The sequence below is a fragment of the Janibacter cremeus genome (genome assembly GCF_013409205.1).
Taxonomy (GTDB): Bacteria; Actinomycetota; Actinomycetes; order Actinomycetales; family Dermatophilaceae; genus Janibacter; species Janibacter cremeus.
In genome coordinates this window covers 1,477,705-1,534,054 of record NZ_JACCAE010000001.1, presented here as the reverse complement: position 1 = coordinate 1,534,054, position 56,350 = coordinate 1,477,705, and the positions used below count along the sequence as shown (strand labels likewise).

The window sequence follows — 56,350 nt, the reverse complement described above, 5'->3', positions numbered from 1 at the left end:
TCGTGCTGCTGAGATGTCGGGCAGGCGACCAGGAGGCCCTCGCGCGCAGGCTGATTGACGAGCCCACGGTGGCGACCCTGGACACGACGATGGGCAGCACTCACCTTCTCCTGGACGTGCTCACGCCGGACATCAGTCACCTTCGTGAATACGTCGGGGAGCGTCTCCCGGGGTTGCCGGGAGTGGAGCAGGTGACGTCCATGGTCAACACGTCCGTCTATGCGGGTGGGACCCGATGGCGGGTGGGTTCCCTCGACTCCGAGCAGGTCACCCGCTTGAGCGCTCCCACCTCGGAGCGTGTCGGCCGGGCCGAACGGCACCGACTCGACGGACTGGACCGCCGGATCATCGGTGAGCTCACGCTGGACGGGCGGATCAGCTTGGCGCAGCTGGCTGTCCGGTGCGGGACCACGGCTCCCACGGCCAAGCGACGCATCGGCTGGCTGGTCGCCTCGCAGACGATCAGCCTGCGTTGTGAGATGGCGACGCAGATGGCTCGGCCGATGATCTCGGTGACCTATCTCTTCCGGGTGCCGACGGCACAGCTGGATCGGGTGGGTGACTTCCTCACGTCCTTGGGATCGTGTCGGCTGGCCGCAGCGGTCACAGGCTCGTACAACCTGCTGTCGACGATGTGGTTGGCCAACGTGGCCGAGATCCGTCAGCTGGAGAATCTGGTGGTCAACCAGTTCCCGGACGTCATCGTGGGTGAGACCATTGTGCACATCGCCTCCCGCAAGCGGATCGGTCACGTCCTCGATCATGACAACCGCTCGGTGGGGATCGTCCCCCTGGCTGCGTGGGACGCCAGTGGGGTGACCAAGTCCAGACGGGTTGCCGTCGCTGGTCAGCCCGACTGACGAGAGGCTCAGTCGGCGGGTGCCATCTCGACGCCTGTGGACTCGATGACCCGCAGTAGTGGCCGGTAGTGCGCGATGACGGCCGCCCGGTAGGCCTCGACGTCCCCCGCCTCGAGCTGGTCGAGCATGTGGGCGTGGGCCTCGACGGCGTGGTCGATGTCCACGGCCCTCGGGTTCTCCAGCCGGAGTACCACCTCGGTGTGCACCTGCCACAGGGCTGGTGACCGACCGGGTCGGGGCAGCACGAAGGGGGTGGCCGCAGCCACCCCCTTCGCTCCTCCCCCCGGAGGTCTCTACAGGCCGACCTGGTCGGCTGCGTGCTCGGCCTGCTCCTTCGTGTACCCGTCACCGGCGTCCGAGGTCAGCTGCTCGATCAGGCCCGAGCGGGAGAAGGCCATGAGGTCCAGGTAGCTCTCCGCGGCCTTGACGGCCTGCTCGTTCCAGTCGACGTCCGACTCGATGTGCTCCACGGCGAACTGCGCCACGTCCTTGGGGTAGCCATCGCCCGCCGACGAGGAGAGCTGGTCGACCAAGCCCTGCTTGGAGAAGGGCATGAACTCCAGGTAGTCCTGCGCTGAGCGGACCGCGTTCTCCTGCTCGGTGGTCATCTCCGGCTCGGCCTCGGGCTCGTCCTCGGCCGGTGCCTCCTGCGGCTCTTCCGCTGCCTCCTCGGCGGGAGTCTCCTCGGTGGCCGCCTCGCTCTCCGGCGTGCTCTGCGAGGTCTTCGGTGCTTGTGCGGACTCGGTGCTCGCGCTGGTGGACGAGTCGTCGCCGCCCATACCGAGGGCGCCGGCGCCGCAGCACACGAGGACGACCACGAAAACGATCCCGAGCACGAGCGACAGGACCTTGTGCCGGGCGAACCAGCTCTGCCGGACCTCGGGGACGGGCGGGTTGGTGGGCTGCCACTGGGGCGGCTGCGGGGGCTGCTGGCTCATGTTCGTCTCTCCTGCGTCGTCGTTCGGTGTCACCGCAGATACAACCGCTCGGCGAGGGTGGTCGGCCTCGACCGAACGGTTGGACCTCGATGACCAAAGGGAGGAGCCGGCTGTCCCCGGACGGCCATACGATGCGGGCCATGGACCTGACGGACAGGGCGAAGGGGTGGGCCCGCGCCACGTGGTGGCGCTCGGTGCTGTGGACCCTCGCCGCTCTTGGCAGCGTCACCTTTGCCGTAGATGCCGGGGAGGCCCGTGCCGACCGCGAGGCCGGCAGGGTCCCCGATGCGGTCTCCGGCGACTGGTGGGTCCTCCTGTGGATCCTCGGCCTCGCACTCATCGTCCTGCTCTGGTGGCGCCGTCGCTGGCCGTGGCAGATCGCAGCCGTCGCCTCGGTCGCGACGCTCCTGACCCCGCTCGACCCGCTCGTGGCCCTGGTGGCGCTGCTGCAGGTGTGGATCCGGTGCAGCTGGCGCACTGTTGCCGCGAGCACCGCCTTGGTCGCCGCCGCGACCTTCGCCGCCACGTGGCGGGACACCCGCGGGACGTCCTCGCACGGATCCTTCTGGTGGATCTGGTTCTCCAGCGAGGAGGGCGCTGTCATGGGCGCCTTCGAGTGGTGGGCGCCGGTGATCATCACCGTCGTCGTCATGGTGGCCTTCGTCGGGATCGGATGGCTGCGGCGAGAGCTGTCGCAGAGCCAGGCGTCGGAGGAGGGTCATCGGGTGGTCGCGGCCGAGCTGACCGGCGAGGTCGCCCGTCAGGCGGAGCGTGAGCGCATCGCCCGCGAGGTCCACGACGTGATCGGCCACCGGCTGTCCCTGCTCTCGATCCATGCCGGCGCGCTCGAGGCCCAGACCCGAGACCGGGACGACCGGCTGTCCGGGTCGGCCACCCTCGTGCGGGAGTCCGCAGCCCAGACCTCTGCCGACCTGCGTTCGCTGCTGGAGGTGCTGCGCCGCCCCGACGACCCGGACCTGGCCGAGGCCGTCCCCGGCCTGGACGCGATCCCGGCCCTGGTGGACGAGACCATCGCCCACGGCATGCACCTCGTGGCCACCGTGATGATCGACGGCGCCGCGACTCTCGACCCGGCACTCGGCCAGACCGCCTACCGCGTGGTCCAGGAGCTGCTGACCAACGCCCGCCGCCACGCCCCGGGGGCCGGGGTCCGGCTGGTCGTACAGGCCCGTCCCGACCACGGGGTGACCATCGAGGCCGCCAACCACAGCCGCCACGTCGCCCCCCTGGTCAAGGGCAACGGCCTCATCGGCCTGGACGAGCGGGTCACCGCGGCGGGCGGCGAGGCGCACGTGCACGTCGATGACGAAGGCGTGCTGCGCACGGCGGTGCGGCTGCCGTGGCGCTTCACCACGGCGACCGAAGGGACCACACCATGACCGACACCCCCATCCGGGTTCTCCTCGTCGACGACGACCCGCTGCTGCGCTCCGGGTTGCGGCTGATGCTCGAGGCGTCCCCGGACCTGCTCGTCGTCGCCGACGTCGGCTCCGGGGAGGAGGCCGTACCGGCGATCCACGCCCATCGACCCGACGTCGTGCTCCTCGACTACCGGATGGGCGAGCTCGACGGCATCAGCACCACCCGGGAGATCCGGCGACTCGACCCGTCCCCCAAGGTCGTGCTGCTGACCACCTGGGACCTGGACGATCTGCCGCTGAAGGCCGTGCAGGCCGGCGCCAACGGCTTCCTGCTCAAGACGGCCGGCCCGGACGAGATCACCCGGGCCGTGCGGGACGCGGCTGCGGGCCACGCCCCCTTCTCCCCGCAGTCGGCGCAGCACGTGGTCACCCACGTGCGCAATGGCGACGCGGGTGGGCGTCGCGAGCAGGCGGCCCGGCTGGTCGCGGCACTCAGCGAGCGGGAGCGCGAGATCTGTGTCCGGCTCGCCGACGGGGCGACGACGGCGATGGCGGCGGCCCAGCTGCACCTCGCCGAGTCGACGATCAAGACGCATCTGCGTAGTGCCGAGACCAAGCTCGGCGTGGGCTCCCGCGCGCAGCTGGCCGTCATCATCGAGCGGGCCGGTCTGCTGGGCTGATCGGACGAGGGCTGCGCCGACACGGACGGGGCCCACGCCGATCACCGCCGGTGAGCAGCGCTAGGGTCCCCGGATGGAGATCATCATCTCGTCCGACCTCGAGCGGATCGCGATGCTGGGCGCCGACGCGGTCGCCGAGCACGTCCTCGCCGACCCGACAGCGGTGCTGGGTCTGGCCACGGGGTCCAGCCCCCTTCGGGTCTACCGGGAGCTGGGCCGGCGGGTTGCTGCCGGCGAGTTGAGCCTGCGCCGGTGCCGGGCCTTCCTCCTGGACGAGTACCTCGGGTTGCCCGCCGATCACCCCGAGTCGTACCGCGCGGTGATCGAGCGCGACTTCGTCCGGCTCGTCGACATCGACAGCGCCCACGTCGGCGGCCTCGACTGCAGCGCCGCGGACGCCCGGTCGAGCTGTGCCGCCTACGAGGAACGCATCGCTGCTGCCGGTGGCATCGACGTGCAGATCCTCGGCGTCGGGGGCAACGGCCACATCGCCTTCAACGAGCCCGGTTCCCCCGCCGCATCCCGCACCCGCGAGGCGGCGCTGACCGAGCAGACCCGACGTGACAACGCCCGGTTCTTCGGCGGCGACGTCGATGCCGTGCCGCAGCACTGCCTCACCCAGGGGATCGGCACGATCCTCGAGGCGAAGCACCTGGTCCTCATCGCCACGGGTGAGCACAAGGCGCAGGCCGTCCGCGAGCTCGTCGAGGGGAGGGTCAACGCCGAGTGCCCGGTGACGGCACTGCAGCAGCACCCGCACGTCACCGTTCTGCTCGATGGCGCGGCGGCATCACTTCTGCGGTCGCAGGACCACGACCTCGCAGCGCAGCCGTCCCAGCGCTGACGGGCGGTCAGTCCCCGGCCAGCTCGTCCATCGCCTGCTGCGCCTCGGAGACGATGAGTCGCATCGTCTCCTCCGCGAGCTCGGCCCGGCCGTCGGCGACGGCGGCGGCGACCTCGACGTGCCAGTCGATGGCCCGCTGCGCAGGGACCTCGGGCATCAGGTCATGGTCGGTGCGCCCGCGCAGCGCCTCCTCGACGAAGGGGGCGAAGCTGACCAGCAGAGTGTTGCCGGAGGCGGCCAGCAGGCCGCGGTGGAAGTCGATGTCGTGCGCCAGGTAGGCCTGCAGGTCGCCTCTGGGACCGGTGTCGACCATGCCCTGCGCGGCGTCCCGCAACTGCCGCACCTCGTCCTCGCCGGCGCGCTCTGCGGCCAACCGAGCGGCCTGTGGCTCGATGCCTCGGCGCAGCTCGCTGACCTCGCGCAGCTGCTCCAGGCGCTGCGGGCCCTCGAGGCGCCAGTGGATGATGAGCGGGCTCAGCGCCTCCCACGCGCTCTCCGGCCGGAACGTCACGCCGACGCGGCGGCGGGAGGTGACCACCCCGACCGACTCGAGGACCTTGACGACTTCGCGAACGACCGTGCGGGAGACCGTGTAGCGCTCCTCGATCTGCTCCATCGACAGCACGTCGCCCGGGACGATTCGAGCGTGGGTGAGATCGGACCCGACCCGGGCCAGCACGCTGTGGTGCAACCCGCCGGTGCGCTCATTCCCCATGCCGCGGATTGTGGCAGAGCCCAGGGCGGCCGCCAATGCTGGGCGGCGTTGGCCGGGTCACACCTTGTCAATTAAGCATACCTTTGCCACGATATGGCGTCACCGGCCGGAATCGGCCGCCCCGCCCACGAAGGACCACTGATGCTTCTCGTCGCGGATGCAGCCCCGGAGCCGGCCTACGGCTCGGGCGTCCTGCTCGCCATCGCCGCTGCTGCCGTCGCCCTCCTGCTGCTGCTGATCGTCCGCTTGCGGATCCACGCCTTCGTGGCGCTGGTCCTCGTCAGCTTCCTGACCGCGCTCGCGACGAAGATCGCTCCGGGCGACATCGTGACGGTGATGACCGACGGCTTCGGCTCGACACTCGCCTCGGTCGCGCTGCTCGTCGGTCTCGGCGCGATGATCGGCCGGCTGCTCGAGGTGACCGGCGGCGCGCAGGTTCTGGCTGACACCCTCATCGGGCGCTTCGGCGAGGACCGGGCCCCACTCGCCCTGGGTGTCGCCTCCCTGCTCTTCGGCTTCCCGATCTTCTTCGACGCCGGCCTCGTCGTCATGCTGCCGATCATCTTCAGCGTGGCCCGACGATTCGGCGGGTCCGTGATCCGCTATGCCTTCCCGGCCGCCGGTGCCTTCGCCGTGATGCACGCCTTTGTGCCGCCCCACCCCGGGCCGGTCGCCGCCGCCGACCTCGTGGGCGCGAACATCGGCCTGCTGCTCTTCGTCGGCCTGCTCGTGGGCCTGCCGACCTGGTACCTGGCGTCCTACCTCTACGGCGTGTGGGCCGGCAGCCGGTACATGGTCGACGTCCCGGACTTCCTCTCCGGCGCGGACGGGCCCACCGAGGGTGCACCTGCCCAGGACCGCCCCGACGTCAACCTGCCCTCCTTCGGCCTCGTGCTCACCGTCCTGCTGCTGCCGATGCTGCTGATCTTCATCGACACCGGGCTGAACACCCTGGCCACGACCGGCACGGTCGACGGCGACGCGACCTGGGTCGCTGCGCTCCAGGTCATCGGCAAGACACCGATCGCGCTGCTGATCACCACCCTCGTCGCGACCGTCGTCCTCGGCTGGCCCCGGCGCTCCAGAGCCGACGTCGAGACGATCTTCAACGACTCCCTCGCCCCCGTCTGCGCGATCATCCTCATCACCGGTGCCGGTGGCATGTTCGGTGGCGTGCTGCGCGCCAGCGGCATCGGCGAGGCCCTTGCCGGCACGCTCCAGGAGACGGGGTTGCCGGTCATCGTCGCGGCCTTCGCCGTCTCGGCGATCCTGCGCGTGGCCCAGGGCAGCGCGACCGTCGCCCTGACGACGACCGCCGGGCTGATGGCGCCGACGATCGCGGCTACCTCGGGGCTGAGCCCGATGGACCTCACGCTCGTCGTCATCGCGATCGCCGGTGGCGCGACCGTCCTGTCGCACGTCAACGACTCGGGCTTCTGGCTCGTCGGTCGCTTCCTCGGCATGGACGAGAAGACCACCCTGAAGACGTGGACCGTCATGGAGACCCTCATCGGTACCATCGGCTTCGTGCTCGCCTTCCTGCTCAGTCTGGTGTTCTGAGATGACGACGCACGTCGTCGTCATGGGCGTCTCCGGCAGCGGCAAGTCGACCGTCGCCGAGGGGGTCGCCGAGCGGCTGGGCTGGACCTTCGCGGAGGCGGACGAGTTCCACCCGCAGTCCAACATCGACAAGATGGCCCGTGGCATCCCGCTGGACGATCGGGACCGTGCCCCGTGGCTGCGGGACCTCGGTGGGTGGATGGCCGAGCACGCTGCCGCCGAGGACGACACCGTCATCACCTGCTCCGCCCTCAAGCGCTCCTATCGTGACGTGCTGCGCCGGGACGTCGCCGCGCTCGCGGGCGGGCACCGCGTGGTCTTCGTGCACGTCCACGGACCCTTCGAGGTCATCGCCGGCCGGATGGAGGGCCGCCGCGGTCACTTCATGCCCGAGTCGCTGCTGCAGTCGCAGTTCGACACGCTCGAGGACCTCGAGCCCGACGAGCACGGCTTCGTGCTCGACGTACGCCACTCACCGCAGGAGCTGGTCACCGAGGCGGTCGAGCGCATCCTCCCCTGACCGGTCCGTGCCCAAAAGGGACTCCCGGCGCAGATCCGCCTGATCCTTCGGGGGCCCGGTCGCCGGGAGTCCCTCTGGGGCACACGATCCCCGGCTGCTCAGGCTGCTCGGTCGGCGCCGGCGACGCGGACGATGACCGCCTGCTTGTCGACAGTCAGGCGCATGCGGCTGGCCTCGCCGATGACGTCGCCGTCGACCTGGACCGAGCGCGGCTCGTCGACGTCGACGGTGTAGGTCGTGCCCGAGGTGCGGATGAGCTCGGCAGCGTCCTTGCGGGAGCGGCCGATGACGCGCACCGCGACTGAGCCCCAGCCGAAGATGGTCTTCGGTGCCACGACGACCGCGTCGAGCCGGCCGTCGTCGTACGCGGCATCGGGCAGGAGCTGCAGACCACCCTGGAGGGTGCCGCAGTTGCCGACGAGGATCGTGCGGGCGTGCACCTCGGGCTGCTCCCGACCCTCGATGCTCCAGCGCACGCGGAACCGCTTGACGAAGAGCTTGCGGCCCCCGGTGACGAAGTAGGCGCTCCAGCCGACCCTGTTCTTCAGCTCCTCGCTCGTGCCGCCCATGATCTCCGCATCGAGCCCCATCCCGGCCATGACGAGGAAGGGGTGGCGCACCACGGGTGGACCCTCGACCGGGTCCTCGGCCTGGCCCTTGTCCTGCGTCGACGGCTCCTCGACCGGGTCGAGCTCGAGCCAGCCGACGTCGATCGGCTTGTTGCGCCCGCTGCAGGCGACCTTGAGTGCCTCCGTGAGGTCGCCGAAGGGGATGTCGAGGTTGCGGGCCAGCAGATTGCCGGTGCCGCGGGGCAGCAGCCCCATCGGGGTCCGGGTACCCGCCAGGGCGACGGCCACGGCTCGGATGGTGCCGTCACCGCCGAGGGGGCAGACGACGTCGACGCCTTCCTCGATGGCCTGTCGGGTCTGGCCGGTGCCCGGGTCGTCGATCGTGGTCTCGATGAAGAGCGGCTCGTTCCAGCCGAGATCCCGGCTGGCAGCGGTCAGCTCCAGCTGCACGGCGGCGACGTCATCGAACTTCGTCGGGTTGATGATGATCCCTGCCCGTCGGGGTGCCCGCTTCTCTCCCTTGCGCCGAAAGGTGCTGCGCTCCGGGCGCGACGGGACGCCACGCCCGCGACGCACACCCGAGCCCATGAGCACGAGGGCGACGGAGACGCCGATGAGCAGGAGGCTCAGGGCCACGACGAAGGCCAGCAGGGTCCAATCAGACACGGCGGTGACGCTACCGCAGGGTTGCCCCCCGGGTCGGGAGGGACGAGGTGGCTGCGGCGGGCGCGGCCCCGGTCGCCATCGCCGATACCCTGCGAGGTGTGATCGACCTCAAGTTCCTGCGCGACCAGCCCGACACCGTCCGAGCGAGCCAGCGTGCCCGCGGTGAGGACCCGTCCCTCGTCGACTCCGCCCTGACCGCCGACGAGCAGCGCCGCGCGGCGATCGGGGTCTTCGAGTCCGCCCGCGCGGAGCAGAAGGCCGCGAGCAAGGAGCTCGGCCCCGTCATGGGTCGGTTGACCAAGCTGCGCAAGAGCGACTCGGACAGCGCAGACAGCGCCGACCTCTCTGCCCTGGAGACCCAGGCGAGCGACCTGCGGGAGAAGGGCGCGGCGATGTCGGCCCGCGTCAAGGAGCTGGAGGCGGCAGCCGAGGCGGCGAAGGCGGAGCTGGACACCTCCCTTCGCTCCATCGGCAATGTCATCCAGCCGGGCGTCCCCGCGGGCGGCGAGGACGACTTCGACCTCGTCGAGGAGGTCGGAACCGCACGCGACTTCGCGGCGGAGGGCTTCGAGCCCAAGGACCACCTCGAGCTCGGCGAGCTGCTCGGGGCGATCGACATGGAGCGTGGGGCGAAGGTCAGCGGCAGCCGCTTCTACTACCTCACGGGGATCGGTGCGCGCCTGGAGTGGGCGCTGACTGGCCTGGCGCAGCAGATCGCCGTGGCGGAGGGCTTCACCCCCCTCGTCGTGCCGAACCTCGTGCGCACCGAGACCATGGCCGGCGCCGGCTTCCTCGACGCCCACGACGACGAGGTCTACCGGCTGCCCGCCGACGACCTCTACCTCACCGGGACCTCCGAAGTGGCCCTCGCCGGGTTCCACGCCGACGAGATCCTCGACCTCACCGACGGCCCGCTGCGCTACACCGCGACGTCGACCTGCTACCGGCGGGAGGCCGGCAGCTACGGCAAGGACACCCGCGGCATCTTCCGCGTGCACCAGTTCCAGAAGACCGAGATGTTCGTCTTCTGCCGGCCCGAGGACGCGGTGGCCGAGCACGAGAACCTGCTGCGCATCGAGCGCCGGGTCCTCGACGCCCTCGAGCTGCCCTACCGGATCATCGACGTCGCCGCGGGGGACCTCGGCGGGCCCGCGAGCCGCAAGTACGACTGCGAGGCGTGGGTGCCGACGCAGCAGAAGTACCGCGAGCTGACCTCGACGAGCAACTGCACGACCTTCCAGGCGCGCCGGCTGGACATCCGCGAGCGCGACCCGCAGGGATCGGGCACGCGGACGCTCGCCACGCTCAACGGCACCGCGATCACGAGCACCCGCCCGATCGTCGCCCTGCTGGAGAACCACCAGCAGGCCGACGGGTCCGTGCGCGTGCCCGAGGCGCTGCGCCCCTTCCTCGGCATGGAGGTCATCTCGCCGCGCTGACCGCGTCGCCCCGCCGTCGCGACGGCATCCGGTGGCACGACGAAGGGGTCCCAGCCTCCCGCGTTCATGTTGCCGGGTTACGTTTGGGACACGACATCGAGCAGGAGGGTGCATTGAATCTGGCTGTGCGGCATCTTCCGGCGGGCACCAACGACCCGGTCGGTCGTACTCGCCTCATCGCGTCGGTGACGGCCCGCGTCCTGGAGGGTCAGGCCGTGGCCGTCCACGGCCCCCGGGGCATGGGACGCAGCACCTTCCTCGCGGCGGTCGCCGCCGGTGTCCCGCACGCGATCAGCGTGCGGATGCAGCGGCGGGGCGTGCCGGGCAACGGCGTCTCGCTCATCGCCGCCGGGTTCCCGCAGGCCACTCTCGATGAGCTCCCCGAGCGGATGCGTTCCCTCCTGCTCGACCCCCGCTCGCTGCCCGCCCACGACCCCCGGGAGCGCTTGGGGGATGCCCTCACTGAGCTGCTCACCGCCCAGGCCGCCGCTGCCCCCTTCGTCCTGGTCATCGACGACGCCCAGCACATCGACGCCCTGAGCCTCGCCGCGCTGCGGACGGCAGCCTCCCGTTCCTTGGGCCCCGGCACCTTCGGCGCCCTCGCCGCGGTCGGCCCGGCAGAGATCGACCCCGCGACCGGCCACCCGCGCACCGTCGCCGCGCGCGAGCTGTCCTTGCTGCACGTGGACCTGCTGCCCTTCGCCGCGGCCGACACCGTCGAGCTGCTCGCTGCCGAGGGCGTGCCCACCGACACCGCCCTGTGGGCGCACCGGGAGTCCGGCGGCAACCCCGGCCTGGCCCGCGACATCGCCGCAGCCGTCGACGGCCTGACTCCCGAGCTGGCTGCCCGCGAGCTGGGCAGCCTCGCGCGCGAGCGCGTCCACGAGCTGAGCGCGCCGGTCCGTCAGACCCTGCGGCGAGTCGCGGCGATGCACCAGCCGACGACCGCGACGCTGCGACGCCTCGGCGGCGAGACCGCCGCGGAGAGCATCCGGGCAGCGCGCGCGCTGGGCCTGGTCGTCACCGAGGACGAGTACCTGCGGCTCACCCCTGAGGTCCTCGGTGACGTCCTGCTCGAGTCCGTCGACAGCGACGAGCTGATCGCACTGCACCGCGAGCTCGCGGCACACGCCGACAGCGAGGGTCTGACCCGCTACCACCTCGCCCTCGCCGGTGACACCGGGACGACCCCCGCCGACCTCGCCACCGCGGCCACCGGGTGCGCATCGAGGGGCGAGCACGACCTCGCCGCCCAGCTGTACCTCCTCGCCGCGGACGCCGGAACCCCGGAGCGGGACGAGTGGCTCACCCTCAGCCTCGAGAACGCCGTCATCGGCAAGGAGACGCGCGTACTGCACCGCGCCACCCGGGCCGCCGCCGACCTGACCGAGCCCAGCCTGTCCGTGCGCGCCAAGCTCGCCCTCGTCGAGCTCGGGGACCCGGCCCCGGACGAGGTCCTCGTCGCCGCCCTGCACGAGTCCCGCGCGGACCCGACCCTGCAGGCCCGGGTCCTCCTCCAACGGGCCCGCCTCCTCCTGGGCAGTCAGGACCTGCGGGCGGCACTGGACGTCGCCGGGCGCGCGGTGGAGCTGGCGCGCCGCGCGGGACGCACCGACCTGGAGGTCGACGCCCTGACCGTCGGGGCGGCAGCCGGGCGCACCCTCGGTGACCCGGACGCCCTGCGGCTGATCAAGCGGGCCGCCGAGATCGCGGGCGACCCGAGGCCCGGCCAGGTGCACACCTCGGCGCGTTACGTCGCTGCACGCTTCTCCCTGCACGACGACGACCTGCGCCGTGCCAGAGCAGCCTTCGGCGACATGCTCACCGATGTCGGCCCGGACGCCGGCCTCGACACCGTCCACGTCCTGCGCTCCCTCGTCGAGGTCGTCGCCCGGCAGGGACGCGGCCGCGAGGCGCTCGAGCTCGCCGGCCGGGCCACGCGGGCGGCCACGCACTTCGACACCCCGATGGCGACCACGTGGTTCATCGAGGCGATCGCCGAGAGCGTCGGCGGTACCTTCGAGCGCACCCGGACCGTCAGCGCCCGCGGCGTCGACCTCGCGCGCAGCGAGCGCGACCAGCGCTACCTGCGCCGCCACCTGGGCTATCTCGGCCTCGCACTGCTGCACCTCGACGACCCCGAGGGGGCCGTCGCCGCCCATCGGGAGCTGCGCCGCATCGACGCCGACTCCGGGATCAGGGACCTGACCTCGGTCCGGTGGCACACCGACGCCGTGATGGCCCTGGTGGCCATCGGTGCGACGGACGAGGCCGAGGGACTCCTCGCCGAGGTGCGGGCCGCCCTCGAGGACGGGCTGGGCGCGCCCGGTGTCGCTGCCGCCGCTGACCGGGCCGCTGCCGAGATCGCCGCCGCCCGTGGCGACCTGGACACTGCACGCACCCTGGCCGCGCGCTCGATCGCGGCAGCCGAGGAGTGCCGGCTGCCCATCGAGCTGGCCCGCTCCCTGGTCACCCTGGCGCACATCGAGCGCCGTGCCCGCCGGGGTGGCCGCAGCCGCGAGGCCGCCGCCCGCGCCCGTGAGGTGCTGCGGCCGCTGCACGCGGTGCCCTGGGCCGAGTGGGTCCAGATGCGCTTCCCCGAGGGCGCCGCGCTGCACACCCTCGAGATCGAGGAGCCGGACACCACGGACCCGCACACCACGCTCTCCATGCTCACCCTCACCGAGCAGCAGGTCGCCGGCCTGGTGGCCGAGGGCGCGAGCAACCGCGAGATCGCCCAACGTCTGCACCTGAGTGTCAAGACCGTCGAGGGCGGCCTGACGCGGATCTACCGCAAGACCGGGGTGCGCTCACGCACCCAGCTGGCCACGCTCGTCCTCGGCCACGGGCCCCGCTGACCGGATCCGCCCCCTTCGTCCTCAGTCCGTGTCGAGGTCGACGACGTCGTCCGGGTCCCGTTGGCGACGCATCGAGCGACGGGCCATCCACGCGACGGTGGCCAGCACGGCGATGATGATCAGGACGTAGACGACCTTGCTGATCGGGTCCATGTACTCCTCGACGAGGTGGTAGCGCCCCCCGAGCTGGTAGCCGATCCAGACGAAGAGCGAGTTCCACAGCAGCGACCCTGCCGTCGTGAAGCCGATGAAGGTCGTCATCGGCATGCGGTCGATCCCCGCTGGGATGGAGATGAGGCTGCGCACGCCCGGGATGAAGCGGCCGAAGAAGACCGCCTTGGGCCCGTGCTTGGTGAACCATGTGTCCGCCTTGTCCACGTCCGCGACGTCCACGAGCGGCATCTTCTTCGCGATCAGGCGCAGCCGGTCCAGACCCAGGGCGGCGCCGATGCCGTAGAGCACTATCGCGCCCAGGACCGAGCCCAGCGTCGCCCACAGGACCGCCTCGGCCGGTGAGTACCTGCCCTGCGAGGCGGTGAAGCCCGCGAGCGGCAGGATGACCTCGCTCGGGATCGGCGGGAAGACGTTCTCCATCAGGATCCCCAGCGCGATGCCGGGGCCCCCGATCCGCTCCATCAGGTCGAGGACCCACTCGACGATCGTGTTCATGAGGCCTTTCAGTGGCAGTGGCGTCTACGGTGGTGGCTCGTGGGCACCCCGGATGATCAGGACAAGGCTAAGGGTGCTCCCTCAGCGTCACCTGTGCGCCACGGTGTCGGCCCGTGGTCGGGGCGGTGGCCGGATGACCCACGACTCGACCCGGAGCTGCTGCGTGAGGGCGACCGGCGCAACGTGCAGGACCGGTACCGGTACTTCTCGCACGAGGCGATCACCGCCGATCTCGCCTCCCGGCGGCACGCCTTCCACGTCGCGATCGAGAACTGGGAGCACGACTTCAACATCGGCTCCGTCGTGCGCACCGCCAACGCGATGGGGGCGGCGGCATTCCACATCGTCGGCAAGCGGCGGTGGAACCGGCGCGGCGCCATGGTCACCGACCGCTACCAGGTCGAGCACCACCACCCGTGCGTCGCCGACCTCGTGGAGTGGGCCGCGACGGCGGGCGAAGGGGGGACCCCCCTTCGCCTGATCGGCATCGACAACGTCCCCGGCTCGCTGCCGATCGAGACCTACGACCTGCCGCGCGACTGCGTCCTGGTCTTCGGCCAGGAGGGCTCCGGGATCTCCCCGGAGATGCTCGCGGCCTGCGACGACGTGCTGGAGATCAGCCAGTTCGGCTCGACCCGGTCGATGAACGCCGGTGCGGCCGCGGCGATCGCGATGCACGCCTGGGTGCGGCGCCATCACTTCGGCCAGGGCGTGCGCGAGGGGTAGTCCCGGACCGGCCGAGAAGAGGGTGTCGGACCCGGCCCTGCGGCCGTACCATCGACGGGTGAGCCAGTACCTGACCTTCGTCGCGTTCGCGGCCGTCGTGGCCGTCGCGCCGGGACCCGACACCCTGCTGACCCTGCGCAGCTCGGTCGTGGGGGGCCGGGTCCGCGGCGCATGGACAGCCGTCGGGATCTGTGCGGCCGGTGTCGTGCAGGGTGTGCTCGCCGCCGCGGGTCTGGGAGGGGTCGTCGCGCACATCGAGCCGCTCTTCCAGACGATCCGCTGGGTGGGCGTCGCCTACCTGCTCTACCTCGGGGTCACCGCCCTGAGGTCGGCCTTCGCCAGCGAGGGTGCCTGGGCCGTGGGCGAGCTGAAGGGGCCGGTCGAGCGTCCGTGGCGGGCGCTCGCCACCGGATTCCTGTGCAACATCACCAACCCCAAGGTGCTGCTGTTCAACCTCGCGGTGCTGCCCCAGTTCCTCGCCGCGGGCGCCGGGACCGCCACCTTCATCGCCTACGCCCTCACGCTCACCGCCCTGGGCGCGGTCGTGCTCGTCGCGATCGTCCTGGCCGCCCAGCTCGCCCGCGGCGCGATCCAGCGGGTGCGGGTGCGTCGGGGGATCGACGGCGGCACCGGTACGGCGATGCTCGGCTTCGCCGGCGCGCTCGCGGCGGGCCACTGACCGAGCAGCTGGCGCAGGCTGCCACGATCGAGCCATGAGCCCCGCACCGTCCCGTCGTTCCGAGGTCGCCCCCTTCGAGGTCATGGACGTGCTCGCGCGCGTGGCGGCCATGCGCGCCGAGGGTCGTGACGTCATCTCGCTGTGCGCGGGTGAACCGAGCCAAGGCGCTCCGGCCGCCGTGCACGCAGCAGCCGCCCGGATCCACACCGAGCGCCGGCCGCTGGGCTACACGCCTGCGCTGGGGACCGCCCCCCTTCGCTCCGCCATCGCCGGGCACTACGCCCGCTGGTACGGCCTCGACCTGGACCCGGCGCAGGTGGCGGTGACGACGGGGTCGTCCGGCGGGTTCGTGCTGGCCTTCCTCGCCGCCTTCGACCACGGCGACCGCGTCGCGCTCGCCCGCCCCGGTTACCCGGCCTACCGCAACATCCTCGCCGGCCTGGGCTGCGAGGTCGTCGACCTGCCGACCGGCCCGGCCGAGCGCTACCAGCCGACCGTCGCCCAGCTGGAGGCGGCCCACACGCAGGCGCCGCTGGCCGGGCTCGTCCTCGCCTCCCCGGCCAACCCCACCGGCACGATGGTCGACCGTGGTGAGCTGACCGCGATCGCCGCCTGGTGCGCAGCTCACGACGTGCGCCTGGTCAGCGACGAGATCTACCACGGCGTCACCTACGCCGACCCCGACAACCCGGACGCGAAGGGGGTCTGCGCCCGTGAGGTCGACGAGCACGCCATCGTCGTCTCCTCCTTCAGCAAGTACTGGGGGATGACCGGGTGGCGCCTGGGCTGGCTGCTCGTGCCGCAGGACCTGCGGGCGGCAGTCGACGCGCTCGCCGGCAACATCGCGCTGTGCCCGCCGGCCGCGGCGCAGGAGGCGGCGGTCGAAGCCTTCACGCAGGAGACCTACGCGGAGTGCGAGGCGGCCCTCGTCGACTTCGCGAAGGCGCGCGAGGTGCTACTGGCCCGCGCGCCCGAGCTCGGCTGGGGCGCAGCGGCGCCCGCCGATGGAGCCTTCTACTACTGGGCCGATCTGGGGGACCAGCTCGCGGGCTTCACCGACGCCCGTGAGTACGCGGCCGCGCTCCTGGAGGCGACGGGGGTGGCGGTGACACCGGGCGCCGACTTCGACCCGGTCGATGGCCCCCACTGCGTGCGACTGTCGCTCGCCGCCGGGCCCGAGGCGATCGGTGAGGCGTTGGAGCGGATCATCGTCTGGCAGCGCTCGCGCCGGTGAACGGGGCCTCCGCCGTCGTGGCCGGCGGACCGGGAAGCCACCACTTGGCCGGGAAATCTGAGTCCGACCGCGTCGTGTCCCGGTCCAGGGCATCCTTCCCGGTCAGGGCCGGGGGAGTCGGCCCCATCGCCCGGGCCACCGATGATCTGCGAGGATCATCGACAAGACCACCCCAGTACGCCAGGAGGCCGTCATGCCCATCGCTACTCCCGACGTCTATCGGGACATGCTCGACCGCGCGAAGGCCGGGTCATTCGCCTACCCCGCGATCAACGTGACCTCGAGCCAGACGCTCAACGCCGCCATCCGCGGATTCGCCGAGGCCGGGAGCGATGGCATCGTCCAGGTCTCGACCGGTGGTGGTGAGTACCTCTCCGGCCCGACGATCAAGGACATGGTCACCGGCTCGCTCGCGCTCGCCGCATACGCGCAGGAGGTGGCGAAGAACTACGACGTCAACATCGCGCTGCACACCGACCACTGCCCCAAGGACAAGCTGGACGGCTTCGTGCGGCCGCTGCTCGCCGCAAGCAAGGAGCGTCGCGATGCCACCGGCCTGCCGATCTTCCAGTCGCACATGTGGGACGGCTCAGCCGTGGAGCTGCACGAGAACCTGTCCATCGCGCAGGAGCTGCTCGGGCTCGCCGCGGCGGCCGACATCATCCTCGAGGTCGAGATCGGTGTCGTCGGCGGCGAGGAGGACGGTGTCGCCAACGACATCAACGACAAGCTCTACACGACCCCCGGCGACACCCTGGACATGGTCGAGGCGCTCGGGCTCGGCGAGAAGGGCCGCTACATGGCCGCGCTGACCTTCGGCAACGTGCACGGCGTGTACAAGCCGGGCAACGTCAAGCTCCGCCCGGAGATCCTCAAGGAGTGCCAGGACGCGGTCACCGACAAGTACGGGAAGGACGGCGGTAGCCGTCCGCTCGACCTCGTCTTCCACGGTGGCTCGGGGTCGTCCCCGCAGGAGATCGCCGACGCGGTCGACTACGGCGTGGTGAAGATGAACGTCGACACCGACACCCAGTACGCCTTCACCCGTCCGGTCGCCGGCTGGATGCTGGAGAACTACACCGGAGTGCTGAAGATCGACGGCGAGGTCGGCAACAAGAAGCAGTACGACCCACGGGCCTGGGGCAAGGAGGCGGAGGCGTCGATGGCGGCCCGCGTCGTCGAGGCCTGCGAGAACCTGCGCTCCGCGGGGACGTCGGTGAAGGCATGATGGACAACCTGCTGAGCATCCCCGAGACCCTGCTCCCCGAGGACCCGGCCACGGCGCGGATCGACGCGGGCGAGGACCCCACGACCGTGGCGGCGGACCTGCCTTCGTCGTCCCTGCCGTGGGCCGTCCTGGCCGAGCGGTCGCTCGACGCCGGCCGCAGCATCGAGGGCTATGCCTACGCCCGCACCGGCTACCACCGCGGGCTGGACGCGCTGCGCCGTTCCGGGTGGAAGGGCCAGGGGCCGGTGCCCTGGTCGCACGAACCCAACCGCGGCTTCCTGCGGGCCCTGGCGGCCCTGTCCCAGGCGGCCGACGAGATCGAGGAGACCGAGGAGGAGCAGCGCTGCCGCACCCTCCTCGTCGACTCCTCGGCGGAGGCGGCCCGGGAGCTGCTCGGATAGCGACTCGACCCAAGGTGGTTGAGGTGTGCAGGCCGGCCGCGGCCGAAACCTCGAAACCACGACGAAGGGCGTCACGACCGTTGCTGGTCGTGACGCCCTTCGCCATCGGCCCGGTGTCCCGTGTCCGGAATGCGTAAGGGGGGCGCCGGTGACAGCTCCCCTGAAACCGTCGGCGGCGCCCCCGCGTAGGACCAGTATGCCGTACGTCACCCTCGAATTGAGGCATCGAATGGCCAGTGGCACTATCCTGCCAATCATGTCCTCTACGTCCGACTCCGACGAGCCACTGCGGCGTCTCGAGGCCCACCTCGCCGCGGACGCGGCCCGCGTGGAGGAGTCGCGTGGCCGACTCGCCGATATCGGTGATGCCCTGATGACCCTGCGGGCCCGCATGCACAACATCGACCTCGGTGACGACCCGGGAGTGCAGGTGCTCACCCCGGAGATGGCCGCTCCGATGATCGATCGCGTCGCAGGAGGGGTCGACCGGGTCGACAACGTCGTGCTCTCGATCGATGTCGGTGCGGGCACCGAGCACGTCAACGCCCGCAACGAGCTCACCCGCGCCGCCGACGGGCAGCGGCAACGCACGCTCGTCCATCCCGGCGTGCTCGAGACCGAGCTCGGGCGCAGCCGGCTCGCCGCCAGTCGGGAGGCCGGCCAGCGACAACGCGTCACCGACCGACTGGGGACGGAGTTCCTCGTCCTCGGCGAGGAGGCCGTGGTGACGCTCTCGGTCTGGGGCGATCCGCACTCGCCGTACGTCTTCATCCGCAACCCGGCCCTCGTGGGCTGCTTCGCCGCCTGGTTCGGCCTGCTCTGGGAGCAGGCCCCGGAGGTCGGGGCCCCGGTCGGTCGGTCCGACGAGGCGTTGGTGCGGATGCTCGCCCTCGGGACGAAGGACGAGGCGATCGCCCGCATCCTGCACGTCGGTCTGCGCACCGTGCGTCGACGGGTCGCGGCACTGATGGACCAGTACGGGGTGGACACCCGCTTCCAGCTGGGTGCTGCCCTCGAGCGCGACGGACGGCTCACCGGCGCCGATCGCTAGACTGTGCCGGTCAGCAGCCGCGGGGGCGCCCCGCGGCTCCGTGTTGTCGAGACCTGCTCGTGAGGGTGGGCGAGGAGGACCGATGCCGGCGATCGTGCTGATCGGGGCCCAGTGGGGCGACGAGGGCAAGGGCAAGGCCACCGACCTGATGGGCAGCGACGTCGACTACGTCGTGAAGTTCAACGGCGGCAACAACGCCGGGCACACCGTCGTCATCGACGGCGAGAAGTACGCCCTGCACCTGCTGCCATCGGGCATCCTCACCCCGACCGTCATCCCGGTCATCGGCAACGGGGTCGTCGTCGACCTCGAGATCCTCTTCGAGGAGCTCGAGGGGCTCGAAGCCCGGGGCGTCGACGTCTCCAAGCTGCGCCTGAGCGCCAACGCGCACCTCATCCCGCCGTACAACCGCACCCTGGACAAGGTCACCGAGCGCTTCCTGGGCAAGCGCAAGATCGGCACGACCGGTCGCGGTATCGGCCCGACCTACGCCGACAAGATGAACCGCGTGGGCATCCGCGTGCAGGACGTCTTCGACGAGGGGATCCTGCGGCAGAAGGTCGAGGCCGCGCTCTTCCTGAAGAACCAGGTGATGGCCAAGGTCTACAACACCCGCGCCTCGGACGTGGATGCCGTCGTCGAGGAGCTGCTCTCCTACGCCGACCGGCTGCGCCCGATGGTCGCCGACACCAGTCTCGAGCTGGAGCAGGCGCTCGACGCGGGCAAGAACGTCCTGCTCGAGGCCGGTCAGGCGACGCTGCTGGACGTCGACCACGGCACCTACCCCTTCGTCACCTCCTCCTCGGCCACCGCCGGCGGCGCGTGCACCGGCTCCGGCATCCCGCCGACCAGGGTCAGCCGCGTCATCGCGATCCTCAAGGCCTACGCCACCCGCGTCGGCGAGGGGCCCTTCCCCACCGAGCTCTTCGACGACGACGGAGAGTTCCTGCGCAGCACCGGGCACGAGTACGGCACGACGACCGGACGCCCACGCCGCACCGGCTGGCTCGACGCGGTCGTCGGGCGGTACGCGACCCGGATCAACGGGGTCACCGACTTCGTCATCACCAAGCTCGACGTCCTCACCGGTCTGGAGCGCGTGCCGATCTGCGTCGCCTACGAGATCGACGGCGAGCGGGTCGAGCAGATGCCGGTCAACCAGTCCGACGTGCACCACGCCCAGCCGATCTACGAGTACCTCGACGGCTGGTCGGAGGACATCACCGGCTGTCGCACCTTCGAGGAGCTGCCGGCCAACGCCCGGGCCTACATCCTGCGCGCCGAGGAGCTCATCGGCGCCCGGGTCTCGGCGATCGGCGTCGGTCCCGGCCGCGAGGAGATCATCCAGCGTCACCCGCTCCTGGACGCCTGAACCGGGGTGTGGCCCCGGTCGCCTGGGTGGAGGTATCCACGCGCGCTCGAGTACGCGGGGATACCTCCACCGGCCGAAGGGGGGAGCGGTGCCGCCGGATAATCCGTTGCCGGGCCCCCTTCGCGCTGCAATGGTGGGTGCAGGCACCGCAGCAGCGATGCCGACCGGCGACGAAGGGAGGTCCCCATGGGCACGCATGAGAGCGCACCCGAGGACATGAAGGCGAAGTTCCGGGAGGCGCTGGAGAAGAAGCAGTCGCACGGCGGAGCAGATGTCTCGCCCCACGGCGCCCGAGGCAAGGTCGGCGGCGCACACGACGCCGAGACCAGTGGCGCCCAGCAGATGTTTCGTCGCAAGAGCGGCTGACCCACTCTCCCGAGCGGACGGTCCCGGAGGCAGCGTGCTTCCGGGGCCGTTCGCGCGTTCACGTCGTCTGCCTGACGGCGTTGTACGCACCCGTGTCCCGCAATTTCGCGTGACGGGTGGGCAGATCGCCGTAGGGCGAAGGGGGTCCGTCAGTCGGTCGGGCGCAGGACGCTCATCCGGTGGGCCGCGCGGGTGAGCACGACGTAGAGGATGCGGGCGCCGCCGGGGGACTCATCCACGATGGCGTCCGGGTCCACGACGAGGGTCGCGTCCCACTCCAGGCCCTTGGTCGACAGCGGGTCGATCACCGTCACCCGTCCCTCGTAGCCCTCCGCGAGACCCGCGACGGCGTTCGCGTGACGCTGCGGGGTGATGACCGCGATCGAGCCCTCGAGCTCCTGCGCGAGGTCGGCCAGCGCCTGCTCGGCGACCGTGCCGACGGCGGGGCGCGAGGTGTCCAGCGCGTCGCCGAAGGTCACCTCCGCCGGTTGCACCCCGGTCTCGCGGACGGCATCCGGGATGTCGGCGTCCGGGACGGCCGGCAGGATCACGGCGCGCGCGTAGTCGAAGATCTCCTGCGCGTTGCGGTAGTTCGTCGTCATGTGGAAGGACTGCCGCTGCTGGGTGCCATACGCCTCCAGCCGCGCGTGCTCGGCCTCGGCGGCGTCCTGCCACGAGGCCTGGGCGACGTCGCCGACGACGGTCCACGACGCCCGCCGACCACGGCGCCCGATCATCCGCCACTGCATCGGCGAGAGGTCCTGGGCCTCGTCGACGAGCACGTGTGCGTACTCGTCGGCCGGCCCGATCGTGTCGTACAGCAGGCGCTCGTGGGCGCTGGTCGGGCTGAGGTGGTGCTCGACGAGTGGGTCCTTGATCGCCGATCCCATGGCGCGCAGCTCCTCGACCCCGTCCAGCTCCTCGACCTCGAAGAAGGAGCGCTCCTCGGGGGCCTCGTGCTCGACCGGCCCCAGGCGCACCGACAGCTCGTCGATGAGCGCGACGTCGGCGACCGTCCAGGTGCCCAGCTCGAGCGTCTCGCGGGTGGCGTGCGCCAGTGCGGCGGCATCACCGTGGCTGAGCACGGACCGGCTGACGTCGTAGGCCAGCTCGGTGTCCTGGAGCCACAGCAGGGCCTCGCGTGGGTCGACCTGCGGCCACCACTGACCGAGGAAGGTGTCGACCGCCATCGAGCTGTCGAAGGCCTCGAGGAAGTCCTCACGCTCGCCTTCGCGCACCTGGCGCCACGCGGCCTCGGCGAGGAGGTCGCGCACCGCGTTGGCCGCCTGGTTGCGGTTGCGGTCGCGCAGCGCCCGGCGGCGGATGTCGGTGAGCGTCGTTTCGTCGAGGTGGACCGCCCGCCCGTCGACCATGACGCGCAGACTCGTCGGGGCACCGGGGACGGCCATGGCGGCCAGCCGATTCAGGACGGTGCGCATCTGCAGTGATCCCTTGAGCGCGGCGACCTCGGGCGGATCGTGCCGCACCGCGGTGATGACATCGACGACGTCGCCCAGGGAGCGCAGGGTCACCGAGTCCTCGCCGAGCGAGGGGAGGACCCGCTCGATGTATGCGGTGTAGGCCGAGGAGGGGCCGATGACGAGGATGCCGCCGGACTCGTAGCGTCGACGGTTGGCGTAGAGCAGGAAGGCGGCACGGTGCAGGGCGACGACGGTCTTGCCGGTGCCGGGGCCGCCGGTGATCTCGGTGATGCCACGGTCGGTCGCGCGGATTGCTTCGTCCTGATGGGCCTGGATGGTCGCGACGATGTCGCGCATCTGCTGTCCGCGGCTGCGGGTGAGCGCCGCCAGCAGGGCGCCGTCACCGACGACGACCATGTCGTCCGGGGCCTCGGGCACCATGAGGTCGTCCTCGACGCCGATGACCTCCTCGCCACGGCTGCGCAGCACGCGGCGGCGGATGACGCCCAGGTTGTTGCCCGGGGTCGCGCGGTAGAAGGGCGAGGCAGCCGGCGCGCGCCAGTCGATGACGAGCGGCTCGTAGTCGTCGTCGCGCACGCCGAGGCGACCGATGTAGCGGATCTCCCGCTCGTGGTCGGGCTCCTCCTCGAGGTCGAGGCGGCCGAAGACCAGGCCCTCGTGCTGGCGCTCGAGGTGCGCCTGGCGACGAGCGGCGTTGTAGACCAGCGCATCGCGCTCGAAGAGCCCGGACATCTCCTCGTCCCGCACGTCGCCGGTACGCGACGTGCGACCGCGGGACAGGCCGTCCACGGCGACGAGCTCGGCTCTCTGTCCGGCCTTGGCCAGCTCGGTGTTCACGCGGTCGAGGTGCTGCTGCTCGATGGCGATCTCGGCAGCGACGGCGTCGACATGGGTGTCGGTCACGGTGGAGTCCTGCTCCCCTCCAGCTTGGGCAGAAGGAGAGAGTCTAGTTGCCGGGACGGTGTGCCCAGGACGCGGTCTCCCGGCGCGATCCCGACTGCGCGGGCGGATTCGACACGAGGGGGCCCGGCGTCGGCGCGAGTACTTGATTTCACCTTCATCCAGATGCCAGTATCAGTCGAGTCGGCTACGGCCGGTGGTCGCGCGGTCGGTGTCCCCCCTGATGTCTGGACCCGCGACCTCGGGGCGCAGTTCGCGGCAGACCCCCCTGCTTGCCGCGGGCTGCGCTCCGCCTTTCTCGCGGACCTGCCTGATCCATCGTCTGTCGTGCCCGCACGGGACCCGCGATCACCGAGCCACCGGGTCTCGTAGGCTCACCCCGTGAAGGTTCTCGTCATCGGCTCCGGCGCCCGCGAGCACGCCCTCGTGCGCGCCCTCACCCACGACCCCACGGTGGACGCCGTCATCGCGGCCCCCGGCAACCCCGGTACCGACGCGCTCGCGCTCAACGAACCGGTCGATGCCGGCGACCCCGAGGCCGTCGTCGAGCTGGCCCGACGACACGCCGTCGACCTCGTCGTCATCGGGCCGGAGGTCCCCCTCGTTGCCGGAGTCGCCGATGCGTTGCGCGAGAGCGGGATCCGCTGCTTCGGGCCGAGCGCTGAAGCTGCCCGCCTCGAAGGCAGCAAGGCCTACGCCAAGGAGGTCATGGCCGCTGCGGGCGTGCCGACCGGCCTGGCGCGGGTGTGCACGAGCCGGGACGAGCTGGTCGAGGCCCTCGACGCGTTCGGCGTCCCCCACGTCGTCAAGGACGACGGCCTCGCCGCGGGCAAGGGTGTCGTGGTCACCGATGACCGTGAGGTCGCCATCGAGCACGGCATGGCCTGCCTGGCGAAGGGGGACGACGCCACCGTGGTCATCGAGGAGTTCCTCGACGGGCCCGAGGCGAGCCTCTTCTGCATCTGCGACGGCCAGCGGGTCGTCGCCCTGGACCTCGCGCAGGACTTCAAGCGCATCTTCGACGGCGACGAGGGGCCGAACACCGGAGGCATGGGCGCCTACAGCCCGCTGGCCTGGGCCCCGGAGGGGCTCGTCGACGACGTCGTCACCCGGGTCGCGCAACCGGTGGTCGAGGAGATGGCCCGGCGGGGGACCCCCTTCGCCGGGGTGCTCTACGTCGGCCTCGCCCTCACCTCCCGCGGTCCGCGGGTGATCGAGTTCAACGTGCGCTTCGGCGACCCGGAGACCCAGGCGGTCCTCGCCCGCCTCGACTCACCCCTCGGTGTGCTCCTCGCAGCTGCCGCGGACGGGGAGTTGGACGACCACGACCCGCTGCGGTGGCGCCCCGAGTCCGCCGTGACCGTTGTCCTGGCCGCCGAGGGCTACCCGGCGTCGCCGGTGACCGGGATCGAGATCGACGGCCTGCAGGAGCTCGCCGCGAGCGACCTGGCCGAGCACGTCCACGTCCTGCACGCGGGTACGCGGGTCGATGTCGAGGGTGAGGCCCCGCAGCTCGTCTCCTCCGGTGGTCGTGTGCTCTCGGTCGTCGCGACCGGTGACGACCTCACCCGGGCGCGCGAGCGTGTCTACGAGGCCGTCGGGCGGATCGACTTCCCCGGCAGCCACCACCGCACCGACATCGCGCTGCGGGCCTCGCGCGGTGAGATCCGGGTCTGATCCCTTCCCGGCGCACATCTCACGACGGGTCGAGGTATCCCCGCGTGGCAGGGTGCGCGTAGGTACCTCGAACGGATGGTCAGGGAGTCCGGCGGGGTACGTGGAGCGTCGCGTTGATACCGCCCTGCCAAGATGGCCCCATGACGAGTGACGCTCCCCTCGACCTGCCCGGCTACGCCCACCTCTACTCGGGCAAGGTGCGCGATCTGTACGCGCCGATGGGGCAGGACGGTGCGCCCCGGCAGGACCAGCTGCTGCTCGTGGCCAGCGATCGGATGTCGGCCTACGACTTCGTGCTCGACACCCCGATCCCAGACAAGGGGGCGGTGCTGACCCAGATGTCGCTGTGGTGGTTCGAGCAGGTCGCCGACCTGGTGCCCCACCACGTCGTCTCCACCGACGTGCCCACCGCCGTCGCCGGTCGGGCCGTCCTCGTCGAGCGCCTCGACATGCTGCCCGTGGAGTGCGTCGCCCGCGCCTACCTCACCGGCGGCGGCCTGAACGAGTACCGCTCCACCGGCGCGGTCAGCGGGGTCGACCTGCCGGAGGGGCTCGTCGACGGGTCCCGCCTGCCGGCACCGATCTTCACCCCGTCCACCAAGGCGCCCGCTGGTGAGCACGACGAGCCGATCCCCTTCGCCGGGGTGGTCGACGAAGTCGGGCAGGCGCTCGCCGATCGTGCCCGCGATCTGACCGTGGCGATCCTGCAGCGCGGCAACGAGATCGCCACCGAGCGCGGGATCATCCTCGCCGACACCAAGGTCGAGTTCGGCCTGCGCGGCCTCCAGCTGAGCGAAGGGGAGGACCCGGGTGCCGCGATCCGCGCCCGGGGGGCGGACGCCGAGATCGTCCTCGCGGACGAGCTCCTCACCCCGGACTCCTCACGCTTCTGGCCGGCGGACCAGTGGGAGCCGGGCCGCCAGCAGGCCAGCTACGACAAGCAGTTCGTCCGCGACTGGCTCACCTCCCCGGCCTCCGGCTGGGACAAGTCCTCCGGCGAGGCGCCCCCCGCCCTGCCCGAGGACGTCGTCGCGCAGACCCGGGCGAAGTACGTCGAGGCCTACGAGCGGCTGACGGGTCGGACCTTCGGCTCTGACGTATCGGATCCGATACGATTGGATGTATGAGCACGCAACACGCGCTGGCCCGAGTCCTCGAGTCGGCTGCGCGCCTCCAGCAGATCGTCCCTGACGCCGTGCTGGTCGGGGGGTCGGCCGCCGCCTTCTATGCCGGCCACCGGCAGTCCTTCGACCATGACCACGTCGTGGCGGACCTGGCGGCAAGGTACGCCGACGTCGTCGAGGCGGTCGAGGCCACCCAGGGCTGGGCCACGAGTGTGCGGGCCAGCTCGCCGCCCCTGACCCTGCTCGGCTCGCTCGACGGCGTGGAGGCAGGCCTGCGGCAGCTGCGTCGGACCCGACCGCTGGAGATCGAGGTCGTGGACGTCGGCGGTCATGAGCTGCGCGTGCCGACCCTGGGCGAGTGCCTGCGGATCAAGGCCTACCTCGTCGTGCAGCGCAACCAGGTGCGCGACTATCTCGATGTGGTGGCACTCGTCGATCGGCTGGGGCTGACTGAGGCGGTGTCGACGGTGTGCGGGATCGACGCCTACTACGCAGATCGCTCGGGCGAGGACGACTCCGTCCGGACCGTGCTCGTCCAGCGTCTGTCCGAACCCGATCCGCGCGACGCGCGTGTGACCCTGCAGCTCGCGTCCTACAAGGGCCTCGTCGAGCGGTGGCAGGACTGGAGTGCGGTCGTCGAGGCCTGCCAAGCGCTGGCCGACGCCGTGGTGGAGCGACTCGAGGAGGAGTCGTGAGCGTCTCCTTCCGCAATGTGGACGTCGACGCGGGCGCGCCGGTCGACACGTGGCCGTACGAGGCGATCGTCACCGTCATCGAGCGCGGCTCGATCTCCGACTGGATCACGCTGACCCGGGCGATCGACGCCGATCCGTGGGGGGCGGTGGCCCGGCAGGTCGAGGACTACCTGTCCTACGAGTCGCCCTATGGCGTGGGACCGCTGATGGCTCGCGCCATCGCACGGGCTCGACGCCAGGCCGAGGCGGCCGAGCGCGCGGTGGTGGCCGACGAGGTGCGGCAACTCGTCGTGGAGTCCGGGATGACCATGGAGGAGTTCGCTCGCGGGGTCGGCACCTCTCGCAGCCGACTATCGACCTATCGCACGGGTCGGGTCGTGCCCTCGGCGACGATGATGCACCGTATGCGCCACGTGAGCGGCCGCTCGGTGGCGGATCAGTAGCGACCGACGATCGGGGACCCCTGGGCCGGCGGCTCGTGCGGCTCCGACCAGAAGTCGTCGATCTCGCTGACTCATCGGTCCTCGCGCGGGGTGTCCGGTATCTCCTTCGTCGGGAGCACGAGGCGATAGGCGTCCCAGGCGCGCGCGCCCTCCGGGTGGTCGGCCCGGGTGCGGACCTTGTACTCCTCGGTGAGCTCCATGATGCGGTCGGCGAGCTCCTCCACCTCCTGCCACGTGAGCCAGAGTCTGCTGTGGCTCATGTGGCCGACGTCGTCGCGGCCTGCGGCCATTGCCCGCTCCGCGCGCTCCATCCCGGCCTGGATGTCGCTGCTCCAGCCGGCCAAGTTGGCGTCCTGGACGCCCGCCGGCGAGTGTCGGTAGGCCTCCGGTCGGACCGAGAGGCTGTCGGCCGCTGCCCGCCACGGGCGTTGTCGGGCATCTGAGGTGCCTTCGTCCCGAACGACGATGCCGGCCTTCTCCAGTGCACGCAGGTGGTAGCTCGTCGCCGAAGGAGTCAGCCCCACGAGCTCGGCCGCCTCGGTGGCCGTGAGCACCTCCCCCGAGTACAGCTCGGTGATCAGTCGCTGCCGCGCCGGGTGGGCGAGGGTGCGCAGCGCTCGGGCTTCGGTGATATTCAGCTCGGTGCGCTTCCTCCTGATCATGCCGTGATGATACTTGCCCGGACAAGGCGTGAAGCATTATCTTCATATATGTGAAACGAATGTTTCAGGATTTCGAGCAGGTGCTGTCGAACACGCGGGCGCGGCTGGTCCTCGCCGCACTCGCCTTCTCGGTCGTCGGTGACGGCGCGGCCAAGGTCGCGTTGCTCCTGCGGGTGCACGACGCAGGGGCCGGGCCCTCCGGCCTGGCCGTCATGCTCGTCCTCTTCGCGCTGCCGCTGGTACTGCTGTCCGGGGTTGCCGGCGCCCTGGCGGAGCGGACGGACCCGCGCCCCGTCGTCGTGGGCGCGGCCGGGGTCCAGCTCGTCGCAGCCTTCGGTCTCGCCTGGCGCGCCGACCTGGTCCTGACGGGCATCGGGGTGCTCGTGCTGCAGACCGGCTTCGCCCTGGCCAACTCGACCTGGGTCGTGACCCTCCCGAAGTTGGTCGACCAGGAGCACGTGGGCGCGCTCGTCTCGGTGGAGCACAGCGTGGTGGGCATCGCCGTTCCTGCCGGAGCCGCGCTCGGGGGCGTCCTCGTTCAGCACTGGGGCGTCTCCGCGCCCTTCGTCCTCGACGCGCTGACCTTCCTGCCCCTGATCGGTGCGGGCCTCCTGCTGCGTTCCTGGCCCACCCTGGAGGAGCGCGTCGTGCGAGCGGGATGGCGTCGCCGCTTCCTGCGGACCGTGGTCCCGCTCGACGGGCTGACCTCGCTGCGCGCCCATCCACTCCTGGCGGTGCTCGCTGCCGCGGTGCTGCCCTTCATCGTCGCGCTGGAGTCGGTCAACGCGGTGGAGGTCTTCCTCGTCAAGGACGTCCTCGGCGGCAACTCCAGCCAGTTCGGGCTGTCGGAGGCGGCGGCAGGGGTGGCTGCGGTGGTCGGTGCCCTGCTCGCCGTCGTCGTGCGCACGACCGACGGGCGTGTCCGTGGCGTCCTCGCCCTGCTGGGGGTCATCTCGCTCGTCCAGATCGGGCAGGGGCTCGCGCCCGGGATCGCCGCCTACATCGCGCTGGCCGCAGCCGTGGGCCTGCTGCTCGGCGGGCTCAACGCGATCGTCATGACGCTCATGGTCACGGCCACCGACCCGACGAGACGAGGGCGCATCGTCGCCCTCGTCGGTGGTGCCTCACGCTCCTGCGGGATGATCGCGCTCGCGCTGGGCGGAGGGCTCGGGACCGTCCTCGGTCCGCGTGGCACCTTCGTCACGGTGGGGCTGGTTGGGCTCGTGATCGCTGCTGCCGCACACCTGGCCGCGCGGCGCCACCTGCGGTCGGGGCGCGAGCCCAGCCACGCAGCGTTCGTGCACGAAGGGGACTCCCAGCCGCCATCGTGAGCGTTCCCTCGGGGGTGTGGCCCCCGCAGTCCCTCTTGGGCACGGGGTCCCCTTTCGCAGGACCCTCCCGAGGGGCAGACTGCCGTCATGTCGACGAGGACCGAGATGGCCACCGCACGCGCCAACGGGCTGGGGGAGGTGCTGCGCCGCAGCGCCGCCCGCTTCCGGGACAGGACCGCGATCATCGACGGGGAGACCCGCCTGAGCTATCGCGAGTTCGACGACCTCGTCACCCGCGTGGCCGCCGGCCTGGCCGGGCACGACATCAACCCCGGCGACCGGGTGGCCCTGCTGAGTCGTAACTCCGCAGACTTCGCCGCCATCGCCTGGGGCGCAGCGCGACTGGGCGTCATCCTCGTGCCGATCAACTTCATGCTCACCGCCGACGAGGTCGGCTACATCGTCGGGCACAGCGAGCCGGTCGCCTTCATCGCCCAGCCGGAGTTCGTCGCCACCGCCACCGAAGCCATCGCCGCGAGCGGTCAGGCGGTACCCACGCTCATCACCACCGGGGATGCGAAGGGGGAGTGGGCCCCCTTCGCCGACCTCGCCGCGACCGACGCCACCGGCTGGACCCCGCCGATCGTCGCCGACGACGACCCGATCCGACTGATGTACACCTCCGGCACCGAGTCCCGCCCCAAGGGCGCGCTGCTGACCTCCCGTGCCCTGCAGGCCGAGTACCTCAGCACGATCGTCGACGGCGGGATGAGCGGCGAGGACATCGACCTGCACACCCTGCCGCTCTACCACTGCGCCCAGCTGGACTGCTTCCTCGGGCCGGACCTCATGCTCGGTGCGACGAGCATCATTCTGCCCGCCCCGGAGCCGGCGAGGGTCCTGGCGAGCATCGCCGAGCACAAGGTGACCAAGTACTTCGCCCCGCCGACGGTGTGGATCTCCCTGCTGCGCCACCCCGACTTCGACACCACGGACCTGTCGAGCCTGCGCAAGGGCTACTACGGCGCCTCCCCGATGCCGGTGGAGATCCTCACGGAGATCCAGCAGCGGCTGCCGGACGTCGACCTGTGGAACTTCTACGGGCAGACCGAGCTCGCCCCGGTCGCAACGATCCTGCCTCCGCACGAGCAGCTGACCCACGCCGGATCGGCCGGATTCCCGGTGCTCAACGTCCAGACGCGGCTCGTCGACGACGAGGACGCCGAGGTTCCGGTCGGTGAGATCGGCGAGGTCGTCCACCGCAGCCCGCACATCGCCGCGGGCTACTGGCGCGACGGGGAGAAGACCGCCGAGGCCTTCCGGGGTGGCTGGTTCCACTCCGGCGACCTGGCGATCGAGGACGAGGACGGCCGGATCACGATCGTCGACCGCAAGAAGGACATGATCAAGTCCGGCGGCGAGAACGTCGCCTCCCGCGAGGTGGAGGAGGCGATCTACTCCCACCCGGACGTCGCGGAGGTGGCGGTCTTCGCGCTGCCGGACCCGAGGTGGGTCGAGGCGGTCACTGCCACCGTCGTCGCCAAGGGGGGCTCGGACCTCACGTCCGCCGCGATCCAGGAGCATTGCGCCGGCGTGCTCGCTCCCTTCAAGCAGCCCAAGCGGATCGAGATCGTCACCGAGCTGCCGAAGAACCCGAGCGGCAAGATCCTCAAGCGCGAGCTGCGGGAGCGCTTCAGCTGATGGGCACTTACGTCGCCTTCCTGCGCGCGATCAACCTCGGCGCCCGACGGAAGTTCCCCAAGGCCGACCTGCAGCGGGTCGTCGAGACGGTCGGCACCGGTGTGCAGGTGCACCTCAACACTGGCAACGTGCTGCTGACGAGCCGACAGCGCTCGTCCGCCGCGGTGGCGCGCACCCTCGAGGAGGCCTTCGCTGCCGACCGTGGATTCGAGGTGCCGACGGTCGTGCTCACCCTGGCCGAGTTGTCCCGGGTCGCTGCAGAGGCGGACGAGGCGGCGGGGCAGGCCCCCTTCGACGTCGGGGCGCACTACGTCTCGTTCCTCAAGGAGGCGCCGAGCGCAGAGGCGCTCGCGGCCTTCACCGCACGGGAGGCGAAGGGGGAGACCGCCGTGGTCCGCGGCGCCACCGTGCATCTCCTGGTCGCCGAAGCGGCGAACTACCGCGCCGCCACGCTGCCCGCCGCCGTCGAGCGGGACCTGGGTGTCGCGACGAACCGCAACCTCACCGTGGTGGCGGAGCTGGCTCGGCGGTGGGGCGCCAGCTGACGCGTTCAGCAGCGTTGTGTATCAGTATTGATACACTTCATACATGCCTGAGCAGAGTTCGCTGGACCGGGTGCTCGCCTCCGCGGCGCACCTCCAGCAGATCGTCCCCGACGCTGTGCTCGTCGGAGGGTCGGCCGCTGCCCTGTACGCCGGACACCGGGTGTCCTTCGACCATGACCATGTGCTCGCCGACCTGTCCGGTCGCTATGCGGAGGTCGTCGAAGCAGTCGAGGCCACCGACGGATGGGCCACCAGCGTGCGGGCCAGCTCGCCACCGTTGACGCTGCTCGGCTCGCTCGACGGGGTGGAGGCCGGTCTGCGTCAACTGCGGCGGGTACGTCCCCTCGAGGTCGAGGAGGTCACGGTCGGCGGGCGCCCCCTTCGCGTGCCCACGATCGAGGAGTGCCTGCGGATCAAGGCCTACCTCGTCGTCCAGCGCAACCGGACCCGGGACTACCTCGACGTCGTGGCCCTTGCCGACCGACTTGGCGCGCCAGCCGCGGTGGCGGCGCTGGGCGCCATCGACGACTACTACCGCGACCGCTCCGAGGCGGGCGACTCGGTCCTCACCGTGGTGGTGCAGCGGCTCTGCGAACCCGACCCGCGGGACGTGCGCGTCACCCGCCAGCTCGCCTCGTACAAGGGCCTGGTCGAGCGCTGGCACGACTGGCAGGCCGTGGTCGAGGACTGCCACGCACTCGCTGATGCCGTGGTCGAGCATCTGGAGGAGCTGCGATGACCGTGGCCTTCCGCAACGTCGATGTCGACCCCGACGCCCCCGTCGACACCTGGCCCTACGAGGCCATCGTCACCGTGATCGAGCGAGGGACGATCGGCGACTGGCTGCTGCTCACCCGGGCGATCGACGCCGATCCCTGGGGTGTGGTCGCCCGTCAGGTCGAGGACTACCTCTCGTACGAGGCCCCTTACGGCGTGGGGCCTCTCCTGACCCGGGCCGTCGCGCGAGCCCGGCGCCAGGCCGAGGAGGCCGAGCGTGTCGCGGTCGCCGACGAGGTACGCCGGCTCGTCGCGGACGCGGGCATGACGACTGCAGAGTTCGCCGGCCGGATCGGCACCTCGCGCAGCCGACTCTCGACGTACCGCTCGGGTCGGGTCGTGCCCTCGGCGACGATGATGCACCGGATGCGGCGCGTGTCACGGCGCGACTCAGAAGGCCCCGGCGCTCGCTGACGCTCTCGCTGCTCCCCTCACCCGGGACGGCGTCCGTACGTCACTGCGTGCACCGGACTGAGCTGGAACCACCCCAGGTCGGTGAACCCGTGCCGGGTGAGCAGGTCGTCGTACGCGGTGCGAGGGAGGAGCTGGTCGTCGATCTGGGCCTCGAAGAACTGCACGCCCGACATCAGTCGACCCGGCACCGAGCGCAGCCCCTCGTCGCTGTCCGGGAAGGGGAAGTCGGAGATGACGAACCACCCGCCCGGCTTCAGCGCGGCCAGCACCCGCTCGGTCACGCGGTCGATGTCGCGGCACTCGTGCATCGAGATGTTGTTGATGACGACGTCCACCGGCTGCTCGACCGCCATGTCCTCGAGCGGGCTGACCACGAGCTCGACCCGCTCGGCGAGACCGGCGCGCTCGACCGCGGCCCCGGCCCGCTCGATGGAGTGCGCGTCACCGTCCACCCCCACGACGTTCGCCTCGGGGTAGGCGCTCGCGAGCCGGACCACACCGGCCCCGGATCCACAGGCGGTGTCCAGGACACGGCCGCCGGTGCGCAGGACGTCCTCCAGCCCGGGCACCTGCGCCAGCCCGGCGGCGAGCAGGCGCGTGTAGAACGGTCGACCCGTGCCCTCGACGCAGGCGATCCACTCGGGGCTCGTCTCGTCCCACCACATCCGCTCGCCGGTGGTCAGGTTGTCGGCGAACCGTCCGAACATCTCGTACTGCCCGACGGTTGCGAACATCCCGCCGAGGTAGGCGGGCGAGTCCTCGTAGAAGAGCAGGGTCCCCATGTGTGCCGCCAGCGCGTAGCCCCCTTCGTGCCGGTCCAGCACGCCGGCGCCGAACGCGGCCCGGCACCAGACGGCCACGTACAGGTCGTCCATCCCGAGCTGCTCCGCCAGCTCGCCGGGGGTCACCGAGGGCGTGGTGGCGATGCCGCGCAGCAATCCGGACTCCAGGCCCATCCGGATCACGCGGGTGGCCATGTACCCGGCGAGGTGCCCCAGCAGCACCCCTGCCTGCTCCGGCAGCGTCGGCCCGGCGTCGCCTGCGCTGGTTGTCGTCGTTCCCGTGGTCGTCCCTGTGGTGGTCATGGCCGGATCCCTCGTGTGGTGTGTACCTGACTCTCCCCACGGTGTCGGACCCCGGGGCGAGCAGATAGTTCTGGATCTGTACCGGGCCGGTTCACCATCTGTACCGACCTCACGCGCGCGAGTAACCTGAAACGCCTCGGAGGAGGCGATCCCATGACGGGATACGGCCAGTTCTGCCCCATCGCCAAGACGATGGAGGTGCTCGACGAGCGGTGGACCGTGCTGATCGTGCGCGAGCTGCTGTGCGGGAGCCACCACTTCAACGAACTGCGGCGAGGGGTCCCCAAGATGTCGCCCGCGCTGCTGTCCAAACGCCTGCGTGGTCTCGCCAGGGCCGGCATCGTGGTGCGTCTGGACGACGGCAACCGCATCCGGTACGAGCTGACCCCCGGAGGCATGGCGTTGGAGCCCGTGGTCATGGCACTCGGCGAGTGGGGCGTGCAGTGGCGCAGCCGGCTCGGCGAGGAGGACTACGACCCGACGCTGCTGATGTGGGACGTGCACCGCAACCTCGACCTGGCTGCGATGCCCGGGGCCCGAATCGTGCTGGGTTTCCGCTTCCCGGACGTCGAGGCGGCCCACCGGGCATGGTGGATCGTCGTGGAGGCCGGCGCCGTCGACCTGTGCGACTTCGACCCGGGATTCCCGGTCACCGTGGGCGTGGTGGCCGACCTGCCGACCATGGTCCACATCTGGCGCGGGGACCTCACCTGGGCCGCGGCGCTGCGCAGGGGTGACCTGACGCTCGAGGGCCCCGCCGACGTGCGCAAGGCGTTGCCCCACTGGCTCAAGCTCTCCCCCTTCGCCGCGGTGCCGCGGGAGGAGCCGGTCGCCGGGTGATCGTGCGACAGCACAGCGGTGGTTTCGAGGCTGCGGCCGCGGACGGCCTACGCGCCTCAACCAGCGCAGCCGGAGCCAACTAGACTCGTCGCCGGACCCACCCCCTTCGCACCATAGGAGCGCCCCGTGGGACGCATCGTCGTCGACGTCATGCTCAAGCCCGAGATCCTCGACCCCCAGGGCCAGGCGGTACGTGGCGCGTTGCCGCGCCTGGGTCTGGACCAGTTCACCGACGTGCGACAGGGCAAGCGCTTCGTGCTCTCCGTCGACGGCCCGGTCACGCAGACGCACCTCGCCAGCGCGCGCGAGGCCGCCGAGACCCTGCTGTCCAACCCGGTCATCGAGGACGTCGTCAACGTCCACGAGCTGACGGCCGACGAGCCGGAGCAGGCTCCGATCACCGGGGCGGGCGCGTGAGGATCGGCGTCATCACCTTCCCCGGCAGCCTCGACGACTCCGACGCCCGCCGAGCGGTGCGCATCGCCGGCGGCGAGGCCGTGGCCCTCTGGCACGGCGACGCGGACCTGCACTCCGTCGACGCGGTCGTCATCCCGGGCGGATTCTCCTACGGCGACTACCTGCGCGCCGGTGCCATCGCCCGCTTCGCCCCGGTCATGGGCGAGGTGATCACGGCAGCGAAGGGGGGCATGCCGGTCCTGGGCATCTGCAACGGTTTCCAGATCCTCACCGAGTCCCACCTGCTGCCCGGCTCGATGATCGGCAACGACCACCGCAAGTTCCTCTGCCGCGACCAGGTCCTGCGCGTGGAGAACGCCGCGACGGCCTGGACCAACGGCTTCGAGTCCGACCAGGAGATCACCGTCGTGCTGAAGAACCAGGACGGGCAGTTCGTCGCCGACAGGCCCACGCTCGACCGGCTCGAGGGGGAGGGGCAGGTCGCCTTCCGCTACGTCGGGGTCAACCCCAACGGCTCCTCCCGCGACATCGCCGGCATCAGCAACGAGCGCGGCAACGTCGTCGGCCTCATGCCCCACCCCGAGCACGCCGTCGAGGAGGGCTTCGGCCCGAGCCTGGACGGGCGCACGGTCTTCACGTCCGTCCTGACGCAGGTGGTGTCCTCATGAATCAGCAGAGTGTGACCACCCTCGACACCGTCACCCGGGCGAGCGAGTCGCCCGACACCGAGCAGCCGTGGGCCGACCTCGGCCTGAAGCAGGACGAGTACGAGCGCATCCGCACCATCCTCGACCGTCGCCCCACCAGCGCCGAGCTGGCGATGTACTCGGTCATGTGGTCCGAGCACTGCAGCTACAAGTCCTCCAAGGTCCACCTGAAGCGCTTCGGCGACCTGCCGAGCGAGACGCCGCTGGGCAAGACCCTCGCGGGCATCGGCGAGAACGCCGGCGTCATCGACATCGGGCAGGGCTGGGCGGTGACCTTCAAGGTCGAGTCGCACAACCACCCCAGCTACGTCGAGCCCTACCAGGGCGCCGCCACCGGCATCGGCGGGATCGTGCGCGACATCATGGCCATGGGCGCCCGCCCGGTCGCGGTGATGGACCCCCTTCGCTTTGGTGCGATCGACCACCCGGATACCGCCCGCGTCCTGCCCGGCGTCGTGAAGGGCATCGGCGGCTACGGCAACTCCCTGGGCCTGCCCAACATCGGTGGTGAGATCGTCTTCGACGACTGCTACCAGGGCAACCCGCTCGTCAACGCCCTGTGCGTCGGCTCGCTGCGCCACGAGGACCTGCACCTGGCCAACGCCTCTGGCACCGGCAACAAGGTCGTGCTCTTCGGTGCCAAGACCGGGGGCGACGGCATCGGTGGCGTGTCGGTCCTCGCGTCCGAGTCCTTCGACGAGGGCGGCCCGACCAAGCGGCCCGCCGTCCAGGTCGGCGACCCCTTCGCCGAGAAGGTCCTCATCGAGTGCTGCCTCGACCTCTACGCCGCCGGCGTCGTCGAGGGCATCCAGGACCTCGGTGGTGGTGGGCTGTCCTGCGCCACCTCCGAGCTCGCCTCCGCCGGCGACGGCGGCATGCGTGTCGAGCTCGACCGCGTCCCGCTGCGCGACTCCACGCTCTCCCCCGAGGAGATCCTCATGTCGGAGTCGCAGGAGCGGATGATGGCGATCGTCGCCCCCGACAAGATCGACGCCTTCCTGGCGATCACCAACCGGTGGGACGTCGAGGCGGCCGTCCTGGGCGAGGTCACCGACGGCGACAACCTCGTCATCACCTGGCACGGGGAGACCATCGTCGACGTCGAGCCGGGCACCGTCGCCCACGAGGGCCCGGTCTACGAGCGTCCGATCGCCCGGCCGGAGTGGCTCGACGCGGTCCGGACCGACTCGAGTGACTCCCTTCGCCGCCCGGACGACCTGGGTGCCACCCTGCTCGACCTGCTCGCCTCGCCCAACCTGTGCGACAAGTCGTGGGTCACCAACCAGTACGACCGCTACGTCCTGGGCAACACCAAGCAGGCCACGCCCCACGACTCAGGCATCGTGCGCATCGACGAGGAGTCCGGGCTCGGCGTCGCCGTGTCCACGGACTGCAACGGCCGCTTCGGCTGGCTCGACCCCTACGCCGGGGCACAGCTGGCGCTCGCCGAGTCCTACCGCAACGTCGCCACGTCGGGCGCCCTGCCGCTGGCCGTGACCGACTGCCTCAACTTCGGCTCCCCCGAGGATCCGGGCGTGATGTGGCAGTTCGAGCAGACCGTGGCCGGTCTCTTCGACGCCTGTCTCGAGCTGGGCATCCCGGTCACCGGCGGCAACGTCTCGTTCTACAACCAGACCGGTGAGACCGCGATCCACCCGACGCCCGTCGTCGGTGTACTCGGTGTCCTGGACGACGTCGCCACGTCGGTGCGTTCCGGCTTCGAGGCGAAGGGGGAGGTCGTCCTCCTGCTCGGGGAGACCCGGGACGAGCTGGACGGCGGCGAGTGGGCCAACGCGGTGCACGGCCACCTCGGCGGCCGTCCGCCGAAGGTCGACCTCGCCGCGGAGAAGGCGCTCGCGGAGTTCTTCGTCGACGCGGTCCGGCGCGGACTGCTCACCAGCTCGCACGACCTGTCCGACGGTGGCCTGGCGATCGCGCTCGCGGAGTCCGTGCTCCACGGCGGCACCGGCGCCTCCCTCGACCTGTCCCCGGTCCTCGACCGGGACGGCATCGACGCCTTCACCGCGCTGTACTCCGAGTCCACGGCCCGGGCGCTGGTGACGGTCTCCTCCGAGAGCGACCTGGCCGACCTCGTGGGGGTCGCCGAGACCCACGGCGTGCCGCTGGCACGGCTCGGGGTCACCGACGGCACCGACCTGCGGATCAAGGGCGTGCTCACCCTGCCGCTCGACGAGATGCGCACGGCCCACACGGGCACGATGAGCCGGTACTTCGGGTGAGCATGGAGGGCTCGGGCTGGCTGGTCGTCTTCGACTGCGACGGAGTGCTCGTCGACAGCGAGCGCCTGAACGTCCAGACGTGGACGGCGATGATGCTCGACGCGGGCATCGACTTCACCGAGGACGACGCCGTGCAGACCTTCGTCGGCAAGGCCTACGCCGACAACCGGGTGACGATCGCCGAGATGACCGGAGCGGTCCCGGACCCCGAGTGGGAGAAGAAGTGGCGCGCGGAGTTCGCGCGCAGCCACGAACGGCTCGAGCCGATCTCGGGTGCCCGGGAGGCCGTCATCGCCGTCCAGGACGTCGGGCACGCCGTGTGCGTCGCCTCGGGGTCGATCTGGCGGGCCATCGGCAGCAAGCTGACCACCACCGGCCTGGTCGACCTCTTCTCCGAGGAGGTCCGGTTCAGCGCCGAGCACGTCGAGCACGGCAAGCCTGCCCCGGACGTCTTCCTCGCCGCGGCGGAGTCGATGGGCTACGCGCCGCAGCGGTGCGTCGTCGTCGAGGACAGCAGGGCCGGGGTCGAAGCGGCCCGGGCTGCCGGCATGGCCGTGGTCGGGTACCTCAGCGACCTCACCCCCGGTGCCTGGCTGGAGGACTCCGACGGGATCATCGACGACATGGCGGACCTGCCCTCGGTCGTCGCGCGACTGACGCGTACCTGACCCCAGGACGGAGAAATCGAGGGCGGGCGCAGTCATTCCTGCGTCCGCCCTCGATTTCTAGGTCCTGAGTCGCTCCGTCAGAGCACCTTGGACAGGAAGCCGCGGGTGCGCGTTTCCTGCGGGTTCGACAGCACCTCGACCGGATCGCCCTGCTCGACGACGACGCCGCCGTCCATGAAGACCAGACGGTCACCGACTTCGCGGGCGAACCCCATCTCGTGGGTGACGACCATCATCGTCATGCCCTCGTTGGCCAGCGTGCGCATGACCTCCAGGACGTCACCGACGAGCTCGGGGTCGAGGGCACTGGTCGGCTCGTCGAAGAGCATCATGTCGGGGTCCATCGACAGGGCCCGGGCGATGGCGATGCGCTGCTGCTGTCCACCGGACAGCTGCGCCGGGTAGGCGCTCTCGCGGCCGGCCATACCCACCTTCTCCAGGTTGCGCCGGGCGACCTCCTCCGCCTCGGCCTTCGAGCGCCCCTTGACCCGCCGCTGCGCGAGCGTCAGGTTGCGCAGGACGGTCAGGTGCGGGAAGAGGTTGAACTGCTGGAAGACAATGCCGATCCGGGTACGTACCGCTGCGAGGTCCGTTTCCGGGTCGGTGATGTCGACACCCTCGATGAGGATGGTCCCGCTCGTGGGTTCCTCGAGGCGGTTGACGCAACGCAGCAGCGTCGACTTGCCCGAGCCGGAGGGGCCGATGACGCACACGACCTCTCCTTGGTCGACGTGGAAGTCGATACCCGTGAGCACCTCGTTCTTGCCGAAGGACTTGTGCAGATCCCGCACGGCGATGGCGGGCGTGCTGTTGGCGGTCCCGATGCTCATCGTGCTCACTGTCCCCTCTTCTGGCGTCGTTCCATGTGGGCCACCAGCTGGGTCAGCGGCACCGTGATGATCAGGTAACCCAGAGCAGCCAGGAACAGCGGCGTCGGGCTGGCCGTCTGCGAGGTCAGGTCACGACCGAAGGTGGTCAGCTCACGATCGCCCAGGGCCATGCCGGCGGCGAAGAGCAGCGAGGTGTCCTTGATGATGATGACCAGCTCGTTGGTCAGCGGCGGTGTGATGATCCGGAAGGCCTGCGGAAGCACGACCGAGACCATCGTCCAGCTCGGGCTCATCCCCAGAGACTCGGCAGCCTCGATCTGCCCCTTCGGGACGGCCTGGATGCCGGCGCGGATCGTCTCGGCGATGTAGGCGGCCGAGACGATGATCAGGGCCAGCAGGCCGGCTCCGATGGGCCCGCCCGGCGGCCGCCAGGCGAAGGCGATCGGCACGGCGAAGGCGAAGCCGAAAATCACCAGCAGGGCCGGCAGACCGCGGAAGAGCTCGATGTACCCGGTGGCGACCCAGCGGTAGGGGGCGACCGGCGAGAGCTTCATCAGCGCAAGCACCAAGCCGAGGGCCAGGCCGCCCAAGAAGGCGATGAAGGTGTAGAGGACCGTGTTCTTCGCTGCGGTCGTCACGATCTCCGGCCAGGACGCCTTGGCGGCGCCCGGGTCGAGGAAACTCGTACGTACGGCCTCCCAGTCGGCGACGATGACGACAAGGACCACCACAACGACGAAGACGGCGTACAGAGTGCCGCGGAACAGGCGTCTGCGGGTGGAGGGTTTCACACGTGGACCTTCCGATGGTCAGGGAAGACGGTGGCCCGGCCGCCAGGGGCCGGGCCACGAGCACCTCACTTCTCGGTGAAGTACTTGTCGTAGAGCTCGTCGTACGTGCCGTCCTCGCGGAGGGTGGCGAGTTGCTCGTTGACTGCCTCGAGCAGCTTCTCGGCCCCCTCTTCCTTCACGGCGAAACCGTACTGCTCGTCGGTGTCGTACTCCTCGACGATGGTGAAGGCACCCTCCTGGGTGTGCAGCAGGTTCACTGGCAGGTCCTGCAGGACGGCGTCGACACCGCCGGACTGCAGCGCCGGGAACAGCTCGGCGTCGCTCGGGTAGGCGGTGGCCTTGGCGTCCTCGGGGATGTTCTCCTGCGCGTACTTCTGTCCGGTGGTGCCCTGCTGGACGCCGACGGTCTTGCCGGCCAGGTCCTCGATGGATTTGATGTCGGAGTCCTCGGGCACGAGCAACGACTGGAGCGAGTCGTAGTAGGGCTCGGAGAAGTTGAGGTTCTTCTCCCGCTCCTCAGTGATCGTCATCGCGCTGGCGCCGATGTCGCAAGTGCCAGCGGCCAGGGCGGACCCGCTCTGCAGGCCGTCGAAGCCGACGTCCTTGATCGCCAGTTCGAGATCGAGCCCGGAGGCGATCTCGCTCATCAGGTCCATGTCGAAGCCGGTGTACTCGCCGTCCTTCTCGAACTCGAAGGGCGGATAGGGGATGTCCGAGCACACCGTGAGGGATCCGGACTTGATGAGACCGAGGCCGGCGTCGTCGCCGCCGCCCTCGGAGTCGTCACTGCTGCCGCCGCAGGCCGTCAAGGCCAGTGCGGAGGCTGCGATGAGAGCGAGAGCACGGTGAGACCGCATCAGATGTTCCTTTCAGTCAGCGTCGGAAGGATCGCACTGGCGACGAGGTCAACAGTCCACATCGTCGTGCGCCGACGGGCGCGAGACTACCAAGCACGAGCCCCGGACAGATCACGAATGAGTCTCTATCTCCAACGCATGTGGTGGCCGTTGTCGGAGTACCTCACCCGTAGCCGCCGGCACACTCGGACGGGAGCAATCAGCGCGTTCGCCAGACTCCCGGGTCGGGTGCGGTCGGGGAAGGGCGGAACTCGCCATCGAGGATCGGCTTGCCGCCGCTGGTGCGCCGGGTCAGCGAGGCTCCGGCGAGCACACCGGAGGGGAAGGGCCACCGGCCCACCTGACGGCGGACCTCGTCCGCGTCGATGCTCCCGGGCGAGGCGAGCAGGACGGTGTTGCCGTAGCGCCGCCCCTTCATCACGTCACGCATCGCGACCAACGCGAGGCTGGCTTCTCCTCCCGCTCGTTGAGGTGCGAGGCCGCCCGCGGCCGAGCCTCGAAGCGGGCGGAAGGCCTCCTGCAGCCCGGCCACGACGTCCTTCACGTGCTTCCACGCGGGCTCGTCCGGGCAGTTCATGGCGACGAACCCGTCCGGACGCAGCACCCGCGCGACCTCGGCGAAGAACTCGAGCGTCTGCAGGTCGGCCGGGACCCTCCCTTCGTCAAAGGCGTCGACGAGCACCACGTGGGCGGAGGCGTCCTTGAGGGCCGCGACCCCGGGGCGGCCCAGCTGGGGGCGCACCCGGATGCGGTGCCCGCGCGGCAGCGGCAGCTCCTCGCGCACCGCGGCGGTGAGTCGCTCGTCCGGCTCGAGCACGATCTGCGGGGATCCCGGACGGGTGGCGTGCACCCAGCGCGGCAGGCTCAGCCCGGCCCCACCGACGTGGGTGACCCCGATCGGGTCGGAGCCGGGGAAGATCGCGTCGATCGCGGCGGCCATGTGCTGTACGTACTCGAAGACCAGGTGCTCAGGGTCCTCGACGTCGACGTGGCTCTGCGGGTGTCCGTCGCGCATCACCGTCACCCCGCCGTGCTCGTCCGGCACGAACTCGATCTCCGTCTGCTCACCCACCCGCTGATCCTCCCCCATACGAAGTGCTGCTGGCTCCAGTTCGTATGGCCAGCCCCACCACGAGCTGCGGCTGACTCAACAAGGTGCGGCCAGCAGCACTTCGTATAGGGGAGAGCGGACAACGAAGGGGGACGCGCGCCCGATCGACGCGCGTCCCCCTCCGAGGGGGCGGCTCAGGACCGAGAGCGGCGGGTCAGCGCGAGTCCGAGAAGCATGCCCACCCCGACGAGGACCAGGAAGGCCGAGACGGTCGAGCCGGGGCCCTGGACGAAGCCGTCGGTCTGGACCAGGTCCGGACGCTCCGGCTCCGCGGCTCCGTCGTCCGTGCCGGCCCCGTCGGTGTCGCCCTGGTCGGTGTCGCCCTGGTCGGCAGCGCCGCCGGCGATCGTCACCGGGAAGGTCGACGTGGTCCCGCTCGGGGAGGCCACGAGCGTCATCGCCGCGTCACCGGTCATCCCCTCCGGGACCGTGGCCGCGATGTCCGCCGTGCCGTTGCGCGTCGGCAGGCCATCGATCAGGCCGGCCGTGATCGGGAAGGTCCCCAGGGACGTCTCCCCGACGAGGACCTCCACCTCGGTGTTGGTCGGGGAGTCCACGGAGGTCAGGTCGAAGCCTGAGGCGGTGAAGGAGACCTTCTCGCCTGCGACGAGCTCGCTCGGCAGGGCATCGACCGCGATCGCACGCTTGGCGAAGTCCGGCTCGACGACATCGCGGGCCGTGAAGTAGTCGACGAAGGCGTCGGTGTCGATCAGGCCGCTGTCGGTGGAGTTGCTGCCCTCCGCCAGGACGGTGAAGTTGTCGCCACCGCTGAGCAGGAAGGACCCCGAGGTGACCGTGTACGTCGCTGCCGGGTCGATCGGCTCCCCGTCGACCGTCACGGACGTGATCCGCTCACCGTCCGCCGCGTCCGGGTCGAAGGTGTAGGAGACGTTGTCCGAGACGGCCAGCTTGAGGAAGGGCCGCGAGGCGCCGTCGGGCTGCCACTGCTGCTCCAGCGCCGTGATGAACTGCTCGCCGGTCACGTCGACCGTCATCAGCGTGTTGGCGAAGGGGTTGATCGCCGCGGCCTCCGCGAAGGTGACCGCTCCGGGGGCCTCGTCGCGGGCGGGCTCGTAGTAGAGCTCGTCACGCAGGCCGCCCGGGTTCATGATGCCGATGTCGGCGCCGGGGCGCCCCTGAAGGTTCATCGCATCCAGCCAGATGTCGGCGGTGAGGTTGCCCAGGGTCGACTCGCGCTGGCGGTCGTCGCGCTCGTCGTCGACCGGGACAGCGGTGGTGATGTCGTCGGAGACCTCACCGATGACCTCCCGTCCGATGACCTCGGCCTCGGCGACGGCCGTGTCGACGATGCTCGCGGCGGCGTCGAACTCGGCGTCACCCACGCACTCCTGCGAGGACTCGAGTGTCGGCAGCAGGCTGGACGCGTACTGCCTCACCTCGCCGGTGTCGGGGTCGACGCCCAGCTCGACCTGGCCGACCGGGTCACCGTAGGAGCCGGACTGGACGATCGGTCGGGTGCCGCCGTCGGGGTCGGCCGCGTCCCACGCGTACTGCTGGTGGGTGTGGCCGGTGAAGATCGCATCGACGTCACCGGAGGTGTTGTTGGCGATGTTCGCGAAGGCCCCGCCGAGCGCGAGCTGCTCCGCGAGAGTGCTCGCCCCGCTCGTGGCGCCCTCGTGGTACTCGGCAATGACGACGTCGGCCTCGCCGTTGGCGTCGTCACCGTCCGTCAGCTGCGTGGCCACGCGGTTGACGGCGGCGACCGGGTCGCCGAACTCGACCTCCGTGATGCCCGCGGGGGAGACGAGGGATGAGGTCTGGCCGGTGACGGCACCGATGACCGCGACGTCGAGGCCGTTGACCTCCTGGATCGAGTACTCGTCCAGCGCGGGGCTGGTCGTGCCCTTGTCGTAGACGTTGGCGCCGAGGTAGTCGAAGTCCGCGGTGTCGCTCACCCGCCCGGTCAGGTCGGCGAAGCCGCGGTCGAACTCGTGGTTGCCGACCGCGGAGGCGTCCATGCCGAGCGCATTGAGGAACTCCAGTGTCGGGGTGTCCTGCTGCGAGGAGGAGACGAAGGGGGAGGCGCCGATGTTGTCGCCCGCGGACAGCAGGAGGGTGTCCTTCTCGCCGAGCGCGGTCTTGGCCGACTCGATGGTGCACGCGACGTTCTTGCCCAGGGCACCCGTGCCGTCGCTGTCGATGCGGCCGTGGAAGTCGTTGATGTTGAGGACGTTGATCGCGGTCAGTGCCGGGTCGATGCCGCCCGGGTCGACCGGGTCGGCGGCGTGGGCGGCCCCGGCCGTGGCGACGAGTGCGAGGGCCGCACCCGCGCCGACGACGAGCGAGGCGCCCCGTGAGGTGATGGACATGTGTTCCTCCCGATGGAGCTGGCGTGGCGTGCCCGCGCAGCGGACACGACGAACCATGCCGCATCCGGGCGCCGAATGGGGGTGCGAACGGTGTCCTTGAGTCGACCGGGCGACGAATGGTCGGTGGTGCGAGACTGGGGACATGGCTGGACGACGGCGCATCCCCGTGGACAAGGGCGTGGCCGCGTTGTGGGCGTGGTCGAGCGCTGACGACACCCCCGTGGACCGGGCGGTCCTCGCCACCGCCGTGCGCTACACGATCGAGGAGCTGGCCGAGCGCGCCCCCGGCCGCAGCGTCGAGGTGCGGGTCCCGCCCTTCGCCGCGACGCAGTGCGTGGAGGGTCCGGTGCACACCCGCGGCACCCCGCCGGCGGTCGTCGAGACCGACCCGCAGACGTGGCTGGCCCTGGCGGTCGGTGACCGCACGTGGCCCGAAGCCCTGCGCGAAGGGAGCGTGCGGGTCAGCGGTCAGCGCACCGACCTGTCCGCGTACCTGCCGCTCAGCGGCGAAGGGAGCCGAGCAGCTCGTCCATGACCGTCAGGATCGCCACGGTCTCCTCGAGCGGCATGATCGGCGACTCGGTCTCGCCGGCGGTCACGCGCAGCGCGACCTCGATCGCCTCGTGGCGCAGGCCGCGGTGCTGCTCGATCGGGTCGCCGGTCATCGTGTCGAGGACGACCCCGTCCGCGCCGACGAGGCGCATCGTCGTCGGCATGTAGAACATCGACTCCAGCTCCAGGCGGGCCCACGTGCCGTTGACCGAGGCGGTCGTCGGGGTGCCCGCGGACATGTCCGTCGAGAGCGAGGCGACCGCTCCGCTGCGGCCCTGCGCGACGAAGGCGAAGCGCCGGTCGACCCCGAGGTCGGTCAGGTCACCCAGGCCCGTGGCCCGCTCCAGCCCGCCGAGGGTGAGCGAGGCGAAGGAGAGCGGGTAGATGCCCAGGTCGAGCATGGCCCCACCCGCCAGCGACGGGTCCGCCAGTCGCTGCGGGCCGTCCGGCCACAGCCGGATGCCGTGATCGGCGAGGACCGTGCTCACCTCGCCGAGCAGCTCGATCTGCAGGACCTGCCGCAGCACGTCGATGTGCGGCAGGAAGCGGGTCCACATCGCCTCCATGCAGAAGACGCCTGCCTCGCGGGCAGCCGTGACGATCCGGCGGGCCTCGTCGGCGGTGGGGGCCATCGGCTTCTCGACGAGGACGTGCTTGCCGGCCGCGATGGCCAGCAGGGCGTGCTCGAGGTGCTCGCTGTGCGGGCTGGCGACGTAGACGACGTCGACGTCCGCGTCGGCGACGAGGGAGGCGTAGTCGCCGTGCGCGCGGGCGCCCGGGGCGTGCTCGGCGACGAAGGCCTGCGCCCGCTCCGCGTCCCGGGAGCCGACGGCGACGACCTCCTGGGTGGTGCCCCGCAGGGAGAAGGCCATCTGCGAGGCGATCCAGCCCGCCCCGAGCAGCCCCCAACGCAGGCCGGGTGCGGTGGCCGGGTCGGGGGTGCGGGGCGTGGGGAGCGTCATCCCGGGGACGTCGGCGTGCGGGCGCTGCGGGTCCATGCGGTCAATCTACGACGCTCAGGTGCGGTAACCGAAGCGCTCGTAGTCCTCGCGGTAGAAGTCCGTCACGAGCCGTCGTGTCCGGTCCGTGACCTCGACGTCCCTGCTCGAGTACCTGGTCGCCGTCGCCCCCTCGCGCAGGCGGGGCAGCTCGTCGGGGAGGCCGAGCTTCCACTTCTTGTTCAGTGTGGCGGCCATCGCGTCCAGCCCGTCCTCGAAGCGGAAGACCAGTGCGCGATCGAGCAGGAACTCGACCTGCGGACGGATGTGGTTGTCGAAGATGAAGGGGTCCTTGCCGTAGCGGCGCAGGGTCTTGGCGGTCCACTTCTCGACGGACTTGCCGTCGACCGAGAAGTCGACGTGCCGGTGCCGCCAGAGGTACTCGGACCTGATCCGTGCCATGGGGTCCCGTACGACCGTGAAGATGCCGTCGAACTGGTCGATCCGCAGGATCATCTCCAGCATCTCGCGGTGCATGTGCTGCGGCGTGCACCGGCGGATGCTGCTCCACGACGCCGGCCCCACCCGACCGTCGCGGTAGAGCGTCTTGTACCCGACATCGGCGAAGGCGCGCTCGATGCTGGAACCACCGGTCTTGGGGATGTGGACGAAGAGGAACTTGCGTTCGTCCTGGCGGAAGACAGGCATGTCAGGGTCCTTCGATCGCAGGTCGGTGGCAGCCCGGCCTTCCGTGACTCTACCGACCCCCACGGCCGCGCCTCCCGACCGTCCGGGCGCCCGACCTACGATGGGGCAGTGACCAGCAAGCCACCCAGCCGCCCGAAGCCCATCCCCTTCATCGCCACCGGGGCGATCATCGGCTTCATCGTCTTCGGGGTCATCTCGCTGCTCGGACCGAACACCGACGGGGGCTACAACATCAGCTACGACCCGAGCGCTGCCCTGGGATTCATGAGTGTCGTCGGTCTCTGTGCCGGTGGTCTCGTCGGAGCCGTCGTCGCAGCGCTCCTCACCTACCGCAAGTAGACGAAGGGGGCCGGTCGGCCACACTGTGCCCGCCTCCCGGGCTGTGGGAGACTGGACCCCGTGCCACGCGGAGACGGACAGTTGTCCCATGACCTGATCCCCGGGGAGAAGGGCCCCCAGGACGCCTGCGGCGTCTTCGGTGTCTGGGCCCCCGGCGAGGACGTCGCGAAGCTGACCTACTACGGCCTCTACGCCCTGCAGCACCGCGGGCAGGAGTCGGCGGGTATCGCGACCTCGAACGGCAAGCAGATCCTGGTCTACAAGGACATGGGGCTGGTCTCGCAGGTCTTCGACGAGCGCAGCCTGTCCACCCTTCGGGGGCACATCGCGGTCGGGCACTGCCGCTACTCGACCACCGGTGGCGCCACTTGGGAGAACGCCCAGCCCACGCTCGGCGGACACCACAGCGGCACCGTCGCCCTCGCCCACAACGGCAACCTCGTCAACTCCGCCGAGCTGCGCGAGCTCGTCGAGGCGCGTGGCGACGAGCTCTCCGACGCCGACAGCAAGATCCACCGCATCACCGACGGCGAGCTGCGCCGCGGCAACACCACCGACACGGCCCTGGTCACGGCCCTGCTGGCGCACGACCAGGAGAGCACCCTCGAGGCGGCCACGATGGAGCTGCTGCCCAAGCTGCGCGGCGCCTTCTGCTTCGTCTTCATGGACGAGAACACCCTCTACGCAGCACGGGACCCACAGGGCCTGCGACCCCTGGTCATCGGCCGCCTCGAGCGCGGCTGGGTCGTTGCCTCCGAGACCGCCGCCCTGGACATCGTCGGCGCCTCCTTCGTCCGCGAGGTCGAGCCCGGCGAGCTGGTCACCATCGACGAGGACGGGTTGCGTACCCAGCAGTTCGCCGAGCCGGCTCGCAAGGGGTGTGTCTTCGAGTACGTCTACCTCGCCCGCCCCGACACGACGATCAACGGCACCACGGTCCACGAGGCCCGTGTCGAGATGGGGCGAACCCTCGCCCGAGAGCACCCGGTCGAGGCCGACCTGGTCATGCCGACCCCGGAGTCCGGCACCCCGGCGGCCATCGGATACGCGCAGGAGTCGGGCATCCCCTTCGGCCAGGGCCTGGTGAAGAACGCCTACGTCGGGCGCACGTTCATCCAGCCGAGCCAGACCATCCGCCAGCTCGGCATCCGCCTGAAACTCAACCCGCTCAAGCACGTCATCAAGGGCAAGCGCCTCATCGTCGTCGACGACTCCATCGTCCGCGGCAACACCCAGCGCGCCCTGGTGCGGATGCTGCGCGAGGCGGGTGCCGCCGAGATCCACGTGCGCATCTCCTCGCCGCCGATCAAGTGGCCGTGCTTCTTCGGCATCGACTTCGCGACCCGGGCAGAGCTCATCGCCACCGGGCTGGGGGTCGAGGAGATCGCGACCTCGCTCGGCGCGGACTCGCTTGGCTACATCAGCCACGACGGCATGGTTGCGGCCACCGAGCAACCGGTCGATCAGCTGTGCACGGCCTGCTTCTCCGGTATCTACCCCATGGAGCTGCCCTCCGAGGACCGCCTCGGCAAGGGTCTGCTCGAGCTCGAGTTCAGCCCTACACAAGAGGCGGTGCGACGCCCGTGACCCAGCAGTCCCCGATCACCTACGCCGATGCCGGAGTCGACGTCGAGGCCGGCGACAAGGCCGTCGACCTGATGAAGGAGTCGGTCCGCAGGGCCACTCGCCCGGAGGTCCTCGGCGGTCTCGGTGGTTTCGCCGGGATGTTTGACGCCAGTGCCCTGCAGGGCATGCGCCGCCCCGTGCTCGCCACCTCCACCGACGGAGTCGGCACCAAGGTCGCGATCGCGCAGGCGATGGACACGCACGACACCATCGGCCAGGACCTCGTCGGCATGGTCGTCGACGACATCGTCGTCTGCGGTGCCGAACCGCTCTTCATGACCGACTACATCGCGACCGGCAAGGTCGTCCCGGAGCGCATCGCGGCGATCGTGGCGGGCATCGCGAAGGGGTGCGAGCTCGCCGGTGTCGCGCTGGTCGGCGGCGAGACCGCGGAGCACCCCGGCCTGCTCGACCCGCACGAGTACGACGTGGCCGGTGCCGCCACCGGCGTCGTCGAGCACGACGCCGTCCTCGGCCCGGATCGCGTGGTCGCTGGTGACGCCGTCCTGGCCTTCGCCTCCTCGGGCCTGCACTCCAACGGCTACTCCCTCGTGCGTCGGGTCATCGCCGCCGCCGGGTGGGAGCTCGACCGCCACGTCGACGAGCTGGGCCGCACCCTCGGTGAGGAGCTGCTCGAGCCGACGCGTATCTACACCCGCGCTCTGCTGGACCTCGTGCGGTCCGCGGAGGTCGACGTCCATGCGCTCAGCCACGTCACCGGTGGCGGTCTGGCGGCCAACCTGGCCCGGGTGATGCCCTCCGGCACGCTGGCGCGCGTCGACCGTTCGACCTGGACCCCACCAGCGATCTTCTCCCTCGTCGGTCGGCTCGGCTCGGTCCCGCAATCCGACCTGGAGCGCACCCTGAACATGGGCATCGGCTTCGTCGCGGCCCTGCCGCAGGGTGATGCCGACGCGGCGATCGCCCGGTCCCGGGCCGCCGGCATCGACGCGTGGGTGCTCGGTGAGGTCAGCGATGCCGGGACCGCGACCACCGCGCCCGACAGCGAGGTCGTCCAGGGCGCCAAGGGCGTGGACGGCGGCGCCGTCCAGGTCGTCGGGGAGTACGCCTGACACCCGCCATCCGGATCCTCGTCGCCGACGCCGACGAACGCCGTCGGGATGCCCTCGTCGCCGTCCTCGGCGCGGACCCGGACCTGGAGACCGTCACATCGGCCGCGACGCAGACCGAGGTCGCCACGACCCCGCAGGTGGACGTCATCCTGCTCGTCGGGGGGCTCGGCTGTGACCCCGTCGAGGTCCTGACCGCCGCACGGGCGCACGAGGGCCCTGCGTGGGTCGCCCTCATCGAGGACGACGTGCCTGCCGAGAGCATCATCGCCGCGGGAGCCCGTGGCGCTCTCGTCGTGTCGAGCACACCGCTGCAGATCGGCGCTGCCGTCCGTGCTGCCGCACGGGGGGAGCGCGCTGATCTGGACCAGCCGGTGACCGGACCCCTCGTCCAGCGCACACCCCGGGAAACTCCGCCCCTGTCGGAACGGGAGGTCGAGGTGCTGCGGCTGGTGGGTGCGGGACTGGGGAACAAGCACGTGGCCGAGCAGCTGTACCTCAGCCTCTCGAGCGTGAAGTCACACCTGTCACACACCTACGGTCGGCTCGGCGTCTCGGGGCGTGCTGCCGCGGTCGCCGAAGCGCGTCGTCAGGGGTTGATCTGACGCAGGGCCGTGCCAGCCCTGCCGGTCAGAGAATATTACCGCTCCGCGTCGGACCAGGACTCGTCGTCGTCGTCCACGTGGTGCTCTTCGTCGTGCGCACGCTCGGTGCGCCCGTGAGACTTGCCGTGAAGTTCCGCCTCCAGCGCTCGCAGGTCGGTGTCGGGCGAGTAGTACTTCAGCTCGCGGGCAACCTTGGTCTGCTTCGCCTTCGCTCGGCCGCGCCCCATGGCGTGACCCCCTCATACGCTAGTGCGGGCCGACTCAGATCACCCCGCGTCCCCGATGGGGATGCGGAACTGCCTGAGTGGACCCGGATCTGTGTGGTTTCTCGTGGTCCCCACGGTACATGGTTCCGGGACGGAGTGCCCCATCGGTCCCCTGTGCCGCGAGCTGCTGGTCGGACCTGCGGAGCGGGACCGGGCGCCCGCCCTCACGCCTGCAGCGGGCGAGTGGCCTCGGCCGCCGGTGACCCGGTGGTGACGATCTCGCCGAGGGTCTGCCGGAGATCCGGCGGGAGTGCCTCGACCGCCCCGGCGAGCACGATCTCGGAAGGCGCGAGGCGTTCCAAGGCGGTGTGCACGATGGCCGGGAGCCGGCCAGACGTCACCAGCAGCATCGGGGCGCGGGTGTGCGCGGAGGCGACGGTGGCGGAGAGCATCTCGACGGCCGCGGCGCCGGAGACGATCGCCCGCCCGCCAGGCTCACTGTCCTCCCACAGCCCGGCCGCCCGGGCCATCGGTCCACCCTCCGGGGAGTACCCGATCTCGGCGTCGGTGGCGTGCCGCAGTGCATCGACGACGTCTGTGGGCCACTCCTCCTCGTAGCCGACGAGGACGAGTCGCCGTGGCCGCAGGTCCGACAGGGCGGCGGTGAGCTCATCCGTCACCCCCACGGTGTCGCACACGACCACGGCACGACCGGTCACTGCCGCCTGCAGGGATGTCACGGGGGTGCGCCCGGCGTTGTCCGGGTGGGTCACGTACACGGTCGAGCGGTCCCGCGGGGGGAAGGCCTCGACCAGTTGGGCCGCTGCCCGGGCGGGGTCGTCCGTACCCAGCCGCTCGACCGTGCCGCTGACCAACTCCTCGATGCGGCTGTACCTCTCGGCGTCCACCAGGCCCTCGCCGCCCGCGACGATGACGCGTTCGGGGGCGAGCCGACCCAGCTCGTCGCGGGTGGCCTCGGGGATGGAGCCGGGGCGCACCCACAGCATCGGCCAGCCGAGACGGGCCGCGATCGGGGCGACCATCCGCGCGATGGCCATGCGCTCCACGCTGACGACGAAACATCCGGCCACCCCCGGGGCCCAGGTTTCGCTGGTGATCGCGCGGGTGGTCTGGAAGCGGGTGGTACCCGTCCAGCGGACGGTGCCGGGCACGTCCGGCTCGCGGCGGGCCTTCTTCTTGGGAGCCTTGCTCTTGGGTAGGAGCGCCTCGTAGGCAGGGAGAACCTGCTCCGTGGGTCCGTCCATGATCAGTCGGCCCTGATCAATCCACAGTACCCGGTCGCAGATCTCGCGGATGTTGGAGTTGGAGTGGGAGACCAGGAAGACGGTACCGGCCGCATCCCGGATCTCGGCGATGCGTTCGGCGCTTCGCTGCCGGAAGGAGGCGTCCCCGGTGGCCAAGGCCTCGTCGATCATCAGGACGTCGGGTGCTGCGGCGGTGGAGATGGCGAAACGCAGGCGGGCGCCCATGCCGGAGGAGTACGTGCTCATCGGCAGGTAGACGGCATCGCCGATCCCGGAGAACTCGACGATGTCGTCGAACTTCTCGTCGATCTCGGCGGTGGTCAACCCGAGGGCCTGCCCCCCGACGTAGATGTTGCGTTCGCCGCTCAGCTTGTTGATCAGTACGGCGTTGACGCCGAGCAACGAGGGCTCGCCGGAGACCCACAGCCTCCCCTCCGACGGAGGAATGAGGCCGGCCACCGCCCGCAGCAGGGTGGACTTGCCCGAACCGTTGCGGCCGATGATGCCGATCGACTCGCCGTGACGGGCGACGAAGCTGACGTCCTTGACCGCGTGGATCTCGCGAGTACGAGTGGGTGTGCCCGTACCCGGCAGGAGCAGCTGGCGAAGGGAGCGACGCTCTCCCTGGTTGCTGGGTGCCCCCCGGCGCTCGCCGCCGAGGACCCGGTAGGTCACGCTCACGTGGCTGACGACGACCGTCGGCGCCGCATCCGTGGATGCCTTCTCGTCCGCGCTCTTCGGGTCAGCCACGGCCGTACCTCGTCTCCGCCTGCCAGAAGAGGACCAGCCCCACCACCGCGGCACCGACTGACCAGGCGGCCATGATGAGCCAGTCCGAGAGGACCACTGCCTCGCCGTTGAGCAACGACTGCCGACCGGTCGTGAGCATCAGCGCGAAGGGCTGCATGGTCAGCACCTCCTGGACGACCGTCGGGAAGCCTTCCACGTAGTGCACGACGGGGAAGAAGACCCCGGAGACGTAGCGCAGCAGGCGGACGATGATCGGGATGAGGTTGGCGATGTCCGGGGAGGCGTTGACCAGGCGGGCCGCGATGAAGGCGAAGCCCAGCAGCGCCAGACCCTGCATCGCGACGGCGACCGGGAAGAGCAGCCACTCCCAATCGGGTCGTTCCCCGGTGGCGAACATCAGCACGAAGAGCAGCGCGAAACCCGGGACCGAGGCCAGCAGCTCGGTCAAGGTCACCGACACCGGCAGGATCGCCCGGGGGAAGTGCAGCGTGCGCACCAGGTTGAGCTTCCCGGTGATCGCCTTGGCCCCTCGGGTGATGACGGTCGAGGTGAAGGCGAACATGATGACCCCGATGCCGAGGAAGCCGACGAAGTTGTCGATCCCCCCTCGCGTGCCCAGGAGCAGTCCGAAGATCAGGTAGTAGCTCGTGATGAGCAGGGCCGGGTTGAGCACCGCCCACAGCTGGCCCAGGTAGTTGGCCTCGTTCTGTGCGCGCGACTCTGCCGACGACAGGGTCCAGAGAAAAGAACGACGCTGCCACAGGTCTCTCAGGTACTGGCGCAGCGGCGGGCGCTCGCTGAGCGCTCGCAGTCCGTGTCGATCTGCCAGCTTCCGCGCCTCCTCGACGGGTGGCGCAGGGGGAACGGAGGCCCGCCCGGCTGCTTGGGCGACGTCAGCCACAGTCGTTCCTTCTCGGCCGTCGTGCCCGTGAGGGCGCGGGGCGGCCGGGCCTCGCGGGGTACATGCGGGTGATCATACCGACCGGTTCATAGACTGCCCTGCAGGGAGATCAGGACGAGAGGTGCGCATGGCGAGGACGAAGCAGGTGTGGTCGGTGCTCCACCGCGCCCGACGCATGCCCCGCGCGCAGTGGGTCGCCCACTGGCGGACCCGACCGGTCGAGAGCGACACCGTCTTCTACGAGGCGACCTTCGGCGTAGGGCTGGTCGACAGTCCGTACGCGATCTTCCGCCATCTCGTCCGAGCGCCGGACTTCGACCACCTGCACCACGTCTGGGTCGTGGCGGACGACGAGCGCCGTCGACGTGCCCGCAAGCACCTGCGGGCGCTCGGTCTGGACGAGGGGCGGGTGCGGCTCGTGGGGTATCGCACCCCGGCCTACTTCCGGTACCTCGCGACGGCCGGCTACCTGGTCAACAACTCGACCTTCCCCGCGGAGTTCGGCAAACGCGCGGGCCAGACCTACGTCAACACCTGGCACGGCACCCCGCTGAAGTCGATGGGGTACGACGTCCCCGGTGGGGCGCTCGGGGCAGCCAATGTCATCCGCAACTTCCTCGCGGCGGACCATCTGCTCTCCTCAGGGCCGTACATGACGGACACGATGTACCGCCGGGCGTACCGCCTCGAGGGGATCGCCCCCGGGTCCGTGCTCGAGGTGGGCATGCCCCGTACGGACGTCCAGGTGGACGCCACCGGCGAGCGTCGTCGCGAGGTGCGCGAGCACCTGCGGACTCGTGGCGTGACGCTGGACGGGCGGCGGGTCGTGCTCGTCGCGCCGACATGGCGCGGTGAGGCCTTCGCGGACCCGCGTCTCGACACCGACGCCGTGGATGAGCTCGTCACTGAGCTCAGCAGGGTGCTTGGTGACGACTGGCAGGTCCTCGTCAAGGCGCACCCCGTGGTGCACGCGCAGGCGCAGGATCTCCCCTCGCTCCGGGGCGTGCTGGTGCCTCCCGACGTCCCGGCGAACGAGGCCCTCGCGGTCACCGACCACCTCGTCACGGACTACTCCAGCATCCTCTTCGACGCGCTGGCAGACCCCCGCCTGCCGATCACCTTCCACGTGCCGGACCACGCGGCCTACGAGCGACTCCGGCCGCTCTACCTTCCCGCGGAGGACTTGCCGGGTCACCTGTGCACGACGCCGGAGGAGACGGCCGTGGACGTGGCCGGCGGGGGAGGCCGCGCTGACGTCCGCCATGAGTGGGCGGAGCGGTACGCCCCCTTCGACGACGGAGGGGCCGCCGAGCGCGTGGTGGACGTGGTCTTCGGGGGTACCCAGCCGTCGGTCGGCCGGTGCACGTCACTGTCGGAGCGGACCCACGGCGGGCAGCGGGTTCCCCGCGTGCTGATCCACGGCGGATCACTGCAACACAACGGCGTCACCTCCTCGCTCATCGCCCTCCTGGGCGAGATCGACCTCGACGGCGTCGACGTCTCGGTCGCATGGGGGCCCGCTCGCAACGCCGACCCCGGTGCCTTCGCGGAGGCGGTCGACAGCCGAGTGCGCCTCCTGCCCAAGGTCGGTGGGATCAACGGCCCGAAGCGCGTGGTGTGGTTCCGACACCTGCTCGAGCGGCTCGGGGCCGACCACGCTGCCGTGCCCGTGAGCCGGCTCGTCCGTCTCCTGCAGGACGAGTGGGGGCGGTGTTTCGGCTCGGTGGAGTTCGACCACGTGATCGACTTCGGTGGCTACTCGCCCTACTGGGCCCTGCTGATGTCGCGCGGTGTCGCCCCCGGCGATGTGCGCACGCACTCGATCTGGCTGCACAACGACCTGGCCGCCGAGGTGGCCAGCAGTGCCGAGCACGGCAACGCGCGCGCCCGGCACCTGGAGCAGGTCTTCAGCCTCTATCGCCGCTACGACCGGTTGGTCTCGGTGTCGGAGTCGCTGTCCCGGGTGAACGAGCGCTCCTTGGCCGGGTACGCCGGCAACGCAAGCTTCCGCAGCGCACGTAATGTCATCGACGAGTCCCGGGTGCGCTCGCTCGCGCAGGTCCCCCTCGAGGACCTCGGGCTCGACGAGCGGGTGGTGGCCACTCTGCGGGACGCGGGCACGACGACCTTCGTCACTGCCGGCCGGCTCACCCACGAGAAGAACCAGGCACGGCTCATCCGCGCAGCAGCGGCCACGCGCGCTGCCGGGCACGATGTCACCGTCGTCATCATGGGCTCCGGACCACTGGAGGGTGAGCTGCGCGCCCTCACGGTCGAGTTGGGGGTCGAGCGGTCGGTCTTCCTCACCGGGCAAGTGGCCAACCCCTTCCCCGTGGTGGCGGCGGCCGGCTACTTCGCGTTGACCAGCGAGCACGAGGGGCTGCCCATGGTCATCCTCGAGGCGCTCGCGCTGAAGACGCCGGTGCTGACCACGGCCTTCTCCTCCGTCGAGGGCGTGGTTCCCGAAGGGTGCGGTGTGGTGGTTCCTCGCGATGACGACGCGGTCCGACATGCCATGATGGAGCTCGCTTCCGCGCGTCCGGCCTTCACCGCACTGGACGTCGATGCCTACAACGCCAGCGCCCTGGACGAGTTCGCGACGGCGATTGGCCTCGAGGACGACACGCGGACACCAGCCACGCCACGACCTACAGGACACACGTGATCGAGCAGAACCCTCGCGCCGGACGCCCTTCGCTGGAGGAGCTGCGTGCGGTGGCCCAGCCGCCGACCGTGGTGGGTCGACGCAACTCGGAGCACTGGGCCGGCACGCTCTACCTGCGGCGCATGTCCCTCCACTTCACCCGGGCGATCCTGCCGACGGGAATATCGGCCAACGGCGTGACGTGGCTGATGATCCTCGTCGGGGTGATCGGTGCCGCCGTCCTGGTCATCCCCTCCTGGTGGGCGGTCCTCGCGTGTGCCTTCCTGATGCAGTTCCAGATCCTGATCGACTGCTCGGACGGTGAGGTCGCCCGCTGGCGCGGGACGTCCTCGCCGATGGGTGTCTACCTCGACCGGGTGGGCCACTACGTCACGGAGGCCGCACTGCCCATCGCGCTGGGTGTCCACGTCGACGGTGGTCTCGGGTCGATCGGAGGGTGGA

General features: G+C 70.7%; 55 protein-coding genes (2 of these 55 running past the window's edge). 37 read left to right on the top strand and 18 right to left on the bottom strand.

The features are described 5' to 3' along the window. A protein-coding gene (locus BJY20_RS07210) for an Lrp/AsnC family transcriptional regulator (protein ID WP_185990904.1) crosses the window boundary here: on the top strand, positions 1-860 show its 3' portion. It extends 211 nt beyond the left edge of the window; only the last 860 of its 1,071 coding nucleotides appear in the window; its start codon lies off the left edge, out of view; its stop codon occupies positions 858-860. Positions 861-868: 8 nt separating this feature from the next. Here BJY20_RS07210 and BJY20_RS07205 read toward each other — a convergent pair whose 3' ends face one another. Beyond that, a complete protein-coding gene (locus tag BJY20_RS07205; RefSeq protein ID WP_185990903.1) occupies positions 869-1,126 on the bottom strand; it encodes a hypothetical protein in 258 nt (85 codons plus the stop codon). A gap of 27 nt (positions 1,127-1,153) precedes the next feature. Beyond that, positions 1,154-1,798 carry an Ltp family lipoprotein gene (locus BJY20_RS07200; RefSeq protein WP_185990902.1) on the bottom strand — a complete coding sequence of 215 codons (645 nt, stop codon included), beginning with the start codon at positions 1,796-1,798 and terminating at the stop codon, positions 1,154-1,156. Positions 1,799-1,938: 140 nt separating this feature from the next. Between BJY20_RS07200 and BJY20_RS07195 the strand changes: the two genes are divergently transcribed. The 3 genes from BJY20_RS07195 (at position 1,939) to nagB (ending at position 4,704) form a co-directional block, all read left to right on the top strand. After that, a complete protein-coding gene (locus BJY20_RS07195) occupies positions 1,939-3,198 on the top strand; it encodes a sensor histidine kinase (RefSeq protein ID WP_185990901.1) in 1,260 nt (419 codons plus the stop codon). Beyond that, positions 3,195-3,860: a response regulator gene (locus BJY20_RS07190; protein WP_185990900.1), complete on the top strand. Its 666-nt coding sequence runs from the start codon at positions 3,195-3,197 to the stop codon at positions 3,858-3,860. Before BJY20_RS07195 ends, BJY20_RS07190 begins: the two co-directional genes overlap by 4 nt. 73 nt (positions 3,861-3,933) lie before the next feature. Further along, complete coding sequence (gene nagB, locus BJY20_RS07185; protein ID WP_185990899.1) at positions 3,934-4,704, top strand: glucosamine-6-phosphate deaminase; 771 nt, start codon at positions 3,934-3,936, stop codon at positions 4,702-4,704. A gap of 7 nt (positions 4,705-4,711) precedes the next feature. Here nagB and BJY20_RS07180 read toward each other — a convergent pair whose 3' ends face one another. Further along, positions 4,712-5,419, bottom strand: coding sequence for a FadR/GntR family transcriptional regulator (locus BJY20_RS07180; RefSeq protein WP_185990898.1), 708 nt, complete (start codon positions 5,417-5,419; stop codon positions 4,712-4,714). A gap of 141 nt (positions 5,420-5,560) precedes the next feature. On the opposite strand from BJY20_RS07180, the gene BJY20_RS07175 reads away from it, so the two are divergent. After that, positions 5,561-6,979: a GntP family permease gene (locus BJY20_RS07175; protein WP_185990897.1), complete on the top strand. Its 1,419-nt coding sequence runs from the start codon at positions 5,561-5,563 to the stop codon at positions 6,977-6,979. A 1-nt stretch (position 6,980) separates the two neighbouring features. Then, positions 6,981-7,499 carry a gluconokinase gene (locus BJY20_RS07170; protein ID WP_185990896.1) on the top strand — a complete coding sequence of 173 codons (519 nt, stop codon included), beginning with the start codon at positions 6,981-6,983 and terminating at the stop codon, positions 7,497-7,499. 98 nt (positions 7,500-7,597) lie between these two features. Here BJY20_RS07170 and BJY20_RS07165 read toward each other — a convergent pair whose 3' ends face one another. Beyond that, the gene (locus tag BJY20_RS07165; protein ID WP_221935260.1) at positions 7,598-8,734 is read right to left on the bottom strand and encodes a diacylglycerol kinase family protein; all 1,137 of its coding nucleotides are present in this window, start codon (positions 8,732-8,734) and stop codon (positions 7,598-7,600) included. Positions 8,735-8,832: 98 nt separating this feature from the next. Between BJY20_RS07165 and serS the strand changes: the two genes are divergently transcribed. Then, positions 8,833-10,173, top strand: a complete 1,341-nt coding sequence (gene serS / locus BJY20_RS07160; protein ID WP_185990895.1) for a serine--tRNA ligase — start codon at positions 8,833-8,835, stop codon at positions 10,171-10,173. A gap of 125 nt (positions 10,174-10,298) precedes the next feature. Continuing rightward, complete coding sequence (locus BJY20_RS07155; RefSeq protein WP_185990894.1) at positions 10,299-13,031, top strand: AAA family ATPase; 2,733 nt, start codon at positions 10,299-10,301, stop codon at positions 13,029-13,031. 21 nt (positions 13,032-13,052) lie between these two features. On the opposite strand, the gene BJY20_RS07150 is transcribed toward BJY20_RS07155, so the two are convergent. Next, the gene (locus BJY20_RS07150; RefSeq protein WP_185990893.1) at positions 13,053-13,700 is read right to left on the bottom strand and encodes a DedA family protein; all 648 of its coding nucleotides are present in this window, start codon (positions 13,698-13,700) and stop codon (positions 13,053-13,055) included. A gap of 93 nt (positions 13,701-13,793) precedes the next feature. Here BJY20_RS07150 and BJY20_RS07145 point away from each other — a divergent pair, with 93 nt between their 5' ends. The 8 genes from BJY20_RS07145 (at position 13,794) to BJY20_RS07110 (ending at position 20,757) form a co-directional block, all read left to right on the top strand. After that, positions 13,794-14,426 carry a TrmH family RNA methyltransferase gene (locus BJY20_RS07145; RefSeq protein WP_185990892.1) on the top strand — a complete coding sequence of 211 codons (633 nt, stop codon included), beginning with the start codon at positions 13,794-13,796 and terminating at the stop codon, positions 14,424-14,426. Positions 14,427-14,484: 58 nt separating this feature from the next. Continuing rightward, positions 14,485-15,105, top strand: a complete 621-nt coding sequence (locus tag BJY20_RS07140) for a LysE family transporter (protein WP_185990891.1) — start codon at positions 14,485-14,487, stop codon at positions 15,103-15,105. Between the two features lie 34 nt (positions 15,106-15,139). Beyond that, entirely contained in the window at positions 15,140-16,339 is a 1,200-nt protein-coding gene (locus tag BJY20_RS07135; protein WP_185990890.1) for a pyridoxal phosphate-dependent aminotransferase, read from the top strand. 193 nt (positions 16,340-16,532) lie between these two features. Next, positions 16,533-17,567: a class II fructose-bisphosphate aldolase gene (gene fbaA / locus BJY20_RS07130; RefSeq protein ID WP_185990889.1), complete on the top strand. Its 1,035-nt coding sequence runs from the start codon at positions 16,533-16,535 to the stop codon at positions 17,565-17,567. Continuing rightward, positions 17,564-17,968: a DUF3151 domain-containing protein gene (locus BJY20_RS07125; RefSeq protein WP_185990888.1), complete on the top strand. Its 405-nt coding sequence runs from the start codon at positions 17,564-17,566 to the stop codon at positions 17,966-17,968. Before fbaA ends, BJY20_RS07125 begins: the two co-directional genes overlap by 4 nt. Positions 17,969-18,224: 256 nt before the next feature. Beyond that, positions 18,225-19,019, top strand: a complete 795-nt coding sequence (locus tag BJY20_RS07120) for a helix-turn-helix transcriptional regulator (RefSeq protein WP_185990887.1) — start codon at positions 18,225-18,227, stop codon at positions 19,017-19,019. Between the two features lie 82 nt (positions 19,020-19,101). Next, entirely contained in the window at positions 19,102-20,391 is a 1,290-nt protein-coding gene (locus tag BJY20_RS07115; protein WP_185990886.1) for an adenylosuccinate synthase, read from the top strand. 186 nt (positions 20,392-20,577) lie between these two features. Next, positions 20,578-20,757, top strand: coding sequence for a DUF5302 domain-containing protein (locus BJY20_RS07110; RefSeq protein ID WP_185990885.1), 180 nt, complete (start codon positions 20,578-20,580; stop codon positions 20,755-20,757). Positions 20,758-20,906: 149 nt separating this feature from the next. Here BJY20_RS07110 and BJY20_RS07105 read toward each other — a convergent pair whose 3' ends face one another. Continuing rightward, on the bottom strand, positions 20,907-23,102 hold the full coding sequence (locus BJY20_RS07105) for a UvrD-helicase domain-containing protein (protein WP_185990884.1): 2,196 nt from the start codon (positions 23,100-23,102) through the stop codon (positions 20,907-20,909). Positions 23,103-23,480: 378 nt separating this feature from the next. Here BJY20_RS07105 and purD point away from each other — a divergent pair, with 378 nt between their 5' ends. From purD to BJY20_RS07085, 4 genes are all read left to right on the top strand, one after another. Beyond that, on the top strand, positions 23,481-24,776 hold the full coding sequence (gene purD / locus BJY20_RS07100; protein ID WP_185990883.1) for a phosphoribosylamine--glycine ligase: 1,296 nt from the start codon (positions 23,481-23,483) through the stop codon (positions 24,774-24,776). Between the two features lie 140 nt (positions 24,777-24,916). After that, positions 24,917-25,903, top strand: coding sequence for a phosphoribosylaminoimidazolesuccinocarboxamide synthase (locus tag BJY20_RS07095; RefSeq protein ID WP_185990882.1), 987 nt, complete (start codon positions 24,917-24,919; stop codon positions 25,901-25,903). Further along, positions 25,900-26,595: a hypothetical protein gene (locus tag BJY20_RS07090; RefSeq protein ID WP_185990881.1), complete on the top strand. Its 696-nt coding sequence runs from the start codon at positions 25,900-25,902 to the stop codon at positions 26,593-26,595. The genes BJY20_RS07095 and BJY20_RS07090 overlap by 4 nt, the downstream gene beginning before the upstream one ends. After that, positions 26,592-27,038, top strand: coding sequence for a helix-turn-helix domain-containing protein (locus tag BJY20_RS07085; RefSeq protein WP_185990880.1), 447 nt, complete (start codon positions 26,592-26,594; stop codon positions 27,036-27,038). Before BJY20_RS07090 ends, BJY20_RS07085 begins: the two co-directional genes overlap by 4 nt. A gap of 71 nt (positions 27,039-27,109) precedes the next feature. Here BJY20_RS07085 and BJY20_RS07080 read toward each other — a convergent pair whose 3' ends face one another. Continuing rightward, on the bottom strand, positions 27,110-27,700 hold the full coding sequence (locus BJY20_RS07080; RefSeq protein ID WP_185990879.1) for an ArsR/SmtB family transcription factor: 591 nt from the start codon (positions 27,698-27,700) through the stop codon (positions 27,110-27,112). 59 nt (positions 27,701-27,759) lie between these two features. On the opposite strand from BJY20_RS07080, the gene BJY20_RS07075 reads away from it, so the two are divergent. The 5 genes from BJY20_RS07075 to BJY20_RS07055 all read left to right on the top strand — a co-directional run bounded on the left by BJY20_RS07075 (position 27,760) and on the right by BJY20_RS07055 (position 32,408). Beyond that, positions 27,760-29,031: an MFS transporter gene (locus tag BJY20_RS07075; protein ID WP_185990878.1), complete on the top strand. Its 1,272-nt coding sequence runs from the start codon at positions 27,760-27,762 to the stop codon at positions 29,029-29,031. Between the two features lie 87 nt (positions 29,032-29,118). Further along, the gene (locus BJY20_RS07070; RefSeq protein ID WP_185990877.1) at positions 29,119-30,672 is read left to right on the top strand and encodes a fatty acyl-CoA synthetase; all 1,554 of its coding nucleotides are present in this window, start codon (positions 29,119-29,121) and stop codon (positions 30,670-30,672) included. Beyond that, entirely contained in the window at positions 30,672-31,217 is a 546-nt protein-coding gene (locus BJY20_RS07065) for a DUF1697 domain-containing protein (RefSeq protein ID WP_185990876.1), read from the top strand. The genes BJY20_RS07070 and BJY20_RS07065 overlap by 1 nt, the downstream gene beginning before the upstream one ends. A 43-nt stretch (positions 31,218-31,260) precedes the next feature. Then, the gene (locus tag BJY20_RS07060) at positions 31,261-31,956 is read left to right on the top strand and encodes a hypothetical protein (RefSeq protein ID WP_185990875.1); all 696 of its coding nucleotides are present in this window, start codon (positions 31,261-31,263) and stop codon (positions 31,954-31,956) included. Next, the gene (locus tag BJY20_RS07055) at positions 31,953-32,408 is read left to right on the top strand and encodes a helix-turn-helix domain-containing protein (protein WP_185990874.1); all 456 of its coding nucleotides are present in this window, start codon (positions 31,953-31,955) and stop codon (positions 32,406-32,408) included. Before BJY20_RS07060 ends, BJY20_RS07055 begins: the two co-directional genes overlap by 4 nt. Positions 32,409-32,425: 17 nt before the next feature. On the opposite strand, the gene BJY20_RS07050 is transcribed toward BJY20_RS07055, so the two are convergent. Next, positions 32,426-33,493, bottom strand: coding sequence for a class I SAM-dependent methyltransferase (locus BJY20_RS07050; protein ID WP_185990873.1), 1,068 nt, complete (start codon positions 33,491-33,493; stop codon positions 32,426-32,428). 153 nt (positions 33,494-33,646) lie between these two features. Between BJY20_RS07050 and BJY20_RS07045 the strand changes: the two genes are divergently transcribed. The 5 genes from BJY20_RS07045 to BJY20_RS07025 all read left to right on the top strand — a co-directional run bounded on the left by BJY20_RS07045 (position 33,647) and on the right by BJY20_RS07025 (position 38,365). After that, complete coding sequence (locus BJY20_RS07045) at positions 33,647-34,333, top strand: winged helix-turn-helix transcriptional regulator (RefSeq protein ID WP_185990872.1); 687 nt, start codon at positions 33,647-33,649, stop codon at positions 34,331-34,333. A gap of 126 nt (positions 34,334-34,459) precedes the next feature. Then, positions 34,460-34,750 carry a phosphoribosylformylglycinamidine synthase subunit PurS gene (gene purS / locus BJY20_RS07040; RefSeq protein WP_185990871.1) on the top strand — a complete coding sequence of 97 codons (291 nt, stop codon included), beginning with the start codon at positions 34,460-34,462 and terminating at the stop codon, positions 34,748-34,750. Further along, positions 34,747-35,418 (top strand): phosphoribosylformylglycinamidine synthase subunit PurQ, encoded by a 672-nt coding sequence (purQ, locus tag BJY20_RS07035; RefSeq protein ID WP_185990870.1) that lies wholly within the window; start codon positions 34,747-34,749, stop codon positions 35,416-35,418. Before purS ends, purQ begins: the two co-directional genes overlap by 4 nt. After that, positions 35,415-37,697: a phosphoribosylformylglycinamidine synthase subunit PurL gene (gene purL, locus BJY20_RS07030; protein ID WP_185990869.1), complete on the top strand. Its 2,283-nt coding sequence runs from the start codon at positions 35,415-35,417 to the stop codon at positions 37,695-37,697. Before purQ ends, purL begins: the two co-directional genes overlap by 4 nt. 2 nt (positions 37,698-37,699) lie before the next feature. After that, positions 37,700-38,365: an HAD family hydrolase gene (locus tag BJY20_RS07025; RefSeq protein WP_185990868.1), complete on the top strand. Its 666-nt coding sequence runs from the start codon at positions 37,700-37,702 to the stop codon at positions 38,363-38,365. Positions 38,366-38,442: 77 nt separating this feature from the next. Here BJY20_RS07025 and BJY20_RS07020 read toward each other — a convergent pair whose 3' ends face one another. The 5 genes from BJY20_RS07020 to BJY20_RS07000 all read right to left on the bottom strand — a co-directional run bounded on the left by BJY20_RS07020 (position 38,443) and on the right by BJY20_RS07000 (position 44,284). Further along, a complete protein-coding gene (locus BJY20_RS07020; RefSeq protein ID WP_185990867.1) occupies positions 38,443-39,195 on the bottom strand; it encodes an amino acid ABC transporter ATP-binding protein in 753 nt (250 codons plus the stop codon). A gap of 5 nt (positions 39,196-39,200) precedes the next feature. Further along, the gene (locus BJY20_RS07015) at positions 39,201-39,986 is read right to left on the bottom strand and encodes an ABC transporter permease subunit (RefSeq protein WP_185990866.1); all 786 of its coding nucleotides are present in this window, start codon (positions 39,984-39,986) and stop codon (positions 39,201-39,203) included. A 65-nt stretch (positions 39,987-40,051) separates the two neighbouring features. Next, positions 40,052-40,843: a basic amino acid ABC transporter substrate-binding protein gene (locus BJY20_RS07010; protein WP_185990865.1), complete on the bottom strand. Its 792-nt coding sequence runs from the start codon at positions 40,841-40,843 to the stop codon at positions 40,052-40,054. A 199-nt stretch (positions 40,844-41,042) separates the two neighbouring features. Continuing rightward, entirely contained in the window at positions 41,043-41,915 is an 873-nt protein-coding gene (locus BJY20_RS07005; RefSeq protein WP_343062806.1) for a spermidine synthase, read from the bottom strand. A gap of 173 nt (positions 41,916-42,088) precedes the next feature. Next, entirely contained in the window at positions 42,089-44,284 is a 2,196-nt protein-coding gene (locus BJY20_RS07000; protein ID WP_185990863.1) for a bifunctional metallophosphatase/5'-nucleotidase, read from the bottom strand. A gap of 142 nt (positions 44,285-44,426) precedes the next feature. On the opposite strand from BJY20_RS07000, the gene BJY20_RS06995 reads away from it, so the two are divergent. Then, on the top strand, positions 44,427-44,819 hold the full coding sequence (locus BJY20_RS06995) for a sterol carrier family protein (protein WP_185990862.1): 393 nt from the start codon (positions 44,427-44,429) through the stop codon (positions 44,817-44,819). Here the strand turns inward: BJY20_RS06995 and BJY20_RS06990 are convergent. Both BJY20_RS06990 and BJY20_RS06985 read right to left on the bottom strand, forming a co-directional pair. Further along, a complete protein-coding gene (locus BJY20_RS06990; protein WP_246297126.1) occupies positions 44,785-45,834 on the bottom strand; it encodes a Gfo/Idh/MocA family protein in 1,050 nt (349 codons plus the stop codon). The two genes, BJY20_RS06995 and BJY20_RS06990, sit on opposite strands and share 35 nt — an antisense overlap. A gap of 18 nt (positions 45,835-45,852) precedes the next feature. Further along, the gene (locus tag BJY20_RS06985) at positions 45,853-46,482 is read right to left on the bottom strand and encodes a sulfotransferase family 2 domain-containing protein (protein WP_185990861.1); all 630 of its coding nucleotides are present in this window, start codon (positions 46,480-46,482) and stop codon (positions 45,853-45,855) included. 108 nt (positions 46,483-46,590) lie between these two features. On the opposite strand from BJY20_RS06985, the gene BJY20_RS06980 reads away from it, so the two are divergent. The 4 genes from BJY20_RS06980 (at position 46,591) to BJY20_RS16440 (ending at position 50,122) form a co-directional block, all read left to right on the top strand. Continuing rightward, on the top strand, positions 46,591-46,821 hold the full coding sequence (locus BJY20_RS06980) for a hypothetical protein (RefSeq protein ID WP_185990860.1): 231 nt from the start codon (positions 46,591-46,593) through the stop codon (positions 46,819-46,821). 60 nt (positions 46,822-46,881) lie between these two features. Next, positions 46,882-48,408, top strand: coding sequence for an amidophosphoribosyltransferase (purF, locus tag BJY20_RS06975; protein ID WP_185990859.1), 1,527 nt, complete (start codon positions 46,882-46,884; stop codon positions 48,406-48,408). After that, a complete protein-coding gene (purM, locus tag BJY20_RS06970; RefSeq protein ID WP_185990858.1) occupies positions 48,405-49,520 on the top strand; it encodes a phosphoribosylformylglycinamidine cyclo-ligase in 1,116 nt (371 codons plus the stop codon). The genes purF and purM overlap by 4 nt, the downstream gene beginning before the upstream one ends. Before the next feature lie 137 nt (positions 49,521-49,657). Then, complete coding sequence (locus BJY20_RS16440; protein ID WP_185990857.1) at positions 49,658-50,122, top strand: LuxR C-terminal-related transcriptional regulator; 465 nt, start codon at positions 49,658-49,660, stop codon at positions 50,120-50,122. Between the two features lie 35 nt (positions 50,123-50,157). Here BJY20_RS16440 and BJY20_RS06960 read toward each other — a convergent pair whose 3' ends face one another. From BJY20_RS06960 to BJY20_RS06950, 3 genes are all read right to left on the bottom strand, one after another. Further along, positions 50,158-50,349, bottom strand: a complete 192-nt coding sequence (locus tag BJY20_RS06960; protein ID WP_185990856.1) for a DUF3073 domain-containing protein — start codon at positions 50,347-50,349, stop codon at positions 50,158-50,160. Positions 50,350-50,552: 203 nt separating this feature from the next. Next, positions 50,553-52,343 (bottom strand): ATP-binding cassette domain-containing protein, encoded by a 1,791-nt coding sequence (locus BJY20_RS16435; RefSeq protein ID WP_185990855.1) that lies wholly within the window; start codon positions 52,341-52,343, stop codon positions 50,553-50,555. Next, positions 52,336-53,244, bottom strand: a complete 909-nt coding sequence (locus tag BJY20_RS06950) for an ABC transporter permease (RefSeq protein WP_185990854.1) — start codon at positions 53,242-53,244, stop codon at positions 52,336-52,338. The genes BJY20_RS16435 and BJY20_RS06950 overlap by 8 nt, the downstream gene beginning before the upstream one ends. Positions 53,245-53,371: 127 nt before the next feature. Here BJY20_RS06950 and BJY20_RS06945 point away from each other — a divergent pair, with 127 nt between their 5' ends. Further along, positions 53,372-55,909, top strand: coding sequence for a glycosyltransferase (locus BJY20_RS06945; RefSeq protein WP_185990853.1), 2,538 nt, complete (start codon positions 53,372-53,374; stop codon positions 55,907-55,909). Then, a protein-coding gene (locus BJY20_RS06940; RefSeq protein WP_185990852.1) for a CDP-alcohol phosphatidyltransferase family protein crosses the window boundary here: on the top strand, positions 55,906-56,350 show its 5' portion. Its footprint extends 374 nt past the window's final position; only the first 445 of its 819 coding nucleotides appear in the window; its start codon is at positions 55,906-55,908; its stop codon lies off the right edge, out of view. The genes BJY20_RS06945 and BJY20_RS06940 overlap by 4 nt, the downstream gene beginning before the upstream one ends.

Excerpts from the sequence above, each read along its gene's own strand:
- BJY20_RS07200 (WP_185990902.1), bottom strand. The coding sequence starts at position 1,798 with ATGAGCCAGCAGCCCCCGCAGCCGCCCCAGTGGCAGCCCACCAACCCG.
- BJY20_RS07195 (WP_185990901.1), top strand. The coding sequence starts at position 1,939 with ATGGACCTGACGGACAGGGCGAAGGGGTGGGCCCGCGCCACGTGGTGG.
- BJY20_RS07190 (WP_185990900.1), top strand. The coding sequence starts at position 3,195 with ATGACCGACACCCCCATCCGGGTTCTCCTCGTCGACGACGACCCGCTG.
- nagB (WP_185990899.1), top strand. The coding sequence starts at position 3,934 with ATGGAGATCATCATCTCGTCCGACCTCGAGCGGATCGCGATGCTGGGC.
- BJY20_RS07180 (WP_185990898.1), bottom strand. The coding sequence starts at position 5,419 with ATGGGGAATGAGCGCACCGGCGGGTTGCACCACAGCGTGCTGGCCCGG.
- BJY20_RS07175 (WP_185990897.1), top strand. The coding sequence starts at position 5,561 with ATGCTTCTCGTCGCGGATGCAGCCCCGGAGCCGGCCTACGGCTCGGGC.
- BJY20_RS07170 (WP_185990896.1), top strand. The coding sequence starts at position 6,981 with ATGACGACGCACGTCGTCGTCATGGGCGTCTCCGGCAGCGGCAAGTCG.
- BJY20_RS07150 (WP_185990893.1), bottom strand. The coding sequence starts at position 13,700 with ATGAACACGATCGTCGAGTGGGTCCTCGACCTGATGGAGCGGATCGGG.
- BJY20_RS07135 (WP_185990890.1), top strand. The coding sequence starts at position 15,140 with ATGAGCCCCGCACCGTCCCGTCGTTCCGAGGTCGCCCCCTTCGAGGTC.
- fbaA (WP_185990889.1), top strand. The coding sequence starts at position 16,533 with ATGCCCATCGCTACTCCCGACGTCTATCGGGACATGCTCGACCGCGCG.
- BJY20_RS07125 (WP_185990888.1), top strand. The coding sequence starts at position 17,564 with ATGATGGACAACCTGCTGAGCATCCCCGAGACCCTGCTCCCCGAGGAC.
- BJY20_RS07120 (WP_185990887.1), top strand. The coding sequence starts at position 18,225 with ATGTCCTCTACGTCCGACTCCGACGAGCCACTGCGGCGTCTCGAGGCC.
- BJY20_RS07115 (WP_185990886.1), top strand. The coding sequence starts at position 19,102 with ATGCCGGCGATCGTGCTGATCGGGGCCCAGTGGGGCGACGAGGGCAAG.
- BJY20_RS07110 (WP_185990885.1), top strand. The coding sequence starts at position 20,578 with ATGGGCACGCATGAGAGCGCACCCGAGGACATGAAGGCGAAGTTCCGG.
- BJY20_RS07095 (WP_185990882.1), top strand. The coding sequence starts at position 24,917 with ATGACGAGTGACGCTCCCCTCGACCTGCCCGGCTACGCCCACCTCTAC.
- BJY20_RS07090 (WP_185990881.1), top strand. The coding sequence starts at position 25,900 with ATGAGCACGCAACACGCGCTGGCCCGAGTCCTCGAGTCGGCTGCGCGC.
- BJY20_RS07080 (WP_185990879.1), bottom strand. The coding sequence starts at position 27,700 with ATGATCAGGAGGAAGCGCACCGAGCTGAATATCACCGAAGCCCGAGCG.
- BJY20_RS07075 (WP_185990878.1), top strand. The coding sequence starts at position 27,760 with ATGTTTCAGGATTTCGAGCAGGTGCTGTCGAACACGCGGGCGCGGCTG.
- BJY20_RS07070 (WP_185990877.1), top strand. The coding sequence starts at position 29,119 with ATGTCGACGAGGACCGAGATGGCCACCGCACGCGCCAACGGGCTGGGG.
- BJY20_RS07065 (WP_185990876.1), top strand. The coding sequence starts at position 30,672 with ATGGGCACTTACGTCGCCTTCCTGCGCGCGATCAACCTCGGCGCCCGA.
- BJY20_RS07060 (WP_185990875.1), top strand. The coding sequence starts at position 31,261 with ATGCCTGAGCAGAGTTCGCTGGACCGGGTGCTCGCCTCCGCGGCGCAC.
- BJY20_RS07055 (WP_185990874.1), top strand. The coding sequence starts at position 31,953 with ATGACCGTGGCCTTCCGCAACGTCGATGTCGACCCCGACGCCCCCGTC.
- BJY20_RS07050 (WP_185990873.1), bottom strand. The coding sequence starts at position 33,493 with ATGACCACCACAGGGACGACCACGGGAACGACGACAACCAGCGCAGGC.
- BJY20_RS07045 (WP_185990872.1), top strand. The coding sequence starts at position 33,647 with ATGACGGGATACGGCCAGTTCTGCCCCATCGCCAAGACGATGGAGGTG.
- purL (WP_185990869.1), top strand. The coding sequence starts at position 35,415 with ATGAATCAGCAGAGTGTGACCACCCTCGACACCGTCACCCGGGCGAGC.
- BJY20_RS07025 (WP_185990868.1), top strand. The coding sequence starts at position 37,700 with ATGGAGGGCTCGGGCTGGCTGGTCGTCTTCGACTGCGACGGAGTGCTC.
- BJY20_RS07020 (WP_185990867.1), bottom strand. The coding sequence starts at position 39,195 with ATGAGCATCGGGACCGCCAACAGCACGCCCGCCATCGCCGTGCGGGAT.
- BJY20_RS07010 (WP_185990865.1), bottom strand. The coding sequence starts at position 40,843 with ATGCGGTCTCACCGTGCTCTCGCTCTCATCGCAGCCTCCGCACTGGCC.
- BJY20_RS07000 (WP_185990863.1), bottom strand. The coding sequence starts at position 44,284 with ATGTCCATCACCTCACGGGGCGCCTCGCTCGTCGTCGGCGCGGGTGCG.
- BJY20_RS06995 (WP_185990862.1), top strand. The coding sequence starts at position 44,427 with ATGGCTGGACGACGGCGCATCCCCGTGGACAAGGGCGTGGCCGCGTTG.
- BJY20_RS06990 (WP_246297126.1), bottom strand. The coding sequence starts at position 45,834 with ATGGACCCGCAGCGCCCGCACGCCGACGTCCCCGGGATGACGCTCCCC.
- BJY20_RS06985 (WP_185990861.1), bottom strand. The coding sequence starts at position 46,482 with ATGCCTGTCTTCCGCCAGGACGAACGCAAGTTCCTCTTCGTCCACATC.
- BJY20_RS06960 (WP_185990856.1), bottom strand. The coding sequence starts at position 50,349 with ATGGGGCGCGGCCGAGCGAAGGCGAAGCAGACCAAGGTTGCCCGCGAG.
- BJY20_RS06945 (WP_185990853.1), top strand. The coding sequence starts at position 53,372 with ATGGCGAGGACGAAGCAGGTGTGGTCGGTGCTCCACCGCGCCCGACGC.